28 protein-coding genes (1 of these 28 running past the window's edge) are annotated in these 41976 nt (G+C 65.9%); 11 read left to right on the top strand and 17 right to left on the bottom strand.

What is annotated here, in order from left to right:
* Nucleotides 1-38: 38 nt before the first annotated feature.
* Both DL240_RS06630 and DL240_RS06625 read right to left on the bottom strand, forming a co-directional pair.
* On the bottom strand, nt 39-377 hold the full coding sequence (locus DL240_RS06630) for a DUF1153 domain-containing protein (protein ID WP_111729082.1): 339 nt from the start codon (nt 375-377) through the stop codon (nt 39-41).
* A 331-nt stretch (nt 378-708) separates the two neighbouring features.
* The gene (locus DL240_RS06625) at nt 709-2283 is read right to left on the bottom strand and encodes a DUF7107 domain-containing protein (protein WP_111729081.1); all 1575 of its coding nucleotides are present in this window, start codon (nt 2281-2283) and stop codon (nt 709-711) included.
* 328 nt (nt 2284-2611) lie between these two features.
* Here DL240_RS06625 and DL240_RS06620 point away from each other — a divergent pair, with 328 nt between their 5' ends.
* Nucleotides 2612-3124, top strand: a complete 513-nt coding sequence (locus tag DL240_RS06620; RefSeq protein WP_111729080.1) for a DUF507 family protein — start codon at nt 2612-2614, stop codon at nt 3122-3124.
* Between the two features lie 56 nt (nt 3125-3180).
* Here the strand turns inward: DL240_RS06620 and DL240_RS06615 are convergent, their stop codons facing one another.
* Nucleotides 3181-5028 (bottom strand): penicillin-insensitive murein endopeptidase, encoded by a 1848-nt coding sequence (locus DL240_RS06615; protein WP_111729079.1) that lies wholly within the window; start codon nt 5026-5028, stop codon nt 3181-3183.
* Nucleotides 5029-5157: 129 nt separating this feature from the next.
* Between DL240_RS06615 and DL240_RS06610 the strand changes: the two genes are divergently transcribed.
* Nucleotides 5158-7797: an AAA-type ATPase lid domain-containing protein gene (locus DL240_RS06610; protein ID WP_111729078.1), complete on the top strand. Its 2640-nt coding sequence runs from the start codon at nt 5158-5160 to the stop codon at nt 7795-7797.
* A 36-nt stretch (nt 7798-7833) separates the two neighbouring features.
* Nucleotides 7834-9762 carry a zinc metalloprotease gene (locus DL240_RS20675; RefSeq protein ID WP_158542402.1) on the top strand — a complete coding sequence of 643 codons (1929 nt, stop codon included), beginning with the start codon at nt 7834-7836 and terminating at the stop codon, nt 9760-9762.
* 305 nt (nt 9763-10067) lie between these two features.
* Here DL240_RS20675 and DL240_RS06600 read toward each other — a convergent pair whose 3' ends face one another.
* From DL240_RS06600 to lepB, 5 genes are all read right to left on the bottom strand, one after another.
* Nucleotides 10068-11282 carry a TraB/GumN family protein gene (locus DL240_RS06600; RefSeq protein ID WP_111729077.1) on the bottom strand — a complete coding sequence of 405 codons (1215 nt, stop codon included), beginning with the start codon at nt 11280-11282 and terminating at the stop codon, nt 10068-10070.
* 96 nt (nt 11283-11378) lie between these two features.
* Nucleotides 11379-12761 (bottom strand): magnesium transporter, encoded by a 1383-nt coding sequence (gene mgtE / locus DL240_RS06595; protein WP_111729076.1) that lies wholly within the window; start codon nt 12759-12761, stop codon nt 11379-11381.
* A 109-nt stretch (nt 12762-12870) separates the two neighbouring features.
* Nucleotides 12871-14745: an ABC transporter ATP-binding protein gene (locus DL240_RS06590; RefSeq protein WP_111729075.1), complete on the bottom strand. Its 1875-nt coding sequence runs from the start codon at nt 14743-14745 to the stop codon at nt 12871-12873.
* On the bottom strand, nt 14742-16664 hold the full coding sequence (locus DL240_RS06585; RefSeq protein WP_111729074.1) for an ABC transporter ATP-binding protein: 1923 nt from the start codon (nt 16662-16664) through the stop codon (nt 14742-14744). The genes DL240_RS06590 and DL240_RS06585 overlap by 4 nt, the downstream gene beginning before the upstream one ends.
* Before the next feature lie 110 nt (nt 16665-16774).
* A complete protein-coding gene (gene lepB, locus DL240_RS06580) occupies nt 16775-17746 on the bottom strand; it encodes a signal peptidase I (protein WP_111729073.1) in 972 nt (323 codons plus the stop codon).
* Nucleotides 17747-18059: 313 nt separating this feature from the next.
* Between lepB and DL240_RS06575 the strand changes: the two genes are divergently transcribed.
* On the top strand, nt 18060-20306 hold the full coding sequence (locus tag DL240_RS06575; RefSeq protein WP_111729072.1) for a hypothetical protein: 2247 nt from the start codon (nt 18060-18062) through the stop codon (nt 20304-20306).
* 656 nt (nt 20307-20962) lie between these two features.
* Here DL240_RS06575 and DL240_RS06570 read toward each other — a convergent pair.
* The 7 genes from DL240_RS06570 to DL240_RS06540 all read right to left on the bottom strand — a co-directional run bounded on the left by DL240_RS06570 (nt 20963) and on the right by DL240_RS06540 (nt 27030).
* Nucleotides 20963-22015 carry an MlaD family protein gene (locus DL240_RS06570; RefSeq protein ID WP_111729071.1) on the bottom strand — a complete coding sequence of 351 codons (1053 nt, stop codon included), beginning with the start codon at nt 22013-22015 and terminating at the stop codon, nt 20963-20965.
* Between the two features lie 116 nt (nt 22016-22131).
* The gene (locus DL240_RS06565; RefSeq protein WP_111729070.1) at nt 22132-22881 is read right to left on the bottom strand and encodes an ABC transporter ATP-binding protein; all 750 of its coding nucleotides are present in this window, start codon (nt 22879-22881) and stop codon (nt 22132-22134) included.
* 19 nt (nt 22882-22900) lie between these two features.
* A complete protein-coding gene (locus tag DL240_RS06560) occupies nt 22901-23551 on the bottom strand; it encodes a hypothetical protein (protein ID WP_111729069.1) in 651 nt (216 codons plus the stop codon).
* A 34-nt stretch (nt 23552-23585) separates the two neighbouring features.
* Nucleotides 23586-24428, bottom strand: coding sequence for an MlaE family ABC transporter permease (locus tag DL240_RS06555; protein WP_111729068.1), 843 nt, complete (start codon nt 24426-24428; stop codon nt 23586-23588).
* Between the two features lie 10 nt (nt 24429-24438).
* Nucleotides 24439-25236, bottom strand: coding sequence for an MlaE family ABC transporter permease (locus DL240_RS06550; protein ID WP_111729067.1), 798 nt, complete (start codon nt 25234-25236; stop codon nt 24439-24441).
* A gap of 7 nt (nt 25237-25243) precedes the next feature.
* Nucleotides 25244-25987 carry an ABC transporter ATP-binding protein gene (locus tag DL240_RS06545; RefSeq protein ID WP_111729066.1) on the bottom strand — a complete coding sequence of 248 codons (744 nt, stop codon included), beginning with the start codon at nt 25985-25987 and terminating at the stop codon, nt 25244-25246.
* Nucleotides 25984-27030, bottom strand: coding sequence for a tetratricopeptide repeat protein (locus tag DL240_RS06540; RefSeq protein WP_146618148.1), 1047 nt, complete (start codon nt 27028-27030; stop codon nt 25984-25986). The genes DL240_RS06545 and DL240_RS06540 overlap by 4 nt, the downstream gene beginning before the upstream one ends.
* An 81-nt stretch (nt 27031-27111) precedes the next feature.
* On the opposite strand from DL240_RS06540, the gene DL240_RS06535 reads away from it, so the two are divergent.
* The 4 genes from DL240_RS06535 (at nt 27112) to DL240_RS20670 (ending at nt 34096) form a co-directional block, all read left to right on the top strand.
* Entirely contained in the window at nt 27112-30423 is a 3312-nt protein-coding gene (locus DL240_RS06535; protein ID WP_146618147.1) for an AAA family ATPase, read from the top strand.
* Between the two features lie 9 nt (nt 30424-30432).
* Nucleotides 30433-31446 carry a mechanosensitive ion channel family protein gene (locus DL240_RS06530; protein WP_111729063.1) on the top strand — a complete coding sequence of 338 codons (1014 nt, stop codon included), beginning with the start codon at nt 30433-30435 and terminating at the stop codon, nt 31444-31446.
* A 189-nt stretch (nt 31447-31635) separates the two neighbouring features.
* The gene (gene rplC / locus DL240_RS06525) at nt 31636-32316 is read left to right on the top strand and encodes a 50S ribosomal protein L3 (protein WP_111729062.1); all 681 of its coding nucleotides are present in this window, start codon (nt 31636-31638) and stop codon (nt 32314-32316) included.
* Nucleotides 32317-32518: 202 nt separating this feature from the next.
* A complete protein-coding gene (locus DL240_RS20670; protein WP_158542401.1) occupies nt 32519-34096 on the top strand; it encodes a cyclic nucleotide-binding domain-containing protein in 1578 nt (525 codons plus the stop codon).
* Between the two features lie 75 nt (nt 34097-34171).
* On the opposite strand, the gene DL240_RS19935 is transcribed toward DL240_RS20670, so the two are convergent.
* Together DL240_RS19935 and DL240_RS06505 are read right to left on the bottom strand one after the other, a co-directional pair.
* Nucleotides 34172-35137, bottom strand: coding sequence for a methyltransferase domain-containing protein (locus tag DL240_RS19935; protein WP_158542400.1), 966 nt, complete (start codon nt 35135-35137; stop codon nt 34172-34174).
* Nucleotides 35138-35270: 133 nt separating this feature from the next.
* Entirely contained in the window at nt 35271-38657 is a 3387-nt protein-coding gene (locus DL240_RS06505) for a hypothetical protein (RefSeq protein ID WP_111729059.1), read from the bottom strand.
* 189 nt (nt 38658-38846) lie between these two features.
* Here DL240_RS06505 and DL240_RS06500 point away from each other — a divergent pair, with 189 nt between their 5' ends.
* From DL240_RS06500 to guaA, 3 genes are all read left to right on the top strand, one after another.
* Entirely contained in the window at nt 38847-39512 is a 666-nt protein-coding gene (locus DL240_RS06500; protein WP_146618145.1) for a hypothetical protein, read from the top strand.
* A 62-nt stretch (nt 39513-39574) separates the two neighbouring features.
* The gene (guaB, locus tag DL240_RS06495; RefSeq protein ID WP_111729057.1) at nt 39575-40687 is read left to right on the top strand and encodes an IMP dehydrogenase; all 1113 of its coding nucleotides are present in this window, start codon (nt 39575-39577) and stop codon (nt 40685-40687) included.
* Nucleotides 40674-41976: the 5' portion of a glutamine-hydrolyzing GMP synthase gene (gene guaA / locus DL240_RS06490; RefSeq protein WP_233497049.1), read on the top strand. Its footprint extends 275 nt past the window's final position; 1303 of the gene's 1578 nt are visible here — the first part of the coding sequence; it begins with the start codon at nt 40674-40676; its stop codon lies beyond the right edge, outside the window. The genes guaB and guaA overlap by 14 nt, the downstream gene beginning before the upstream one ends.

Genomic DNA, 41976 nt, shown 5'->3' with positions numbered 1-41976 from the left:
GCACAACCTCCGCTCGCTCACGGCCGGGTGACGTTCCATCAATCCTCGGAGCGCCACCCTGAGCCAAAAGGGTCGAGCTTGGCCATGTGATGGACCTCTTTGATGATGTCGATGTCCATCACCAGCTCGCCAATCTTCTGCTGGAGCTTGGCGATTTGGGCATCCTTGCGCTCCATCTCTTCCTTCGGCCGGCTCTTCAGCCCGTTTTCACCCGCATCCAGGAAGGTCTCGTACCACTGCTCAATCTCGCCGGGCTTGAGGTCGTACTGGCGCGCAGCCTCGTTCACCGTGGTCTCTCCGCGGATAATCTGCAGCACCAGTGCGGTACGACGCTTCGAGGTCCAACGCTTGATGTCTTCAGGTAACTCTTCGCTCATCTCACCCTCGTAAACTGACGTCCTGACCAACACCCAGCCCGATTCTGACAGGTTTGGCTTGGCCAGGCACCATTGTCATAAGGGTGGCTTGATTGTCAGGGGGGCAGAATACTGTGATACCTCCGGCGCCTGCGTTGCCACGCTCGCAGATGGCATCGGTAGGCTGTTCAGCCGTATTGCTGGCGGGGCCTCTGGGGGGGCGGGTGTGAAGTACGTTGATTCTGGAGAGGCTCTTGCCGGCAAGCCTGTCTCTTCGGGCGAATTGATTATGAATAAGTAAAAAAAAGCCCCCCGGCGTACCGAGGGGCTTTTAGCTTATCTGGCTTTGTGTTTACCGCGCGCAGTAGCCGAATTCGCATGCTCCCGCGCCGAAGGTGCAATCGGTGTCAGAAGAACAGCTCATAGTGCACACGCCGCTAACACATGTCGCGCCGGGGCCGCATTGGTTGGGCCCGGTGCATTCGGGCCCGGGGCGGTAGTCCGGTTGGCAGACACCCTGGTCGCAAAGCATCTGTTCGCCACAATCGCTGTTAGACTGGCACTGGTTGTAGCACCAGCCGTTGATGCAGCTTTCCTGGGCGCCGCAGTCGGCCCGGGAGGAGCAGGCCGTCGGGTTCGATGCTGGCTGGCAGACACCGGAATTGCAGCTCTGGCTGTAGGGGCAGTCCAGGTCGTCGGCACATTCATAGTGACAGAAGCCGCGCTGACAGTCTTTGCCAAGCCCACATTGGGCATCGGTGACGCAGAGTTGGTCGACGACCTGGCAGGTTCCCGAGATACAAGACTCGCAGGGGCCGCAGTCACTGCTGGAGCGGCAGCTCAGGTCGGGAGACTCAATCGGCGCACAGGAGCCCGCCTCGGTGCAGATTTCGCCGGTGCGGCAATGCTCGTCGGCCTCACAGCCGAGCCGGCAGCGGCCTCGCTGGCAGGTGGAGCCTTCGGAGCAGTCGGCGTTGGACTGGCAGATACCCACCGCTACGCAGAGGCCGTCTTCACAGCTGGCATTGGGGCCGCAGTCGGCGGCGGTGACGCACTCTTGAGCATCGTCCCGGTCGGGGGAGGGCTCCTCACCGGGGTTGGTTCCCGCATCGTCGGTCGGGCCCGTGTCCTCGAGGTTACCGGCATCAGGTCCGGGCTCGTCCGGATCTTCGCCGGGCTCAGGGGCAGGGCGAGTCGGATCGTCGGGATCGGCGTTGACGCAGGCGCCGCGGAAGCACACGCCGGCGTCGCCGCATTGGGCATCGTCGCTGCATCCTGCGGAGCAATGGCCCTCAAAGCAGGTGGCATCGGTACCGCACTCTTCGTCGCTCTGGCAGGCAATCTGGCAGCTGCCCTGGTCACTGCACAGGCCAAGTTCGCCGCAATCGCTATTGTCGGAGCAGTCGCCACCGATGACACAGCGGCCCTGGTGGCAGATCTCATTGCCCGGGCATTCCAACGAGGCCTCGCATTCGGGGACGCAGAAGCCGTCGAGGCTGCAGAATTGTTGCTCGAAACAATCGCTGTCGACCTGGCAGCGGTCCGCGGGAACACAGGCACCTTCGTCGCAGCGTCGGGAGGGGCAGTCGCTGTTGATACGGCAGGCGGTGATCGTTTCGGGGATATCGATGCAGTAGCGTCCACGCGAGCAGATCTGGTCGGAGCTGCATTCGTTGTCGGTTGCACAGGGCTGGGTGCATGTTCCGAGCCTGCAGATCGAGTCGCCCGTACACTCGGAATCGAACTCACAGGCCGGGCATTCGCCAGCTACCGAGCAGTCCACCTCCTGGTTGCTGCGATCGTCGCAACCCAGGCAGCCCTGGGAGAAGAGTAGAAAGAACAGGGAGAGGGCGACCCACCGTGCGGTCGTGGTGAGAGCCGACGCCGAAGTGGTGGCATGTGGTGGGGGTGAGGCGAACGTCGACATGGTCGATCTCCACTCAGAAGGGGTTGGTCAAAAGCGCTGGTGGTCGCTGTACATGAGGCGAGCCCGGCAGGCCAGTGCGTGTCCATTCGACGCGATAATCTCCGGGCTATTCATTCCCACTCTTAAACCAGGGGCGCAGTGGAGGGCAGGTGGAAGACGATCGTTCGGAGATGAAAATTATCCTTGTAATCTGAAGATAAAGGTGCAAAAACGACGTCTCGTTACACGGACGAAAAGATTCGGATTAAGGCCACGAGTGCCCTGATCTGTCGGACGCCACCGGAGTCCCGGAGTTATCCCGGGTGCGTTCGGACCATCTGGAGGCGTTATGCGCTTATATGGCGGACAAGTACCGGTCATCGCTGAAGAGATCATTCGCACGCTGACCCGCGGCGGAGATCTGGAGATCGCTTCGGAGAATCTTCCCGAGGTTGAACTCGATATCCAGTCGGTTCTGCGCGAATTCATTCGCCTGGATCGCGAGCTTACCGAACGGGCCAAGGATATTGCCATTAAGTATGGTGATAGCAGCGTTGGTCGTGAAAAACGAAAGCTGGCCAAGGCCAAAGGTCTTGAACTCAGCGATGATCCTCTCGGCTACATTATCTCCCAGATCATTGAGACCTTCTTCCACTCGAACTTTGTCGATGAGGTCTACTCGACGGACAACGACTTACGACGCAAGATCAGCCCGATTCTCAAGCGTCATACCAACGTTCAGGAAGAGCTCGATCAGGAAGTTCGCGGTAAGATTAAGAACCTGGAGGAGGGTTCGGCGGCCTGGGAGATTGAGTACGAGAAGGTTATGGGCAACCTTAAGCGCCTCAAAAATCTTGAGTAGCCTCTCGCTCAGAGCGCACGTTTTGGAGACCGGCCGATGGCCGGTCTTTTTTTGTTTTAGTTCCAGGCCTGGGGGGCGTCGGGGTTGAGCATCCGCTCGCGATTTCGCGACCACCAGCGGGACCAGTAGCGGTGCGCGTGGGCGGGGGTCTGGAAGTCACGGGGAGCCCACCGCCCGGTCCACGAGCTGATGATATGGCTGAGGTTCATGGCCACCGCCGGGTGCAGCGTGGGGAGGGTCGCGATAAGTGTGTCGATGCGATGAAGGTCGCCCCAGGTGACATCGGGTTGGAGGGTATGGAGCGCTTCCTGGAGCCATTGCTCGCGAGGCAGCTCGTGATGGCTGCTCCACCAGTGTTGCCACCGGGTCAGGGCCTGAGTGCGTTGCGTTTCGCTGGCGAGTTGCCAGTCCAGGTCGTCGACACGGGCGGTGATTCGGTAGAGGAGGCTCGCCAGCGCGGCCCGCAAGCGTGGGGGCGCCGAGGGGAGCTGATCGAGGATGGGAAGCACGAGTTCCGGGGAGAGATCGTGACGCAGGCTCTGGGCGGCCCAGAGGCGTTCCTCCAGGGGGAGCTCGGGGTTGAAGAGGCGCTCACGCGCTACGGTGAAGGCCGCCGGCGTGGAGGCGGCCGCCAGGGTACGGTAGAGGCTCTGGCGCTCCTCACTGGGAAGCTCAGCGCTATGGAGGTGTTGCGCGATGGCGCGGGCGGCGGCCTGGGTACGGGGGGGGAGTTCCTGGAGCAGCTCCAGGGCGCGGGCTCGAAGTTCTGGAAGGGGGTCGTTGAGGCTATGGTAAAGCACCAGCTCTCCGGCCAGCGGAGGGCGCAATTGCTGGAGGAAGTCGAGCGCCCGGGCCCGGAGCTCGGGATCGGTGTGGTCCAGGGCCGGTCGAAGGGCCAGGGCGCGGGCAAGGACGCGTTGATCGTTCCACTCGTACCAGGGCCAGCGGGGGCCCCAGTCCTGGCAGCCTTCCAGGCGGTCGTTGAGAGGGCAGCCGATGCGCACATGCAGGTGGTCATCGTGGGGCGGGGCGTCGGTGGGTTGATGAAGGACCGAGGCGGCGCGTTCGATGAGCTCGTCGGGCTCGCCGATAGACACGGCATGGGCGAGCATCTGTTGCTTGAGGGCTTCGCTTACAAAGAGCCACTGGACGCGAATCTCGGGGTCAGTGAGAAGCGCGCGGGTTAAGGCCCAGTTGCGGGCGACATCGAACTGAAGGGGATAGCCGCGGGCGCGGCCGTCGTCTTCGAAGGTGATGAGATCCGGGGTGGGCACCGAGCGCCCCTGCTCGTCGAGCGCGTAAAAGGCCAGGTCAGCGTCACGGCCGGCCTGATGAGAGCTGCTCCAGGGGATGGGGCCGCCTTCTTTAAACGCGATATTTCCCACGCGCAGAGGGGCGCCGCCGTGCTCCCGGGCGACCTCTTCGGCGGCGCGCAGCAGCGCGTCGATGATTTCGTGCGTCCCGAAGTGCGTGTTGCGGCTGCGGTGACGTTCAATAATGCTGTGGAAGGGCCCCTCGGCGTCGAGGGTGGCCGGTTGGAGCAGGCGCCCCTGGCGGATGGTTCCCAGCGAGAGTGAACCGGTGGGGGTGCGCTCGGGATCGAGGATGGTCGCCGCATCCAGGGGTTCGTAAGGCAGGCTCCAATAGCCCCCGACGCTCTCGGCGCCGGTGGCAACCGCGTGGTCGACGCTGGCGAGGGCCGCGGCGAGTGCGACGCTCAGGTCGGCTTGAGCCCGGGCGTTGCGGGCAACCGATGCAAAGTCCGGTGCCGGTGGCGCAAGCTCGGCCGGCTCCAGCGCTGGCGCCGGCACGTGTTCTGGTGCGCTGGCCTGCAGCGGCGCGCCGGGCGTGGCGCAGCCTGCCAGCAGGAGGAGCAGGGGAGCAAAAGCGTGGGGGATGCGCATAGAGGCGATTGGGGCCAGGAGAGGAGTTCCGTTGCGGGGCGTTCCCGGGTAGGGTCGGGAAAGCGCCGCATGCAGGAATCATAAAGTGTTGGTGGAAGTGCGGCAACCGGGTCGAGAGCCGATTCGGTGATGGACGAAATTAAGCGCGAGCACAAAAAAGACATGAGAGAACGCGGATATACAGGGGCCTGGATTGCGGTGTTGGCGCTGGCTCTGGTGAGTGCGCTACTGGGATGGGCACGGCTGTCGGGATTGCCCGACCTCGGCGTGACGATCGGCCCTGATCTGACTATTCGGCAGGTGGCCGTGGAGCGCTCTCCGGCCAGCGAAGCTCAGAACTTTCAGCGCGGAGACCGGCTGGTCGCCGTCGAGGGCATGACCCTGGAGGACCTGCGGCATCTGCGGGCGCTCCTGCCGGCGATGACGGAAGGGGCGTCGAGTGTGGCCTCAGAGGGCGGCGAATCGAAGGTGCTCAACTATCAGATCTTGCGGCCCTTGCACCGCTTCTCGGTGACAGTGCAGGGCGAGGGCTTTGATCCGACCCAGCTTCCTCCGGGAGTCGAGCCTACGGACCGTCTGGTGGAGATCGACGGGCGGATCTTGCCGGGGAAGGTCGGGCCGGAGGGGCTGCGCAGCGTGGTCGCCAGTCGCAGCGATGCGCTGCTGGGGCTGGAGCGCCCCAACGCGATCTTCTCCGGGCAGATGCGCGTGGGAGAGGCCCGGGTACACACCGGCCTGTTGCTGACCTTCGGGTTGGCGTTGATCGCCGTACTTCTGCTCTGGTGGCGCAGCTCGGAGGTGCTGCCGCCTCGCTCGGCCTATCTGATCGCGCTGGAGACGGTGGGGCTGGCCTGGCTTTACTTGATGGCCTACGGCTACCAGTGGCTTCTGGCCGATGAGGTCCTGGCCGCCCTTGTGATCGTGAGTTTGGTCATGATGCGCCCGATGGCGATGTACGCCCGTCGCCAGGTCGAGGCGCCGGGGGCGCTCCGCAGCGGGGCCAGTGTGCTGGCGATCGGCGCGGTGGTGTCTCTGGTGCTGGTGACGGCGCTCTACGCGGGGTATCTGGCCAACGTCGAGGTGGCGTTGCATGCGGCGGCCATCCTGGCCGGGCTTTTTGTGATCTACGAGATCAGCGCCCAGGGGTTTGAGTCCGGGGTCAATATCGGGCTCGGGGAGCGCTACGGCTATCTGACCGGTGTGGTGGTGCTGGGGCTCTTTGCCTGTGTGGTGGCAGCGGTGATGGAGCCGGTGGCCTTTGAGGAGGATCGCTGGCGCTGGTTTGCCGTGCTGATCCCCTCGATGGTGTGGTTTGGCGACTACCTCTTCGCGTTGAAGTACGGGGTGCGCTCGGCGTTGGGGGACATCGCCGATGAGCGCTCCCGTCAGGAGCTGCTCTACGGCTATTTGCGTGAGGTGGGGGTGGAGGTTCCCGGCAGCGAGCTGCGGCTGGTTGGGCGGCTGCCCGGTCAGAGTTTTGAGCTGCGTTTTGAGGGCGATGGCGAGCTTCAGGTCGTGCCGGCGCGTCCCGAGGTGGCCGACGCGGTGGATATCCTGCTGGCCGAGGGCTACCAGGTGCCGATGGACGAAGCTGGCGAGGCCCATCCGATGGTCGGGATTGCCGAGGCCATGGCGCTGGCGCTGGCGCAGCGTCTGCCCGCACCCCGGGGCTGTCTGGAGCTCGACGGCGGGGCCGAGATGGTGGTGCTTGGGAGCTGGACGACGTCGCCGCCCGAGGGCATCGCCTACGCTGCGCCGCAGGCCCTGGACGTCGCCACCGCTGCCTGGAGTGCGCCGCTGTGGTCGGCGGCGATGATCGAGCTGCTGGAGGCCGCGGCCGAGGAGCGTCGTCAGGAGTTGGAGGGCGATCAGGGCCCGGATCTGGCCGCGCTGCAACAGGAAATTGACGCTGGCGAGGAGGAGCGCCGAGAGCTCAGCGCTTCGGTGGCGGCCCGGGAGCAGGAGTTGTCCCAGGCGCGCCGGGAGCGCGATCAGGCGCAGGCCGACACCGAACTTTTTCGAATCACCGCGGCCGCCGAAGTCTGGCCGGAGTCGCTGGCGGCGCAGCTGGTGGAGCCGGAGCTGGTCGAGGGGCTGCGCTTTTTGCTGGAGACGCCCGAGCCGATCGCGATCGGCGGGGCCATCGGGGTGGGCAAGTCCATGGTCGGGGCGCTGGTTCATGCGCTCGGCGGCGGGGAGCCCGAGGCGATGCGCGTGCTCACCGCCGGGGAGGCCGGGGCGACCGAGGCGATCGACCTGATCCTTGGCGAGGAGGCCGGCGGGCAGGGGCCGGGGCTTTTGCAAAGCGCGATCTGGGCCGGCGGGCAGGGCACGCTGCTGGTGCGGCGCGCCCAGCTGCTCGATGAGGCGCGAATGGTGGCGCTCTGCCATCAGTGCGAGGAGGCCGGCGTGCGCTTGTGCCTGGCCTTTGATGCCGCCGACGCCGAGGAGCGTAGCGTGCTGGAGGGCTTCTCCGCGGTGATGGAGGATGCGCTGGGCCACCGGGAGGTGATTGTGCCGGCGTTTCGGCGTCGGGGCGGGATTCAGCGCGTGGTGTTGGAGTTCTGGCTTCAGGAGTGGAGCGCGCGCTACGGCAAAGAGGTCGAGGGCTTCTCGCGCACCGCGCTCGATGCGCTGCTGGCCTACAGCTACCCTGGCGAGGTGCGCGAGGCGGTGGAGGTGGTGCGCCTCTCGGTGCTCTGGGCGCGCTATGATGTGATCGACCGTGAAGATCTTCCCACCCGGGTGCGCGAAGCGCGCCCTCTCTAGTGTTGTGAGGGCTGTGTGATGAGGAGGGCCATCTGGATGGGAAGGGGGGCGGCGCTGGTCGGGTCGATGGCGCTGCTGGGGCTCAGCGGGGCGTGCTCCGAGCCTGCGACGCCGGTGGTGGCCGAGCGCCCGGTGCGGGGCGTGACCCCGGAGCTGGCACAGCGCCTGGTGTTGCCCGACTCCCGGCTGCGCGTGCGTCTGATCGGCACCGATCGTCTGGTGGCCGACCGGGCCCGGGTGCTGCTTAAGGGGCAGGTGGAGGGGGGCGATGCCTTTGATGCGGAGCTTGACGTCGAGCTCAAGCGCGAGGGCGACGTGGGAGAGCTCTACGTTGAGCTGGAGGCCGCCGCGCTCTTCTGGCCCCAGGCGCCGTCGAGCGAGGAGTGGTTTGCCCGAGTGAGCATCGCGGTGAGCCTGGGCGATGAGCTCGGGGAGGTGGCCCATGGCGAGCTCCGGGAGCTGCGTTTGCACTTTGTGCGGGAGCTGGCGCCCGAGCTGGCGGTGGTCGGGGAGGCTCCTTCCTTTGTCAACGGCTCGGTGCGTCTGGAGGGGGAGGGAATGCTACGCCCGGAGGAAGGGCAGACCTGGGCGGTGGTGGTGGCCGGCGAGGTCAGCTCGACGCCGGGTGGGCCCCGTGACTTAAGCGGGGAGCGCCTGCCGGTGCGCTGGATGGGGGAGCGCAGCGCGGGTGAGCTGCGCCTGGAGCCCGGGGTCTTCGGGGTGCATCCGGGGAGCTACCAGGTGACGATGCGCCTGGAGAACGTCTCGGCCAATGGCGAGCCAAGGGTGGTCGGGAGCTCGGAGCTGACGCTGGCCGGGGCGCTCCAGCCGACCTTTATCGCCTCGCTCAGCCCTCAAGGGGCCAGCCGCGGTCAGTGGGTGGAGCTGCGGGGGCGCGGGTTTGTGGGCGCCGGGCAGGGCTACGGGATGATCCTGCGCTATGAGGGTGTCTTTGAGCCACGCGACCCGAGTCGGCCTACCCGCAACCTGGAAGGCGCCCGGGCTTTGGAGCGGGCCGCCGATCAGGTGCGCAGCGATGAGCTGCTCTTGCAGGAGGTCTGGTACAGCGTGGAGGGGCGCGATCTCCTCGGACTCGGGGCAGAGCCCGGGACCTTTGAGGGGACGATCTCGCCGCTGCTCTACGATGTTCACGGGGAGACCGTGGGGGTGGCCTGGTCCGGGCGTTTCGAGGTGTTGCCCACCCGGCAGGTGGTCTGGCTGAAGTACCTGCCGGCCTTTACCCGGGCGCTGGAGAGCTTCGGGCTGGGGAACGTCGAGCGGGAGATTCGCGACCGCATCCTCGCGGTGGCGCAGCGAGATTATCAGGGCGTCAATATGGTGTTCGTGGAGGAGGAGCCCGAGGATTTTGCGGCCTACGCGGTGGTGGAAATCGGCGGGCCCGATCCCTCGGGGCATCAGGCTTTTGGGTACGACAACACCTTTAATGATCAGGCCAAGGATACCGGCAACCTGTATCTGAATGACTACCTGGGGGGCATCAACCGCCAGAGCGGGGAGGCGTTTAACGTGCTCTTTGGCGGGGTGTTCGTGGAGTCGTTCACCTTTTATAGCCCGACGCTTACGCCGGGGAACCGGGCGGCTTCTGCGCATTTTGATCGGGTGTTCGGGCCCTTTATGCCGGGCCTGGGCGGGGTCCCGGTTCGCGGCAGCGAGGTGGGAAGCGGGGAGCGTGCTCAGGCGATCGAGGAGGCTGTGCGGGTGGCGGGCAACGTAGTGGGCAACACCCTGGTCCATGAGGTGGGGCATTCGCTGGGGCTGACGCATCTGGTGCAGGACTGGGAGGAGCCGACCATGGTCTTTCATAACCCGGAGCCCGGCGGCTTCATCATGGACGCCGGGGCGGACCGTAGCTTTGAGCAGCGCGCGGAGCTCGAGGGCGAAGGGCCGGCGGTGTTCAACCCGCAGAACCGGGCGTATTTACAAACGATTCTGCCGCTGGATTAACGCGCGCGCGCGGGGAAGAGCGCCGGCGCCGGGGGAAACACGTGCGTACGGCGGTACATGTGCGATTCCCGGGCAAGAAACGCCCCTGTACGGCGGTCGGGAGCGATTCTTGAGCAAGAAACGCCCCTGTACGGCGGTCGGGAGCGATTCTTGAGCAAGAAACGCCCCTGTACGGCGGTCTGGGGCGATTCTGAAAGGAACGTGGGGGGAGGGGGACGCGAACTCCAAAACAAAGCCCGGCCGCCCCAATGTGAGGGCGGCCGGGCTTTATGGCGAGTCGCAGGCAGGTGGCGAGGGGGGCCGGCTCAGAGGAGGTTCTTGAGCCACCCGAAGGCCACGAAGGTGCCCAGGCTGCTGCCGAAGGAGGAGAGGAAGAAGACGAGGAAGACCCGCGCCATGCGGTTCTTCCACCAGCCGCGCCAGTCGGCGATATCGTCGCCGAAGCTCTCCAGGTCGCGCACGCGGGGCGGGGCCAGGAAGGTCTGCACGAAGGCGGTGACCATGCCGGCGCCCACGGTGGGGTTGAGCGAGGTGAGGGGGGCGGCGATGAACGCGGCCAGGATGGTCAGGGGATGGCCCAGGGCGATGAGAGTACCCAGGGCGGAGAGGGTGCCATTGGCGAGGACCCAGGCTACGGCGGCTTCTTGCATTTCGCCGGGATCGGCGCGGAAGAAGCCCAGGACAAACACGGCGATGACCAGGGCCGGGATGATCCAGGGGAGCATCTTCGAGAGGGTCGAGCGGGGGGGGACCACATCGACCTCGGCGACAGCGTCGGGGAGGTCGGCGGCGTTGAGGCGCCGGATAAGCCCGGGGACGTGGGCGGCGCCCACCACCGCGGTGATGCGTTGGCCGGGGGCGTTGCGGATGTGGTGCGCCATGAAGAGATCGCGCTCATCGACCAGCACGGTTTTGACCGAGGGCATCGCGTCCCCGAGCTGGTCGAGGATGGCGCCGATGTTCTGGGACTGGCGGAGTTCGGCGAGTTGCTCTTCGCCGATTTCGTTGCGCTCAAAGAGGCCGCCGGCCAGGCTCATGGCCAGGGCGGAGCGGCGCCAGAAGGAGGTCTTTCGCCAGGCCCGCAGCAGGGTGGTACGCACGTTGCGATCCACGAGTTCGACCTTCAGATCGAGCTCGTTGGCCAGCTCAATGGCCGCGGCCATCTCGGCGCCGGGTTTGACGCCGGTGTAGCTGCCCATGCGTTTCTGAAACGAGGCCAGGGCCAGACGGGCCATTAAGAAGACGAGTTGCCCCTTCTTGATGATCTCGCGCAGGTCGAGCTCGTCGAAGTTCTGCTCCTCGGTCATCGCCCGGTAGCGCTCCTCGTCGAGCTCCACGCAGACGGTGTCGGGTTCTTCGGCGGAGATGAGGCGTCGAACGGTTTCGACCGACTCCTGAGAGATGTGCGCGGTGCCGATGAGGGTGATGGACTTACCATCGACGGTCAGACGGGTGATGTCGGCCTCGGCCTGGGTGGCGAGGGCATCGGCGGGCGGGAGTGGTTCGGGGGTATCGGTCATGAGCGCATCAGCGTTAAAGGTCAGGCCTGCCCGGGCCGGCCGGGGGACAAAGCTAAGGGGCAAGAACTAGCCCAGGGGGCGGCATTTGAACAGGGTCTAGCCGATCAGGCCGGCTTGAATAAAGAACGAGGCGGTTCCGAAGTAGATGAGCAGGCCGCTGGCGTCGGCGATGGTGGTGATCAGCGGGCTGGAGGCGATGGCCGGGTCGATGCGGGCACGCGTCAGGATGAAGGGCAGGATGGTGCCCACCAGGTTGGCCACGAGCACGATGCCCAGCATGGAGAGGCCCACGACGACGCCGAGCATCCAGCCCCCGCGGAAGAGGCCGAGCAGGGCGCTGGCCAGGCCCATGGAGGCTCCCAAACTCAGGCCGACGGCGACTTCTTTACCCACGCAGCTGAGCCACTGGGAGAGGTCGACATCGTCGGTGGCGATGGCGCGGACCATCAGCGTGGCGGACTGGGCGCCGGTGTTGCCGCCGGAGCCGATCAGCAGGGGGATGAAGAAGGCCAGGGCGATGACGGTGGCCAACGTCTCCTCGTAGGCCGAGATGACGGCGGAGGAGAGGAGGTTAACGACGACCAGGATCAGCAGCCAGCCGATGCGTTTTTGGAAGAGGTCGAGGATGGAGCTCTCCCGGTAGCCCTTGGTCAGTGGCGAGACCGCGGCACCTTTGTGGAAGTCCTCGGTGGCTTCTTCTTCGGCGACGTCGAGCACATCATCGACGGTGACGATACCCAGGAGCACGCCGTCGGAGTCGACGACCGGCAGGGCGATGACGTCGTAGCGGGAGAGGGCGCGCACGGCCTCTTCGCGGTCGTCGAAGGCCGAGAGCTTGACGAAGGAACGGTCCATCAGGGAGGCGACGGTATCGTCGGGGTCGGCCAGGATCAGTTTGCGCAGCTCCAGGGCGTCGAGGAGCTGCCAGTCGGGAGCGGTGACGTAGACGATGGAGATGATCTCGGAGTCCCGACCCATCTTACGGATGTGCTGCAGGGCGCGGGCGATCGACCACTGGGGGCGTACCGCCACGTAGTCGGGGGTCATCAGCCGGCCGACGCTCTCCTCGGGGTAGCCCAGGAGTTGCCGGGCTTCGCGCAGGTCTTCGGGGTCCAGGAGGTTGAGCAGGCGCTGGGTGACCTGGCCGGGGAGCTCTTCCAGGAGCTGGGTACGGTCGTCAGGCTTGAGGTTGGTCAGCAGCTCCCGGGCGTGCTCATCGGTGAGATTAGAGAGCAGGCTGTTGGCCTCATCAAAGTCCAGATAGCTGAAGAGATCGGCGGCAAGCTTTCGGGGCAGTGCCAGAAACGCCAGGACCTTTTCGGAGCGGTCCAGGGTGATGAAGGCGTCGGCGATCTCGGCGGTGGGCACGCCGGTCACCGCCAGCCGGACCTGGCTCCAGTGCTTCTCACGGACCGCGGCCTTGAGGGCTTCGGCGAGCTGGTCGTGATCAAAGGGAGTGGAGCTTTCTTCGAGAGACATCGGTGCGAGCCCGGTACACGTCGGAGGGGGAGGTTGGCCACGGCGGTGGTGCAGAGACGGGCCAATGTATCGGCGCGCCTCCGGGTGTCAAGGTGTCGGGCGCGCCCTCTTAAGGGGCCGGGGAGCAGCCTGGCGAGGTCGCCGCGATTTCGGCGCCGGTGGCGTACTGCAGGCGGTAGAGGGTGGCGTAGTGTCCGCCGGCGGCGACGAGCTGGTGGTGGGTGCCCTGCTCCAGAAGCTGACCTTTATGAAGGACCAGGATGCGGTCGGCGCGCTGGATGGTGGAGAGGCGGTGGGCAATGACCAGCGAGGTCTGGCGAGCCAGGAGGCGTTCGATAGCGTCCTGGATCAGGGCCTCGGTGTCGGTGTCGACGTTGGCCGTGGCCTCATCGAGGATCAGCACGTGCGGGTCGCGCAGGATGGCGCGGGCAAAGGCTAGGAGTTGTTTCTGGCCGGCCGAGAGGTTTTGCCCGCGCTCGGAGACCGGGTACTCCAGGCCCCCGTCGAGGCGCTCGATCATCTCGGTGGCGTGGACAAGATCGCAGGCTCGCTGGAGCGCGTCCTCCGAGAGCGAGGCGTCGCCCATCGTGAGGTTTTCGCGGACCGTGTCGCTAAAGAGGAAGACATCCTGGAGGACGACGGCAAAGCGCTGGCGAAGCTCCTGGAGGTCGAGCTCACGGATGTCGACGCCGTTGATCAGGATCTGGCCGCGCTCAATATCGTGATGGCGGGTCAGGAGCTTGATGATCGTGGTTTTACCGGCGCCGGTATGCCCGACGAGCGCGACGCGTTCGCCCGGGTTCACCTTAAAGGAGAGGCCGCGCAGCACCGGATCGTCGCCTCCGTAGCCGAACCAGACATCCTTAAACTCAATGGTCATCGGTCCGGCGGGGATGGGCGAGGGGGACTCGGCCAGGGGGATACGCTCCTGGGTGTCGAGGAGCTGGAAGACGCGCTCGCTGCTGGCCATCGCGCTCTGCAGAAAGTTGTACTTCTGCGCGAGATCGCGGATGGGCACGAAGAATTTCTGCATGTACTCGATGAAGGCCACGAGCACGCCCAGGGTGATCGCGCCCTCCAGGGCCTGGCCGCTGCCGTACCAGATGATCGCCCCGATGGTGACCGAGCCGACGGCCTCGACCACCGAGTAGAGCAGGGCGTCGTAGCGGATCGAACGGATATTGGCGTCGCGGTAGTCGGCGTTGATATCGCGGTACTCGTCGCGGCTGATGTTTTCGCGCACGAAGAGCTGGATGACGCTCATCCCGGTGATGCTCTCCTGCAGGTGGGCGTAGAGGCGCGCAATCTTGACGCGAATCTCCCGGAAGGCCTTGCGCAAAAAGTGCCGAAACAGCGCGGTGAGCCCCAAAAGCACCGGGACGACGACAAAGCTGGCCAGGGCGAGCTGCCAGTTTTTGTAGAGGAGGATCACCACGATGGCGGAGAGGGTGATGATGTCACCGACCATCGAGATCATGCCCGAGGAGAGGGCCTCCTGAAGCGATTCAATGTCGGTGGTCATCCGCGACATCAGGCGGCCGACGGGGTTCTTCTTAAAAAAGTCGGAGGAGAGCCCCTGGACGTGCTCGAAGAGCTCCTGGCGCAGGTCGCGCAGGGCTTTCTGCCCGGCGTACTGCGTGACGTACATCTGCCCGAAGGTCAGCGCCGCCATGGCGGCGATGCTCACCGCGTAGAGGGCCAGCACCTGCCAGAGCCCCTGGAGTTGCCCGGGGACCAGGTAGTCGTCGATGGCGATCTGCAAGAGCCAGGGCTGCGCCAGGGACACCGCGGTGAGCGCGGGCATCGACAAGAGCGAGAGCAGAAAGAGCCAGCGGTACGGCCGCATGTAGCTCCACAGACGGCCGACGATGGAGAGATCGGTGATCTGGCCGAGCTTCTGCTCTTGAAAGGCCGAGCCGATGGCCGCGTCTTTGGGGCGGTCCTGCTTTGCCTGGCGAGTTTTGTTGGGAGTCGGGGCGCTCATGATTCGAGTTGCTCCCTGAGTTTTTGGCGGGCGTACATCTCGGCGTAGAGGCCACCGCGTTGACAGAGTTCGGCGTGGGTGCCCTCTTCGACGAGGCGGCCCTCGTCGAGCACAAAGATGCGGTCGACCCGGGAGAGAGCGTTGAAGCGGTGCGTGATGTGGATCGAGGTGCGTCCGTACATCAGCGCCTTGAGCTGGTCGAGAATGCGGCGCTCGGTCTGGGTATCGACGCTGGCCAGGGCATCATCGAGGATGAGAATGCGCGGGTCGGTGAGCAGAGCACGGGCGATGGTGGTGCGTTGCTTCTGTCCGCCGGAGAGGGTCACGCCGCGTTCGCCGACCAGGGTGTCGAGCCCCTGCTCGAAGTTTTCGAGGTCGGCATCCAGAGCCGCGATCTCAACGGCCTGCGCGATGCGCTCCTCCTGGGTGAGCTCCCGCTCCCCCCCCTCCAACAGACCTTCGATCAGCGCCGCCGTCGGTGCTCGCCGGGTGAGCGACTCATCGAACTGCAGAGCATCGAGGCCGAAGCGGATGTTTTGCCCGATGGTCATCGAGAAGAGGAAGGGCTCCTGGGGGACCACGCCCAGTTCGGAGCGGAGCTGCCGTTGGGGAAGCTGGCGCAGGTCGATGCCTTCCACCCGGATCGCGCCTTCGGTGGGGTCGTAGTGGCGTGCCAGGAGCTTGACCAGGGTGGACTTGCCGCTGCCGGTCTTGCCGACGATGGCCACGGTGGAACCGGCCGGAATCGTAAGCGAGATGTCCTTGAGCACCGGGGAGTCCTCGTAGGCGAAGCTCACCGAGTCGAGTTCGATCGCTCCCAGCCGCTCGCGTTCCTCGGCGGTAGGCAGGGTGAGGGCGTCCTCACCGGGCTCTTTGACCCGGGGCTCGTAGTTTCGTACCTCGCAGACCCGCTCAAAGGCCGCCAGGCCGCGGTGCCAGACGGCAAAGACCCAGCCCAGCGCGATGGTCGGGAAGGCCAGCGCCACCACGTAACCGTTGAACTCCACGAAGGTGCCCAGGTCCATGCTCCCCTCGATCACGCGCCGCGCACCGACGATGAGGACGACCAGGGTGCCAACGTTGGCGATGAGCACGATCATGGCGTTGAGCATGGCGCGGATGCGCGCGAGCCCAACATTTTGCTCGTAGAAATTGGCGTTGAGCGCGCGGTACTCCGCGATCTCACGGTCCTGAAGGGTGTAGGCCTTGATGACGTCGACGCCGCTCAAATTCTCCTGAACGCGCGACGACATGTTGGAGAGCTCGGCCTGGACGACCTTCGTCTGGGTAAAGAGCGCGTGGATGACGCTGCGCATCCCGAAGAGAAGCAGGGGAAGGGGCGCCAGACACCACAGTGTCAGCGAGAGATCCAGGGCGACCATGCGCTGGATGCCGATCGTATAGGCCACGACGGCGTTGACGATGTGCAAGAAGGCGATGGCAAAGAGCAGGCGCACGTAGGTGACGTCGTTGGTCACCCGGCTGGTGATGTCGCCGGTGGGCATGCTCCCGAAGAAGCGCGGGGTCAGGCGCGTAAGATGGGTGTAGAGCTCGTTGCGCAGGTCGAACTCAATGTGGCGGCCCGCGTTAAAGATGGTGGTGCGGCTGTACACCCGGGCGATGCCCGCGCCGATGGCCAGCGCGATGATGATCATCGCCGCGCGCACCACCTCGGAGCGCACGCTCAAGAGGTCGGAGCTCTCGGCGGTGGCCGCGTCGCGCATCAGCTGCACCGCGTGCCCGAGCTGAGCGGGGATGGCCAGCGCGAGACCGTTGGTCAGCAGCAGAAAGACCGCCCCGGCGGCGAAGAGCCCCCGGTAGCGCCAGAAATAGCTCCACAGGATGGCGCGGCGCTCCCGGGCGCAGACGGTGGCGAGCTCGGGAGGGGGCCTCAGAGGCGAAGAACTGGACTGCGACATACGGCAACAACGTGGGCAGGGGAGGCACTCAAATCGAGGAGCGCGGGCAGGGCCGGGCGCCCGGCAAACTAAGAAGAAGCTGCAAACATTTCAACCCGGCATCCGGGCCTTCAGTGCAGCGGCAGCCCGATCCGCTCCCAGCGCGGGGACTCGCCCTCGGTGGACGACCAGGCAATGTGCACCGGGCGGCCGACGATGCGCTCGGCGGGCAGCGGGCCGAAGAGCCGGCTGTCGGCGGTCAGGCGGTCCTCGACCGTGAGTCCCGAGAGGTGGCTGCGGTTGTCGGCCAGCACAAAATACTGGTGGGGACCGAGCGCGAGTCCGGGGATGGCGGCCTCGGTGCTGGTCCGATCGCTGATGGCGACGACGTAGCGACGATCATGGTTGTGCTCAACCCAGGCGTTGAGCCCCTGCTCGTTGCGCAGATCGGCCTCGCCCACCCAGTCCTCCATCAAGGGAGTGTAGTCGACCAGCTGGTCCCCGATGATCAGGGTGTTTCCCTGCATCTGCACCTCTTCGCCGGGCAGGGCGACCACTCGAAGGGTGGCGAGTTCATCGGTGTGGGGCGTGCGCACGGCGATGAGTTCGCCGCGTTGCGGAGAAGCCACCTGCTCGGGAACCCGGCGAATCAGAAGCGTGTCGCCCGGATGCGCCAGGGGGTACATCGCCATCGTGTCGATGCGCTGAAAGGTCCACAGGTGGCGCAGCGCCTGGTCGACGACGATCGCCATCGGCCCCACAAAGGTGAGCAGGGCGATGAGCCCGTAGATCAGCGGATGCTGAAACGCGCGCGGGCGCCCCGCATCGCGCGTGTGCTCCGCCGCGCGCAGGGCGGCCAGCAGGGTGAGGACAAGCCAGGCTGCCAGCGTGGCGAACGCCGCGTAGGTGAGCACCAGCTGCCACCAGGTCACCGCGACGATCACCAGCAAAAAGACCAGGACCATCGCCAGGTTGAGCGAGACGCCGGCCAGGAGCTCGCCGGCATAGACAAGACCCAGCCCGGGCGCAGCGAAGCTGAGCAAAAAGGCCAGCGAGGCGCGACGGGGAGAGGCTTCGGTTTCGGGCTGAATATCAGGCGTCATGGTGGGCTCGGGGCCGGGGGCTGACAGACGTGCAGTGGCGCCCGGCAGAGGGAGGACTTTAGGTGTGGGGGGCTGGCAGTGTCAACGCGCGGGCCGGTTGTCACCCATGCGCCGGGGCATTACAAGGTAGCGCGCAACGCGATTCCGGCAGGCCGAAAGGACGCGGAGCGCGCGGTGAGATGAAATGCACCGGCGATCAGACGTGGTTAGGGCTGCGATGTGCGAAGAGTAACGGCACATACCTTGCACCGCGTGTTCGCTGCGGCGCCTCTTTCGGGCGCCCTGATCGATCCTACATGAGGTAGAAGTGAGTATGACGTCCGAAAAAACGCCCCGCTACGCGGTATCGACCTGGCTTGTACTGATCATGACAGCCGCGATACCGGTGGTCGCGTTGACCGGCTTTTCGAATTTCGAGCGGGGCCGCCAGGCGGTGCTGGTGCTCGGGGCCGCCGCGGCACTGATAAGCTGGGGCCTGGGGCTGATGCGCCGCCGCGGCGCCACTGTACATGCGGTGGGCGTCGCCGGGCTCGGAGGGGCGTTTTTCGCGATGGCCGGCGCGAGCTTCTTGTGGAGCTCGGCGCCCATCTTTGGCGTGCTCAGTGCCTCGACCTGGGTGGCGCTCGGGGCGCTGGTCTGGGTGGTGCTCTTCCCGGTGGGACCGGCGCTGCGCGCCGGCGACTGGGCGCTCTCGGTGGCGCTGGGGTTGATCGGTGCCGGCGCGCTGGGACTTTACGATGCCGCCGGTGGCGACCTTCTTACCCCGGTGTGGAACCCGCCCGGTATCGCCGGCGGGTTCGATGGGCTCGGGTTCGCCGCCGCCTATTATCTGGTGGCGCTCCCGGTCGTCGCCGGGGCGCTGGCCCGGGAAAGTAAACGGGGCGCGCGCTTCGGCGTGCTGGCCGCCGGCCTGGCGTTGGGCACGCTGCATACCGCCCTGGTCGTCGGCCCGATGGACGCCCTGGTGCTCGTGGTCGGGGTCGCACTGGCCCTGGGGCTCGGCCTGGCCGCCGGGCGGCGTGGTGAGTCGGGCGCGCGCGCGGGCCTGGGACGGCTGGTCGCGCCGCTGGCCGTCGTTGTGGTCGGCGCGGCCCTGGGACTGGCGCTCGTCGAGCGCCCCACTAGCCCCAGTGACGCCACCGACCTCCCGCGCCTGCGCCCCAGTGCTACGTTCCTCGATGAACTCGCTGAGGATTCGTCGATCCGCTGGCCTTACTTCGCCATCGATCGCACCGAGGCCCCGCTCGATGGGGTGTACCGCCCCTACCTGAACTCCGTGACACGCGGCCTCTTTGAACAAGAACCCGTGATCGGTCACGGGGCCGGGGGCTGGTGGCTTAAGCAAAGCGATGTGATTCATGATGGCGACCCCCACGTGCGCTCGCTTCACCCCGTGTACGCCGCGTTTAAAAGCCCCCATAGCGACTTCGCTCGCCTGAGCGTGGAGCAGGGCGCGTTAGGCGTGACCCTGTGGGCGCTGTGGTTGCTCGGTGTCATCCTTCTTACGCTGGGCGTCGTTCGTCGCGGGGAGCTGAGCCGCGAGGATGTAGCGTCTTTTGTCGGACTCACGGCCAGTTTTGTCGTCGGGCTGATGCTGATGTTTCGCTCGCCCCTGCTGGAGCTGGGGAGCTCGGCCGTGGTCTGGACGGTGGCCACCGCGCTGCTCGCGCGTCGCGCAGCCGAAGGGGGCCATGCCGGCGCCTGGGTGACCTCGGTTGAGGTCGGACACCGGGGGGCCGTGGGCCGTGCACTGCTCGCGCTGGTGGCCGCGCTGGTCGGTGCCGCGATGATCGGTCCGACCCTGCTCAACACGCTCGCATCGCTGGAACGGGGACACGGCGATGTCTTGATGTTGCGAACCCGCTTTGCCGAAGCCCAGGAGCAGTACGAAGAAGCCAACCGTCACTACCCCGCGCATGCCGATGTCCTCTACAACCAGGCGCTCGCCTACACCCTGGTCGGGCAGACGACCCTGGGAGAAGCGTTGATTGCGGAAGCGCTGGAGCTTCGCCCTTACGACTCGCGAATTCTCTCGCAGGGCAGCTACATCGCTCTCTCCATGCATCGGCTGGATACCGCCCTGGCGCGCGGTCGGGAGGCGATTCGTACCGGTCCGAATAACCTGCAGGCCATCGACGCCTACGGGGCGGCGTTGCAGCGTCGCGGACGCTATGAAGACGCCGCCAATCTCATGTCCACCCTGATCAAACGCGGCCTTCCCACCCGAGAAGCCGCCACCCTCCACGCTCGCCTGGGCCAACTCTACGATCAGTTCCTGGAGCAGCCGCGCCGCGCGTTGGAACACTTCAACCTGGCCGCCAAAGGGATGGGCGATGGGCCCGAGCGGATGCTGGTGCTCAACCGCGTCAATGAACTCGAAAAACGTATCGAGCGGGAACGTCTGATCCGCGAAGGAAAACCGATCCCCCGCCATCTTTTGCCTCAGGAAGTGCTGGAAGAGGGGCACGATCACGGCCACGACCATGGAGCCCCCCCGGGATTGCCCGAGCTGCCCTCGGCGCAGCCCGACACGCACGGACATCAAGGGCACGCCCACTAAACGAGGCGACATTATCCCCATCAAACGCAAAGGAGGCGGCCTGTGGCCGCCTCCTTTGCGTTTACCCCCTGGGCGCACTCGCCATCCCTCCAGGCTCGACGCCCCATGCGCGCGCCGGTGCAAGAAGGCGCTGCTACCGAACTCGCCGCCGCGCGCGCGTACAGTGGGGACTTTGCAGCGCACACCCACGTTGTACGCGCGTACAGGGGGTTATGTGAGTCTGGAAAAGGGTGTTGTACGCGCGTACAGGGGGTTATGTGAGTCTGGAAAAGGGTGTTGTACGCGCGTACAGGGGGTTATGTGAGTCTGGAAAGGGGTGTTGTACGCGCGTACAGGGGTGTGTGTGAGTCTGGAAAAGGGTGTTGTACGCGCGTACAGGGGTGTGTGTGAGTCTGGAAAAGGGTGTTGTACGCGCGTACAGGGGTGTGTGTGAGTCTGGAAAAGGGTGTTGTACGCGCGTACAGGGTGTGTGTGAGTCTGGAAAAGGGTGTTGTACGCGCGTGGATGGGGGTGATGGGGCGCTTTGTCTGGCGCACGCGCCGGTCCTCCTCAGGGGAAAGGCATCTGGAGCAGGCCGCAACGAGGTGGATGCAATAAAAAACCCCGGCAAGGAGGCCGGGGTTCTGGGGGGCGTTTCAGTGGGGAGCGCGCAAGGCTTACTCCTTCCAGAGGATCTTCCAGGGCTGCTGCTTGATCACGCGGAGCAGATCCTTGAGGTCTTCGTACACCTCGCGTTCGACCAGGAGGGCTCCCAGGGTGCCTTCGCCGGCGGCGACGTTGTCCACCATGGTGACGGCCTGGTCGGAGACCTGGCGCAGGTTGTCGGCGCTTGTTTCGGCGTCGTCGAGGATGGCGACGATGCGCCCCTCGTTGTCGACCAGCAGCCGACGGGTGACTTCGCTGATCTCGCGGGCGTTGGCGGCTGTCTGGGAGACGTCGGCCATCACCGGATCGATCTGGCCGTTGAGGCGACCGGTCATGCGACGCGCGTTGGCCGCGGCGGCACCGGCGTCATTGACGATCGTGCGAATCTTCTGACCGTCGCCCACCCCGACATTGATGGCGGCCAGGAGTTTCGAAGCCTCGGTGGCGGTGGTGTTCAGGCCGCTGATGGCGGAGTCGAGCTCGTCGCGATTGTCGCCCACCGCATCGCCGACCACGCCGAAGAATTTAGTCGCGTTGGCCACCAGCTCGCCGACGTCTTGCTCCTCATCGTTGAGGATGTCGGACATCGTCTCGAGAACCTCGGAGGCCTGTCCCAGCAGGATCTCCATGCGCGGCGGGTCGACGCCGCGCAGGGTCGAGCCGCTGGCGACGGCCGCGCCCTCCAGAGTCTCGGTGATGATCTCGACGTAAGGCTCTCCGAGCACCCCGCGGGTGGTGATGTAGAACTTGCTGTTGTCCCGCACCGAGTCGGCGTACTGCTTGTCGATGTCGAGCGTGGCCTGCACGGCGACCGCCGGTAGCCCGCTGGCCGGGTCTTCGTTGCGCACGAACTCCATCTTGGAGACCGAGCCCACGTTCATGCCCGAGAGGGCAACGTCGGCCCCGGTCTTCAGTCCGCCGGAGGTGCTGAACTGCACGTTGACCGTGTAGCCACTGGTGAGCCGGAAGTCGCCCAGCAAAAAGACAAAGGCGACCAGCAGGGCAGTGGCCAGGAGCACCAGGGCGCCCACCTTGACTTCAATGGCGGTTTCTTTTTTCTGCATCGAGAGCTTCGGGTGTGAAGGGGTCGTGGGTGCGGCGCGTCATAGGTGCGCATTGTCGCCGCAGTCAGGCAAATATTTCAACCCTCTTGGCCGCGCCGGAACGCGGGCTCGAGGGCTTAGACTTCCATGGGGCCTTCGGGCAACCCCTGGATGAACTGTTGAACGATCGGGTTGTCGCTCTCTTTGAAGGCCTGTTGGCTGCCATCAAGGATGAGCTGGCCTTTGTAGAGCATGGCGATGCGGTCGGCGATGCCGAAGATGCTACGCAGATCATGGCTGATCACGATGGAGGTCACGCCCAACGCATCGGAGAGATGGCGGATGAGCTTGTCGACCATCGCCGCCGAGATCGGGTCGATGCCGGTGGTGGGCTCATCGAAGATGACGAACTCCGGATCGAGCGTGAGGGCCCGGGCGATCGCCACCTTTTTACGCATGCCATCGCCGAAGTCCGCCGGGTAGCGTTCGGCGTGGCGCTGCATGCCCACGAGCTTGAGCTTCTCCAGCGCCATCTCCTGAGCCTCGTCCACCGTGACGCCCAGGTGCTTGCGGATGGGCAGCGCAACGTTCTCCTGGAGGGTCATCGAGTCGAAGAGGGTGGAGTTCTGAAAGACCATCGCGCAGCGTTTGCGGATGGGATAGAACTCCTTCTCTTGAAAGTCGGTGACGTCGACACCGTCGAGGAGCACCCGGCCCTGGTCCGGGCGGATCAGCCCGACCAGGTGTTTGACCAACACGCTTTTGCCGGCGCCGGACTGCCCGATCACAAAGAAGACCTGTCCGGATTGCACGGTGACGCTCACGCCGCGGAGCACGTGGTTGTTGCCAAAACTTTTGTAGATGTCGCGAAACTCAATGGTGCCCATCGGCTAGCTCCCTGGTGCGTTAAAACGCGCGGCTGATGCCCAGCGACGCGCGCATATAGTGCCAGGAGCGCTCCGGAAGCCCGGCGGCATCGTTGGTGGTGAAGTCGGTGGGCAGGCTGAGCCCTTCGAGGACCGGCAACGAGAGGCCAAACTCCAGAGTCCAGAAACGCTCCTCGCTATCCCAGCGGAAGTAGCCCGCGCGCATCTCCAGGCCAATCTGGGAGGAGGGGACATCGGCCAGCCGGAGCCCGCTGTACTGCACGCCGGCGGCCAGGGTCAGGCCGGAGCGCTGGTAGATCGGGAAGTAGCGCCCGAGCACGGCGATTTGCCAGGCCAGCCCCACCTCGGCGTCGGCCGGCGCCGCCGTGCTCATCGGGTGTGCCCCCAGCCAGGTCGCGCCGATCCCCACGTCGGCGTTCATGGAGAGACGGGGGCCGATGACGTGTTGAAGGCCCACCCGGGCCACGCCACCGGCGGCCGGGGAGAGTTTGAGGCCTTCGTCGGGCAGGTCGACGACGGCGCCCCCCTGGGCGGCGATTCCCAGGGTGGGGAACTGCCGGCCGACCAGGGGCATGTGCACCGACTGCGCGCTGGCGATGGCCGGCAGGGCCACCAGCAGGGTGAGCAGTGCGGCAAACGTTGAGGCTCGCTGTGGGGAATGTGCCTTCACGGGAGAGGTCCTTGGCCCGGGGGGGGAGTTTGGCTCAGGGAATGAGGCTGAGCACCACGTAGCCCAGGCTGGTGAGGATGAAGTCCAGGATCACCACCGCCAGGCTGGCGTTGACCACCGCGTTGGTGGTGGCTCGACCCACGCCCTCGCTGCCGCCGGAGACGTTGAGGCCGGCGTGGCAGGCGATGATCGGGATGGCCATGCCGTAGGCCAGGGCTTTGCTCAGGCAGAGGATGAGGTCGAACCAGCCGATGAAGCTCAGATCGATAAAGGTGCGGACGTTGAGCCCGAAGGAGAAGAGCGCGGTCAGGGCGCCAGCGCTGTAGCTGACCAGCACGGCGAAGATCGTGAGTACGATCATCATGATCGTGGTGGCGATAAAGCGCGGCACCACCAGGTAATCGACCGGCGGGGCGGCACACATGCGCAGCGCGTCGACCTGTTCGGTTACCACCATCGAGCCGATCTGGGCGGCCATGCCGGTGGCCACCCGCGTGGCGATCATCATGGCGGTGATCGTCGGGGCGAACTCACGCAGCAAGAGCTGCAAAAAGAGCCCGCCCAGCAGCTGGAGGTCGCCGGTGATCTGCTCGGCCTGGTAGCCGGCCTGGTAGATCAGGATCATGCCCAGGAAGCCCAGCGTCACCGCGATGAAGATCACCGAGCGATTGCCCACCTCGTGGAGTTGCTCAAAGATCGCTCGCCAGCGGGTGCGGCCGCGCACCATGTAATAGAGCGTGAGCGCGAACATCTCGCTGAGTTCGCGAAAGGTGCGCACCAGGTAGAGCAGGGGCTCGCCAAGGGCGGCCAGAAACTCACGGAAGGAGGAAGGTTCGCCGCCAGCCTGGCGAGGGGAGGTGTGGGGATCGGCGCTCATAGGGTCGAGCTCACAGCGAGGCGAAAGTAATGGCGTAGTCGAGCACAAAGATGGCAATGGCGCTGCCCACCACCGAGGCGTTGACGGCGCGTCCCACGCCCACGGCCCCCCCGGAGGTGCTCAGGCCGAAGTGGCACGAGATAATGGCGATGGCAAAGCCGAAGGCCACTGCTTTAATCAGTCCGTGGAGGAGATCATCCAGGAGCACAAAGGTGATGACGCTCTGGAAGAAGAGCACCATGTTGACGTCCAGGAGCACCTGGCTGGTGATAGCGCCGCCGATCAGAGCGGTGAAGTTTCCGATGACCACCAGCAGGAACATCATCAGGATCATCGCGATAAAGCGCGGCATGACCAGGTAGGCGATCGGGTCGATGGCCAGGGCGCGCAGGGCGTCGACCTGGTCGGTGACCTTCATCGTGCCCAGTTCGGCGGTGTTGTTGGCGCCGACGCGCCCGGAGAACATCAGCCCGATCAGGATCGGGCCGACCTCGCGCAGGATCGAGTAGCCGGCGCCCCATCCCAGCAGCCCGTAGGCGCCGTATTGCTCGATGTAGAGACCGGATTGGATGACCATGATCGCGCCGACCAGGATGGCGGTGACGACCACAATCGGGAAACTTTTAACGCCGACGCGGTAGAGGTTGCGCCAGGTCTCCGGCCCATCGAACTGCCAGCGCCAGGGGAGCAGGTTGCGTAGCACCTGAAAGATCAGGATCGCCAGGCCTCCGGCGTTAAAGGACCAGCTCATCGCCGTGTGGCCCAGCCAGCGGAAGGGCGCCTGAATGGTGGAGGTGATGCGATGCATGAGCGTCTTATACGTTGAGTTCGTCGTCGCTATAACCCTGCCAGAACTGGCTGACCAGGGAGTCCTGGCAGGCGTCGATTTCGGCGCGGGTGCCCTCAAAGACAATGCGTCCCTGGTCGAGGAGCACGAAGCGATCGCAGATGTCTTTAATGCCCTCGATGTCGTGGCTGATGGTGACCGAGGTGGTGTCGAAGTCCCGCTGCATGGTGCGCAGCAGGATAAAGATCTTCGAGCTGGTCACCGGGTCGAGGCCGGCGGTCGGGTCGTCATAAAACACGATGGGCGGGCGACGGATCACGGCACGCGCAAAGCTGACGCGCTTCTTCATACCACCGCTGAGCTCGTTGGGATACCGGTCTCCGATGCCCGGGAGGCTGATGTCTTTGAGGGCCTGCTGGACCTTCTGGGCGACCAGTGTTTCGTCGCTTTCGCCGGCCTGCCGCAGGGGGAAGGCGATGTTGTCGGCGACGTTCATCGAGTCGAAGAGGGCGTAGTTCTGAAAGAGCATGCCGATGCGAAAGCGCAGCTCGGCCAGCTCGGTGGGTTTGAGGCTGTGTACATCGATGTCATCGATGAAGACCTTGCCGCGATCGGGGGTGATAAGTCCGCAGACGATCTTCAGGAGCACGGATTTGCCGGCGCCACCCGGGCCGATAAGCCCGACGTTGGTGTGGGCGTCGATGGTCAGGGTGACGTCGTCGATGACGACACGCCCCTCATGGTACTTGGTGACGTTCTCAATGCGGATCATGAGAGCTCGCTGAGCCGGCGCTCGGCCATCGGGCGCCGGCGGTTGTCGGGGTAATCGCGTACAAAGCGGCGGAGGGCCCGGCGATAGGCGCTGGAGCTCTGGCTGAGCCGCGTGATCTCGACCAGGTGCCAGGCGGCCTCGGGGCGTCGTTGGGCGTGCGGGAAGACGTCGATGAAGGTCTCGAAGTGGTCGCGGGCCGCGTCGTAGTCGTCGAGGAAGAGCAGGTGGAGCAGGCCGAGTTCGAAGCGGGCATCGGCGGCGCGGTGGCTGTGATAACTGCCGACGAACCAGCTCTCCTCGGTGCGGCTGGCAACCAGGGAGAGGGCCTGGCGAGCGGGTTCGAAGTTCTGGTGGCGCTGGTAGATCTGAGCCATGCGCCAGAGGGCCTCGTCGGCCGCGGCGCAGTCTGCGCAGGCGAGTGCCGCCTGGCGGTAGGCGGCCAGTGCCTTCTCTTCGGCGGCGAGTTCCTCGGCGTGGAGTTCCCCGACAGCCAGATGAAGTTGGGCTTTGAGGCGTGGGTCGAGGAGTCCGGCCGCGATGCGGTCGAGGTCGGCGATGAGGCCGGCGCTGTTGTCGGCCTGCCGCTCGACCTTGACCAGGTAAGCGAGCGCCAGTTCGGTGCCGGCCCAGGGCGCGCTTTGCGCGATGGCGCGGTGGAGCAGGGCGATGCCCGCGGGGCGGTCGCCATGGTGCTCTATGTTCAGGCGCGCCGATTCGTAGAGGGCCCGGCTGGTGACGTGGTCTTCGATGCCTTCGTTCCACAGCGACTCAAAGCGTTGAGTCGCCTCGTCGATGTCACCGCGGCGGAGCGCGAAGCGCGCCAGTTCAAAGCGGGCGTCCCGAGCCTGCTCCGGGCTGGGAGCGCGCTCGGCAAGCGCGGTGAGCTGGTCTTCTGCCTGGTCTGGAGGCAGGCGCATGGCCTCCAGGTAGTCATCGGACCAACGCTGCGGGGGAGCGCCTGTGGACGCACAGCCAAGGAGCACCACAGCGAAGAGCGCCGCGCTGAGCGGGCGCCAGGTCAGGAAGGGGGGGGATGTGGGCACGGCAAAAACTTTGAGAACGGGTGAGGTTGGATTAACCTTTCGCGGCGTAGCTTACTGATTCCACCCACAACGGCCAAGTCTATGTCTGCAGTGCGAAGGGTTATCGTCATCGCGTGGTGTTTCGCGCTGATGGTGGCCCTGAAGGTTGAGGCCCCCACGGCGTGGGCCCAGCCGAGGGTCGAAGCCGCCGCGGGCGGCGCGAGCGAAACAAGCGCGCCGGGGGCCGCTGAAGATGAGGCGTCCGGGGCGCCGGCGCTGGCGAGTTCCGAGAGTGAGCTCCGCGCAGGCGACGAGGGCGTGGGTGCGCCGCAGCGCAGTGCCACCGCCGCGCCGGCCGGTACAGAGCTCGATGAGGAGGCGGTCCGGGCGCGGGTGGAGGCGTTGCGTGACGCGATCGCCGGCGTGGACGAGGTCGAAGTCCGAGTGGCGCGGGAGCGTGAGCTTGGCGATCGTGTGTTGGGCTATTTGCAGACGCGCCTGCAGGAGGAGCCGCGCAGCCGGGTGGCGCTGCGAGAGCTCAGTGTGGCTCGGGTGCAGGACGCGGTGTGGGTCGCGACCCTTGAGAGCGCTCGGGGCGCCGCGCGGGGGTGGCAGCAGGAGGTCTCCGGGCTCGAAGCGCTCCTTGAGGAGCACGCGCGTGCCGCGGAGCTCGATGCCCAGGAACGGCAGCGCCTGGAGCGCTCCGAGCGCGCCCAGGAGGCCGCTCGTCAGGCCGTGGAGCAGACGCGTCTTCGAGAGGAGCAGGAGCGCGACGCACAGATCCGTCAGGTGCTGGCACGGGAGCGCGAGATCGCCGAGGAGTTGCTCGCCATCTCGGAGCGGGAGGGGGAGCAGATCCGCGAGATAATGGAGAAGCGTCGCGAGAGCGAGGCGACCTTCTCGGAGCGCCGCGTCGAGGTGGAGCGTGGTCTGGAGCAGGCCGACGAAGACCTGGCTCCGGTCGTGCGTCAGGCGCTGGAGTATCGGCGCGCGGCGCGGGCCGACGTGCAGCGGACCCGGGAGCTTCGCCGGGAGGCCGCTCGTGAGGTTGCCCGACTGCGGCCGGAGCGGGAACAGGCTCACGAGGAGATTCGCAGGCTGGCAGACGAGGTTGGCGAGGAGCCTACCACCGAACTTGCGCGGCGTCGCAAAGCGCTGGCCGAGCTGCGCCTGGAGTTGGCCTCGCAGCGCCTGCAGATCGCCGAAGATGTGCATGAGGCCCGTGTGGCCCGTCATGAGGTGAACCTGCAGCGCCGTCTCTTTTTTGATGAGTCGCTGGAGACGCTCTTCCCACGGATGAGCGCACAGACCCGGGCGCTGATCCTGTCACCACGTAGCGATCAGGCCTGGCGAGATGCTTTTGCCGGGCTGCGCGTCGGGGTGATGATCGCCTACGACACGGTGGAGGTGTACTTCGACGAGGTGCGCGACCTGCGGGGGATGCTCACCTCGGTGGCCTTCTGGGGCTGGGTGATGGGGGTGTTCTGGCGGGTCATCGCGATACTGATCGCGCTGTGGCTGGGACGGGAATTTGGCCCCCGCGTCGTGCAGTGGGGGTTGAGCCAGCTGCTTGCCCGGCGAGCATTGCGAAATACGGCCGGGGCGTTGATCAAGGTCGCGCAGGTGATGCGCGCGCTGATCGTGCCGGCGATTGTGTACGTCTCGGCGGCGCATCTGAGCGAGTATCTCTCGGCGGCGATTCCGGAGTTGCTCTATGTGCGTTGGGTGATCGACGCGCTGGTGATCTACTACGGGGTGATGATCACCGTAAAAACGCTGGTGTTGCCAAGAGGTGGCGAGTCCGCCGACGTGGTCGGCAGCGCCGGCGGTGGGGTGGTGGCGGCGCAGACCCTGGATTCGCTGGCGCAGGAAGGGGCAGTGGAGTTGACCCGGGCGCGTCGTCTGGTGCGCAGCGTGCGGGTGGTGCTGAGCTTCTGGCTGCTCTCCTATTACGTGCCGATGACGGTGTGGGAGCTCACCGGGCCCTCGGTGATCTGGTGGTTGGCGGACCGGGTCTTCTGGGTGGCGTTGCTCGTGTTGATTTACCTGGTGCTCTGGTGGTGGAAAGACGACATCGCCGAGGTCTTTGAGCGCCTGGCTGGCGAGCGCCTGCCGCGGGCGACGGCGTTGGTTCGGGAGCGGCGAAGTCGTCCTTATGGGGTGCTGCTGATTGGGCTCGCGTCGCTCTACGTGCTGGGCTCGGAGATCGTGCGCTGGGGCCGGGCGTACCTGGTTGAGACGGAGATTAGCCGTCAGGTCAGTAACTTTATTTTTCGCAAGAAGATCGAGATTCAGCGCCGCGAGGGGGCGGTGGTCGAGGTGCCCGAGGCGGCGCAGAGCACGGTGCCGGAGCGGTACCGGGCGATGTTTGAGGATTCGCCCCTTCTCGATGAGCCGTTTCGGGTCCAGCGTACCGGCATTATGGAGGCGATCACCGCGCAGCGAGGGCGCTGGGAAAGCACGCGACGTCAGGGCTCGGTGGCGATTGTCGGAGAGGCCGGGATCGGCAAGACCACGGAGCTGCTGCAGGTGGTCGGCCAGTGGCCGCAGGAGCGCGGGCCGATTCAGTACTGCACTCTGGCACAGAAGGTCGCCGGAGAGGTCGCCGCGCTGGAGTTGATTGCGCAGCTCTTCCATCTGCCCGAGACACCGGCCAATCGTGAAGAGGCGGTCGAGTGGCTGCGGCGCACCCCGCCGCGCACGATTGTGATCGACGATTGCCACCATCTCTTTTTGCGCCATATCGGCGGGTTTCGGGCGGTCGACCTCTTTTTGGACGTGGTGCACATCAGCGATGACCACCATTTCTGGGTGCTGGTGTTTAATCGCTTTGCCTGGTCGTATCTCAACCGGGTGAGGGCCCGGAAGCACTACTTCGGGCAGGTGTACGAGGTCGGGCCCTGGAGTGAGCACGAGATCCAGCAGTTGGTGCGCGCGCGTGATGCCCGCATTGATCTTCCCATCAGCTTTACCGATCTGGTGATCGCGCATCAGAGTGGCGAGTTGACCTACGAGGTGATCAAGACGGCCAACGGCTACTTCCGTTTGTTGCATGAGTTCTGCCAGGGCAACCCCCGTGTGGCGTTGACCTTCTGGCTGCGGAGCCTGCGTCTGGATGCGCTGGGGCGGCTGCAGGTGGGGTTGTTCAGCCGCCCCTCGGCGGCGGTGCAGCAGACGCTGACCGATCAGTATCTTTTCGCGCTGGCGGCGATCGTGCAGCACGGTTCGCTCAATGCGGAGCAGGTCGCACGCATTACCAATGCCGAGCGGGGCTTTTGTGAGACGGCCATCAATTTCCTCTACGAGAGTGACATCCTGGTGGTGAACCAGCGCCAGGGGCGAGCCTCGTTGAGCACGCTATATTACCGCGCGGTGCTTCGGCAGCTGCGGGACGCGAACTTTCTCTATGAGTGAGGCTCTCTGATGAATGCTCTGCAGACGCTTGTGAGCTCACTGCCGCTGTTGGCGCAGGCGGCCCCCGATGTGGAGGAGATCGCCCAGCGCATTGAACTCTTGAATCTGGGGAACCTGCTCAGCGCGGCGACGATCATCGCGGTGGCCTACGGCGTGCATCATGTGTTGGCGGCTACGCTGGAGCGCCTGGGGGAGGGGCAGGCGCGTCGACGGCTGTTTTTTAAGAAGGTGCAGAGTTTTGCGCGCCTGGGGGTCTTTGCCGCGGCGGCATATCTGGTGGTGGCGACCTTTCTGGACTTTGAAGAAGATCGCGCGGCGCTGCTCGGCCTGGGGGGCACGCTGGCAGTGGCGATCGGGTTCGCGCTTAAGGATACGGCGTCGAGTTTGATGGCCGGCATTATGATCCTTGTCGACCAGCCCTTTCAGGTGGGCGACCGCGTGGCGTTTGGCGATACCTATGGGGAGGTGGTGGAGATCGGTCTGCGTTCGGTGCGCATCGTCACGTTGGATGACAACCAGGTCTCGATACCCAACAACAAGTTTTTGACCGAGGCGGTGAGCTCCTCCAACGCCGGCGCGCTCGACATGATGGTCGAGATCGATTTTTACATCGCGCAGTCCGCGGATTTCGAGTTGGCCAAGCAGATCGTGTACGAGGCGACGATCACCTCGCGTTATGTATTCTTGAGTAAGCCGGTGCTGGTGCAGGTCTACGATGAGATCACCCCGCTGGCGTTTGCCACCCATGTGAAGTCCAAGGCCTACGTCATTGATACGCGCTACGAGAAGGCGCTGCTCTGCGATGTGATGGAGCGGGTGAAGCGGGCGTTTCGTTTGCACGGGATTCATCCTCCCTACACGCGCAGCTACGAGGTGCAGGCGCGCCAGTGGGAAGATGCTTCGGGGGAGGTTCCGGGGCGCTCCAGGGCTCCTTTGCGTGCTCGCCAGCGGGTGGACCGTTCGCCAGGGCAGGCGGAACTCGATGAGGTGGTGGTGGAGCGCCCTTCGGTGGAGGAGGTTTAAAGGGGGCGGCCGACTTGACTTCTCCGGGAGCGATCTTCTATGAGAGCGCTCCCGAATGATTGCGGCGATAGGCGTCGTGATGGCGGGTTAACGCGAGGTCTCCGCACCTTCATCTGATGAAGTGCGCGTTCCACTGCCCTGGTAAGGGTATGAGCGGTGTGAGGCCAACGCTTCCCAAAAGGAAAGAACATGAGCAAGGGACTGATTGGCCGTAAGGTCGGTATGACGCAGATCTTCGACGAAGTCGGTAACCGCATTGCGGTCACGGCGGTCAAAGTTGAAGGCAACGTCGTCGTGCAGAAGAAGAGCGCCAAGGGCAAAGACGGCTACTCGGCGGTCAAGGTGGGCTTCGGCGATGTGAAGCTTCTTGAGAAAGAAGGAACCGAGGCGAAATGGCGTCTGTCCAAGCCGCGCGTTGGTGTCTTCCTGAAGGCCGGCATTGATAAGCCTCGTCGCTTTGTGCGCGAGTTCCGCGTGGCAGAAGGCTCGCTGGACTCCTACGAGGTGGGTCAGGAGCTGGGTGCGGACACCTTCGATCTGGGCGCGTTCATCGACGTGACCGGCACCTCCAAGGGTCGTGGTTTTACCGGTGTTATGAAGCGTCACAACTTCGCCGGTACCAAGGCCAGCCACGGTGTGCACGAGTTCTTCCGTCACGGTGGTTCCATTGGTATGTCGGCTTACCCGGGTCGCGTCTTCAAAGGTAAGAAGATGGCCGGTCAGTACGGCAACACCCGTGTGACCGTGCAGAACCTGCGCGTGGTGCAGATCATGGCTGAAGAAAATGTCATCCTGATCAAGGGTGCGGTTCCCGGTCCCAACGGTGGGATCGTGACGCTGCGCTCGGCCGTCAAAAAGACGGTGGTCTGAGGCACGTTTCAGGTCTGACGAGGTGACTCGAAGGGCCTGAGGAGCTTCAGAATGAAGAAGGCTCGTGACGCCCCGGTGGTGTCGCGGGCCTTTTTTATGGCGTGCATCTGGTTTGACAAGCGCGCGGCGGGCTGGCTACCGTCGAAGGCCTCCGTGAGGTCTTTTATTCACGTCGCCTCTGGCGGTGCCCCGGTGGCCGGTCATGTCGAGCGCGAAGCTCCGAAAGTATCTGGCGTACTATCAACGTACGCTGAGTAAGGAACCCCGAAATATTGAGGCGAGGCTACGTCTGGCGGCGCTTTTCTGCGAGATGGGGCAGGTGCATCACGCGGTGGAGGAGTACGGCACGGCTGCCAAGTTGTTGGCGGCGGCCGGGCTCCCGCTGGAGGCGATCGCGGCGTGCAAGGCGATCTTGGAGTTGGATCCCACGCATACCGAGACGCAGTTTTTTCTGGCGCGGCTTTATGCCCAGGCGCCGGAGGCGACGGGGCATTCGGTGCGGGTGGCCCGTCCGGTGGAGGGCGCCGCGCGGCGTAAGGTGGCGACGCCGGTGCCGGTGATGCCGGAGCGCACGACGGCGGAGGCTTCCTGGGGCGTGCGGGAAGGCTCCGGGGTGCGGGTGCAGGCGCTTTCGGCGCGCGAGGCCGAGCAGGTGCGTCGAGGGGAGGCGCCGGCGATTGCATTGAAGCGTCCGAAGTCGGGGCCACGCGTGGCGCTCCGCGACGAGGTGACCCGCCAGGTTCCGCAGGCCGAGATGCTCGCCAGCGCGGAGCCCACTCGGGAGGTGTCTTCCCGGGCCGGGGGAAGTGAGGACGTCACGCGTGCCGCTCGTCCGGCGACGCTGGCGCCATCGGAGAGGCCAGGCGTTGAGGCGCGGGGCTTTGAGTGGGAAGGACTTGACCTGGGAGAGGAGGGCGACGCCCGGGCGCAACGGGCGGGGCTGCCTGAGATTCCGCTCTTCAGCCAACTTCCGGCGGAGGCCTTTGTGGAGGCGTTGCGGGTGATGGAGCATCGGCGAGTGGCGCCGGGCACGGTGCTCTCGTCTCCCGATGATCCGGAGGTGTGTCTGTACATCATCATCCGGGGGGAGGTCCGCGTTGAGAAGGCGTTGGTCGATGGGCGCACGAAGTTTCTGGCGCGTCTGGGGGAAGGGGAGGTGTTCGGAGAGTTTCGCCTGTTGACCGGGCGTGATCGGATGGCCCGGGTGGTGGCGGAGCGCGGGCTGGAGGTGCTGGCGGTACGCGATGAGGTGGTCTTTGAGTTGGGCCGGCGTTTTCCCGAGGTCTGGGAGGCATTGTGGGGCTTTTATTACGCCCGGATGCTCAACAACCTGCTGGCGTCGAGCGCCATGTTTGGGAGTTTGACTCCTGCGGAGCGCGCCTGGCTCAGCGGACATTTTGAGTTGCACGAGTACGTGGCCGGCCAGGCGCTCTTTGAGCGCGGTCAGCACGTCGAACGCCTGGCGCTGATCGTCAGTGGTTCGGCGGAGGTGGAGGTCAGTGGGCGGCGAGGGCAGCGCGAGGTGGTCGATGCGCTGGATGTGGGGGCATTTCTGGGGGTGACGCCCTGCGCCTTGTTGGAAGAGGCCGGAGCGTCGGTGCGAGCCAGCACCGACGTGATCACGCTGGAGATGCCGGGGGAGGTGTTTCGGGAGCTGCTCAGCCGTTCGGCGCCGGTGGCCGAGGAGGTGCGCCGCGAGGTCGCGCTGCGGCGAGAGCGCTCCAGCAGGGCCCGGTCCCGGTCGTATGCCGCTGAGGTGGCGCCGCTGCTCCGGAGTTAACGCTCACCGCCGCCCGGGGCAGGGCGGCCCCGGCTCGCCAGCTCGCCGCGTCGCGGGCTCGCAGAGAGGTCGGGATCACCCGGCCTGGCGCGAGCTCTTCGAGGCGCCCTTTTTGCCGCCGGATGCGCGTTTTTTGGGCTTTGAGGACGACTTCTTTTTGGAAGAGGTCTTTTTCTTCCCGGTTTTGGCCGCCTTCGAGGTGCCGGGCTCATCGCCCGAGGTGCGATCGTCGTCGGCCCTGGTGCGTTCTGCCGAGAAGAACATCACGGCACCGTGGGTCTCAAAGTGGAGGCGGTCAAAGTCAGCGGCGCCGACTTCCTGGAGCAGAAACTCCGGGCTGCGCAGCATGGGGTAGATGCCGTAGCGCTCGTAGCGTTCGAGCACCGCGTCGGCCATGTCGGTCTGGGCTCGCACCAGGGTGGAGCCCGAGAAGTAGCCTCCGGGCTCCAGGCAGCGATGGAATTCGGCCAGGGCGCCGACGCGGTCGGTAAAGCCATGGAGGCCGTTGAGGCTCTGGAGGCTGCGGACAACGCCGCCTTTTAGGGGGATGGCGTTGACGTCGGCGCGGATGAGCTGGAAGCGAGCGCCGGACTTCTCCAGGCGTTTTTTAGCCCGCGCGAGCATCTTCCAGGACTTGTCGATGCCCAGCACCAGCCCGTCATGATAGGAGGCCAGCGAAGGGGCCAGGGCGACGCCGGTGCCGATGGGGGCTTCCAGGTACACGCCGCCGCGGGCGCGGCCCAGAGCACGGTTTTCGTGGTCGACATAGCGCAGCGGGCTGCAGCGCCAGATCGCCATGCTCATCACTGGCGCGACGAAGTCGTAGACGCCGGCGATGACATTGGCGAGGGTCTCGGTGCGGTAGCTGCCGGGGGCCGGGGTGGCTTCGGGCGCTACCAGATCGGGGATGCCATCGACGATGGGGTAGCGGGTCTGGCAGGACTGGCAGACCAGATCGGGGCGTCGACCGCTGCCCAGAGTCAGTTCGGGGCCCTGGCAGGCCGGGCATTGCAAGAGATCCAACACATCGCGCCGAATCATGGCGTCTCCTTGAGAGGTCATGGGCTTAGAGGGCCGACCCCCTTTGCGGGGTCTTGCGTTAAAGCGTCGGCCAGCGCTGCAGTCCTAGCACAGTGGGAAGCTAAAAGTCAGTCTGGTTTGCTTTGGGGGGGCGTCAGCGGCAGCGCGGGGGGCGAGTGGATTTGAGGCGGCGCACGCTGGTGGCGTGGCGTTGGCGCTGGCGTAGCGCGATGGCTTCGTCCCAGAGCTCGCAACGCAGCGGCGCGAGTTGGAGCGCGTTTTCGAGTTCGTTGGCGGCGCGTGTGCGGTCGGGACGGCGCCGGGCCAGGGCCTGGCGCGCTCGGGCGATGTGGTAGTTGGCGCTGAGGGGCGGGTGGGTTTGCGCGCGCTGGAGCGCGGCGTCGACGGCCGGGGCGCTGTAGGCGCGGCGGTCGCGCTCGGCCAGGGCCCGGGCCTCTTCGGTGGCGTGGGCATGAAGGAAGCGCGCGCTGTGCAGGGAGTGGGCCGCGCGCATGGCGAGTTCCAGGTTTTCGCGGGCGTCGGCGTGGCGTTTTTGGAGGCGACGCTGTTGGGCGAAGGCGAGCCAGGCCCGGGGGCCCAGGTCGCCATGACGCAGGAGGCTGCGCAGAGCGTGTTCGTCGCTCTGGGGGAGTGGGCCCTGCTCAAGCAGGGCCAGGCTGCGGCCCAGGAGGGCGGCGGGGTGGTGGGGCTGGCGTTCGAGCGCGTCTTCGTAATGTGCCAGGGCCTGCTCCGGGTCGCCTTCGTGGCGGGCAATGTCTCCGAGCAGAGTATGAAAACGGGGGCTGCGTGCAGTCGGAGTGCCCAGGGCCGGTTGGAGGCCGGTGCGCGCGCCCGGTACGTCGTTCTGAGCGAGCGCGATCTCGGCGCGCAGGAGGCTGAGTTCGGGATGTGCGCCGCTGAGCGCTTCGTGACGGGAGAGGAGCGCCAGGGCGCCCCGTGGGTCGTTGCGGTAGAGGTGCCAGCGTATCAGGGGGCGGAGTGCGGGACGAGACACGGCGTCGAGGCGCTCCAGGGCGTCACAGGGAGCGGAGGCCTGCTCGGCCTGGCGGGCATCAAGTGCCAGGGTGCAGGCCAGGATGCGTTGAGGCAGGCCTTCGTCGGCGTGGTCCAGGCGTTGGAGCGCGCGTTGGCGGAGTTCGGTCTGGGCGGCGCTCGTCTCGGCGCGATTGGCCTCCAGTAGAAGCGTGGCGGCTTCGAGTAACGCGCGATACGAGGGGGAGGGCGCGCCGGTATCGAAACCCTCGCTGAGCTCGGGCGCATCATTTTGCAGGGATTTGATAAGTCCGCGTACGCTCTGGTCGAGCGGGGTGTCGCGAGTCTCACTGAGGGCAATGTCCAGGTCCCCTTCGGCGGCCATCGCCAGGGCCAGAAGTAGGCGTTCTTCGGGGAGGCTGGAGTCGGCCTTCAGGCGTTCGATGGCCCGATGGGTGTCGCCGAGCTGCAGGTGGGTGGCGGCCAGCGCGCGGTCAAAGTAGGGATGACGGGCCTCGGCGGCCGGGGTTCGGATGAGTTGTTCACGTGCGGCGAGGAGTTGTCCCTGGCGCGTCCAGTGGTCGAGGAGGGGGCGCACACGGTCAGGGCGTAGCGGCGCGGCCTCTGCTGCCAGGCGCAGGGAGTTGAGCCGGGCGCTATCGTCGCTTGTGGCATGCGCGTGCGCCAGGTGAAGTCCGGCGCGATCGGCTGCGGACACCTGGCGTTGGTCGGCCGAGGCCAGCGGCGCGAGGAACTCGTCGAGTGTGGCGTCGGGCTCGGTTTTGGCCAGGTGCAGGGCCAGAGCCACCCGGGCGCTATGATGATCGGGGGCGTCGTCAAGGAGGGAGCGTAGCGCGTCGGCGCCGGCGTCCGGGTCGACCCGAAGTAGGTGGCGCGCGTGAGCGAAGCGTTCGGCCGGCGTGGAGGTGGGCAGCGCAGCGCTGAGGGCCGCTGAGAGTTCCGGGGAGGCGTGTGCGGCGCGGACGTCGGCGTGAGCCAGGCGCACCCAGGGAGCGTAGGGCGCAGTCGCGACGAGCGCGTCGAGGCGATCGCTGAGGACATCGGCTTCGAGCCAGGCGCCCGCGCGGTAGATTTCGGCGGCGACCTTGAGCGGGGCCTTCGGGAAGGTGTCTCCGGGCTGCGAGGCAGGATCAGGGTGTTCAAAGCGGTAGGCCACCCGGGCCCGGGTGAGCGCTTCGAGGGCCTCGATACGGGCCAGAGGGGCGGCGGTGCCCACCAGGGGCAGGCGATCGCTGAGCTTGCGTAAGAACGTGGCCGGGCCAGGCCAGGGCAGCGGGTCGTAGGCGCGGGCGCGCTCCAAAAGCTGTGCGGCGTTGGCGTGGGAGACGTAGGTGTCGGCGTGCAGCTCCGAGCTGGCGAGCTCTGCGTGATGCTGGAGCACGTGATGAACGCGCCAGACGTAGGCCATGGCCAGGACCAGGCTCAGCACCAGAAACGCCGATGCCAGGGCACTTGCCAGGGCGCGGGCGGGCGACTTCAGGGGCTCCGGGAGGCGGGCTTGAACCAGGTGGGTGAGGCGGCGAATGGAGCTGGTGTCGTGTCTCGGGGGCGAATGCGGACGTCTCAGCGCGTCAAGGGCGAGTTCGAGTTCGGGCTCCGCGGAGGCGTTTCGGGCGCCGGGAAGCGCTGGCGAGGCGCCCGAACTATGAGTTTTGCGCGGCGTGGAGAGCGCGTGTTGACGCTCGGTCTGATGCCGGGGGAGTTCCTGGGCGCGGTCGACGTCGGGCCAGAGCGTGGGCTCCGTGGGGGAAGACGCCGGCCGTTGCGACAAGGGTGTGGAGGGCAGATCCGTGGAGGCTGCGCGGCCGGGGCGAAGTTCCCGGGGCTGGTGACGGCGCTTTGTAGTGTCATCGATCTCAAAGCCCGGCGGCGACTGACGTACGGGGGGAGGCGTGTCGACCAGCGCCGCGGGAATGTTTACAAGGTGGGTCGCTTCGTGCGGGGCCAGCTCATCGGCATCGACGAGGGCCTCCGGGAGGGTGACCAGATGCGTCGGTTCATCCGGGGCCAAGGCGTCGATGAGCTCGGTCGGGGCTTCGGGCACCAGGGCGTCGGCCAGCGCGGTGGGCTCTTCGGTGAAGGCCGGGGGAGGCGCGTGGCGTCGAGGGGCTCTGGCGCCGGGCATCGCTGGCTCGGCGATGAGGCCCGCGAAGTGGTCGCGCCAGGCGCTGATCAGGTTGAGATCGGCGCCCCGGTCCAGGGCATCGTCGAGGTGCTCGCTGGCGAGTATCGGTTTGCCCAGGTGGTGGCTGGCGCGGGCGGCCACTACCGCGGCCTCCCAGAGGGCGTTGTCTTTCAGGGCGTGTTGAGCCTGGTGGTAGGCGGCCGCCCAGCGTCCCCGAGCCAGAAGATGTTCGGCCGAGGCCAGTCGGAGCTCGGGGGTGGATGTCCGGGCCAGCGCCGCGCTCAGCAGCGCCTCGGCGTTACGCAGATCCCCCTGGTGAGCATAGGCTCGGGCGCGGGCCGCAACCTCGGAAGCGGTGCGGGGGAGGCCGTCGAGAAGTTCGCGCAGATCGCCGGTGGACATAGGTTGAGCAGGCCGCTGTAGGGTTGGTGTGACCAGGCACAGGGAGCGCACGCTAGCATAGCCGGCGCCGTGGCGAGAAGGCCTGCGACTGGCCAAAAAGTTGACCGCGCCAGCCGCTGTCGTAGCCTCCGGCCAGATACGTGCGGATCCGGTAAAGCGTTGATCCGAAATGGCCTGGGAGGTCTGTTCATGCGACTGAAGACAACGATGATGATGACGCTCACCACGCTGGCCACCGGCTGGGGAATGGTGGGCTGTGGCGAGCAGGTGGAACCCTTTGGGGAGGGGGCGCTGGCGCTGAACTGGGAGGTCAGCCCGATGGGCTGTGCGCTCAGTGAGGTGGCCTATGTCGAGGTGGAACTCGCCAATGAGCGGCGCAGCTATCAGGAGCAGTATCACTGCGGGGCTGGTGAGGCCGCGCTGGAGGGGCTGGCGCCGGGAAGCTACGAACTCAAACTCCGGGGCTACGACCCGGGCGGCGCGGCGACCTTTGAGAGCGAGGGGCGCCAGGTGACAGTGCGCCCGGAGCGTGTGGAGAGCCTCGATGTCGTGGCGCTTAAGGCGCGCCCGGCCGAGCTGGCGGTGGCCTGGCGTTTTGATAACGGTCGGGTCTGCGGCGCCAATGGCGTCGACAAGGTCGAGGTGACCCTGTACGACCTCGCCTTCTACGAGATCGCCAGCCAGCGTTTTGGCTGCAATCGCGGTGAGGGCACGATCGGTGAACTCTATGCCGGCGATTACATTGTCAGGGTCAGCGCCACCGGAGCCGAAGACGCCCGTTTTCAGGGGGATGTTCGGGTGAGCCTGAAGCGCGGGGAGCGTGCGCAGACCGAAGCGGTCCTGGGCTCGCCCTGAACGCCGGAGTCGATCCGGGGCGATAAGGCGCGCCCTGTTTCTAAAAAGAGCTTGAGGCGACAATGAACGAGAAGTTCGTAGAAGTAGGGCCCTGGGGCATCGCGTTGACTTACGAGGATGTGTTGCTGGTGCCGGCCGAGAGCGCCGTGCTTCCGGCGCAGGCCTCGTTGGCCACGACGCTGGGAGCGGTGGCGCTGCAGGCGCCGATCCTGAGTGCAGCGATGGACTCGGTGACCGAGGCCCGGATGGCCCGTCGCATGGCTGAACTCGGTGGGATCGGCGTGATCCACAAAAACCTCTCGATCGAAGATCAGGCCGCGCAGGTGCGTGCGGTCAAAGAGGGCGACGCATCGTTGCAGGTCGGGGCGGCGATCGGGGTAGGGCGCGATCGCGACGCCCGCGCCGATGCGCTGGTGCGGGCCGGAGTTGATCTGCTGGTCATTGATACGGCGCACGGGCATTCCCGCGGTGTGATTGAGGCCACCCGGGCGCTGCGCGCCCGGCTCGGCGCGGAGATCACCCTGGTGGCCGGCAACGTTGCTACTGCTGCGGCCGCGCAGGCGCTTTTGGAGGCCGGGGCCGATGTGATCAAAGTCGGCGTGGGCCCGGGGAGCATCTGCACCACGCGGGTGGTCGCCGGCGTGGGTGTGCCGCAGCTGAGCGCGGTGTTGGCCTGCGCGCGAATCTGCCGCGAGGCGGGAAAATACTGCATTGCCGACGGTGGCATCTCCCGGCCCGGAGACGTGGCCAAAGCCCTGGCCGCTGGCGCGCACGCGGTCATGGTCGGTGGGTTGCTCGCCGGCAGCGATGAGGCTCCCGGGGAGCGTGTCCGGGTCGGTGGGCGCGATCTTAAAGCCTATCGCGGGATGGGCAGTGAAGGCGCGATGCGTGCCGGATCGGCCGAGCGCTACTTTCAGGACCAGTCGGCGCAGAAGCTGGTCGCCGAGGGGGTGGAGGCCTTTGTGCCTTACCGCGGCGCGGTCGCCGACCAGGTGTTCGAACTGCTCGGCGGGCTGCGCAGCGCCATGGGGTACCTGGGCGCGGCCACGTTGGAAGAACTCTACGAGCGCGCACGCTTTGTGCGCATCAGCTCGGCCGGATTGCGCGAAAGCCATGTGCACGATGTGATGACCTTGACGCCTCAAAGTGAAGACCCCGGAGATGCCCATGAATGAAGAGCTGAAAGAGGGCCTGCTGATTCTGGATTACGGCAGCCAGTATACCCTTCTCATTGCGCGCCGCGTCCGCGAGTTGGGCGTCTACTGCGAGATCTGGCCCTGCAACGACCCGCGGGTTGCCGCGTTGCAGGAGCGTGGTGAGGTGCCGGCGCGGGGGCTGGTGCTCTCGGGCGGGCCTTCGAGCGTGCATATTGAGGGGGCGCCCCGGCTGGAGGGCGGAATCTTGAGCTGGGGCGTGCCGGTGTTGGGCATCTGCTACGGGATGCAACTGCTGGCGTCGAGTTTCGGCGGTCGGGTAGACCGGGCGGCCGGCGGCGGGGAATACGGGCGCACCGAGGTTGTGGTGGAGGCCGCGCGCGGGCCGATGGCCGGCTTTGAGGTCGGGCATCGCACCGAGGTGTGGATGAGTCACGGCGATGCCGTGGGGGAGCTCCCCGCGGAGTTCGAGGCCGTGGCCCGCACCGAAAACGGACACCTGGCGGCGATGGCGCACAAGACGAAGCCGATCTTCGGAGTGCAGTTTCATCCGGAGGTTTCGCATAGCCTGGAAGGCGCGGCGATGTTGGAGAGCTTTGTCTTCGATGTCTGCCAGTGTCCGGATACCTGGAATATGGCCGACTTTGTGACCTCGGCGGTGGCTCGGATCCAGGCGCAGGTTGGCGAGCGCGGGCATGTGATCTGCGGGCTCTCCGGTGGGGTGGATTCATCGGTGGTCGCCGCGCTGCTGCATCGGGCGGTCGGGGACCGGTTGACCTGTGTGTTTGTCGACACCGGGCTGCTTCGCTATCAGGAACGCGAGCGCGTCCAGGCGCTCTTTGAGGGCCATTTTGGCATCGACCTTCGGGTGGTCGACGCACGAGAGCGCTTCCTGGAAGCGTTGGCCGGGGTGAGCGACCCGGAGGTCAAGCGAAAGCGCATTGGCGAGGCCTTTGTGCGGGTCTTTGAGGCCGAAGCAGCTACGATTGCAAACGCGAGCTTTCTTGCCCAGGGCACGCTTTATCCCGATGTGATCGAGTCGGTCAGTGTGTTGGGGCCTTCGGCCACGATTAAGAGTCACCACAATGTCGGGGGGCTGCCCGAGGACATGGGGTTGGAGCTCATTGAGCCGCTGCGGGAACTCTTTAAAGACGAGGTTCGGGTGCTGGGACGCGCCCTGGGGCTGAGCGCCGAGCTCGTGGGGCGCCATCCCTTCCCGGGGCCGGGGCTCGCTGTGCGCGTGCTTGGCGAGGTTAGCGAGGACGCGCTGCGCAAGGTGCGTCAGGCCGATCATATCTTTATTGAGGCGC

The sequence above is a fragment of the Lujinxingia litoralis genome (genome assembly GCF_003260125.1).
GTDB lineage: Bacteria > Myxococcota_A > Bradymonadia > Bradymonadales > Bradymonadaceae > Lujinxingia > Lujinxingia litoralis.
This window is presented reverse-complemented; position numbering and strand designations above follow the sequence as displayed.

Excerpts from the sequence above, each read along its gene's own strand:
- DL240_RS06535 (WP_146618147.1), top strand. The coding sequence starts at position 27,112 with ATGTCTGCAGTGCGAAGGGTTATCGTCATCGCGTGGTGTTTCGCGCTG.
- DL240_RS06630 (WP_111729082.1), bottom strand. The coding sequence starts at position 377 with ATGAGCGAAGAGTTACCTGAAGACATCAAGCGTTGGACCTCGAAGCGT.
- DL240_RS06625 (WP_111729081.1), bottom strand. The coding sequence starts at position 2,283 with ATGTCGACGTTCGCCTCACCCCCACCACATGCCACCACTTCGGCGTCG.
- DL240_RS06585 (WP_111729074.1), bottom strand. The coding sequence starts at position 16,664 with ATGTCGCAGTCCAGTTCTTCGCCTCTGAGGCCCCCTCCCGAGCTCGCC.
- DL240_RS06610 (WP_111729078.1), top strand. The coding sequence starts at position 5,158 with ATGGACGAAATTAAGCGCGAGCACAAAAAAGACATGAGAGAACGCGGA.
- DL240_RS06555 (WP_111729068.1), bottom strand. The coding sequence starts at position 24,428 with ATGAGCGCCGATCCCCACACCTCCCCTCGCCAGGCTGGCGGCGAACCT.
- DL240_RS06570 (WP_111729071.1), bottom strand. The coding sequence starts at position 22,015 with ATGCAGAAAAAAGAAACCGCCATTGAAGTCAAGGTGGGCGCCCTGGTG.
- DL240_RS06530 (WP_111729063.1), top strand. The coding sequence starts at position 30,433 with ATGAATGCTCTGCAGACGCTTGTGAGCTCACTGCCGCTGTTGGCGCAG.
- DL240_RS19935 (WP_158542400.1), bottom strand. The coding sequence starts at position 35,137 with ATGATTCGGCGCGATGTGTTGGATCTCTTGCAATGCCCGGCCTGCCAG.
- guaB (WP_111729057.1), top strand. The coding sequence starts at position 39,575 with ATGAACGAGAAGTTCGTAGAAGTAGGGCCCTGGGGCATCGCGTTGACT.
- DL240_RS06600 (WP_111729077.1), bottom strand. The coding sequence starts at position 11,282 with ATGACCGATACCCCCGAACCACTCCCGCCCGCCGATGCCCTCGCCACC.
- rplC (WP_111729062.1), top strand. The coding sequence starts at position 31,636 with ATGAGCAAGGGACTGATTGGCCGTAAGGTCGGTATGACGCAGATCTTC.
- DL240_RS06620 (WP_111729080.1), top strand. The coding sequence starts at position 2,612 with ATGCGCTTATATGGCGGACAAGTACCGGTCATCGCTGAAGAGATCATT.
- lepB (WP_111729073.1), bottom strand. The coding sequence starts at position 17,746 with ATGACGCCTGATATTCAGCCCGAAACCGAAGCCTCTCCCCGTCGCGCC.
- DL240_RS06500 (WP_146618145.1), top strand. The coding sequence starts at position 38,847 with ATGCGACTGAAGACAACGATGATGATGACGCTCACCACGCTGGCCACC.
- mgtE (WP_111729076.1), bottom strand. The coding sequence starts at position 12,761 with ATGTCTCTCGAAGAAAGCTCCACTCCCTTTGATCACGACCAGCTCGCC.
- DL240_RS20675 (WP_158542402.1), top strand. The coding sequence starts at position 7,834 with ATGGGAAGGGGGGCGGCGCTGGTCGGGTCGATGGCGCTGCTGGGGCTC.
- DL240_RS06505 (WP_111729059.1), bottom strand. The coding sequence starts at position 38,657 with ATGTCCACCGGCGATCTGCGCGAACTTCTCGACGGCCTCCCCCGCACC.
- DL240_RS06545 (WP_111729066.1), bottom strand. The coding sequence starts at position 25,987 with ATGATCCGCATTGAGAACGTCACCAAGTACCATGAGGGGCGTGTCGTC.
- DL240_RS06575 (WP_111729072.1), top strand. The coding sequence starts at position 18,060 with ATGACGTCCGAAAAAACGCCCCGCTACGCGGTATCGACCTGGCTTGTA.
- DL240_RS06565 (WP_111729070.1), bottom strand. The coding sequence starts at position 22,881 with ATGGGCACCATTGAGTTTCGCGACATCTACAAAAGTTTTGGCAACAAC.
- DL240_RS20670 (WP_158542401.1), top strand. The coding sequence starts at position 32,519 with ATGTCGAGCGCGAAGCTCCGAAAGTATCTGGCGTACTATCAACGTACG.
- DL240_RS06550 (WP_111729067.1), bottom strand. The coding sequence starts at position 25,236 with ATGCATCGCATCACCTCCACCATTCAGGCGCCCTTCCGCTGGCTGGGC.
- DL240_RS06590 (WP_111729075.1), bottom strand. The coding sequence starts at position 14,745 with ATGAGCGCCCCGACTCCCAACAAAACTCGCCAGGCAAAGCAGGACCGC.
- DL240_RS06615 (WP_111729079.1), bottom strand. The coding sequence starts at position 5,028 with ATGCGCATCCCCCACGCTTTTGCTCCCCTGCTCCTCCTGCTGGCAGGC.